General features: G+C 41.1%; 50 protein-coding genes and 1 tRNA gene (2 of these 51 running past the window's edge). 31 read left to right on the forward strand and 20 right to left on the reverse strand.

Going from position 1 to position 57671, the window contains the following annotated elements; translation table 11 throughout:
- The 20 genes from prfB to queD form a co-directional block, all read left to right on the forward strand.
- A protein-coding gene (gene prfB, locus CBS1_RS07700) for a peptide chain release factor 2 (protein WP_090223218.1) crosses the window boundary here: on the forward strand, positions 1-779 show its 3' portion. The gene continues 331 nt to the left of window position 1, outside the view; the window shows 779 of its 1110 coding nt (coding positions 332-1110); the start codon falls outside the window, past its left edge; the stop codon is at positions 777-779.
- A gap of 42 nt (positions 780-821) precedes the next feature.
- Positions 822-1634, forward strand: a complete 813-nt coding sequence (gene minD / locus CBS1_RS07705) for a septum site-determining protein MinD (protein WP_033191594.1) — start codon at positions 822-824, stop codon at positions 1632-1634.
- 5 nt (positions 1635-1639) lie between these two features.
- Positions 1640-1915, forward strand: a complete 276-nt coding sequence (locus tag CBS1_RS07710) for a trigger factor (protein WP_014452511.1) — start codon at positions 1640-1642, stop codon at positions 1913-1915.
- 33 nt (positions 1916-1948) lie between these two features.
- The gene (locus CBS1_RS07715) at positions 1949-2671 is read left to right on the forward strand and encodes a hypothetical protein (protein ID WP_033191593.1); all 723 of its coding nucleotides are present in this window, start codon (positions 1949-1951) and stop codon (positions 2669-2671) included.
- Positions 2672-2719: 48 nt separating this feature from the next.
- A complete protein-coding gene (locus tag CBS1_RS07720) occupies positions 2720-2989 on the forward strand; it encodes a hypothetical protein (RefSeq protein ID WP_033191592.1) in 270 nt (89 codons plus the stop codon).
- Complete coding sequence (locus CBS1_RS07725) at positions 2979-3794, forward strand: class I SAM-dependent methyltransferase (RefSeq protein ID WP_090223216.1); 816 nt, start codon at positions 2979-2981, stop codon at positions 3792-3794. The genes CBS1_RS07720 and CBS1_RS07725 overlap by 11 nt, the downstream gene beginning before the upstream one ends.
- Before the next feature lie 42 nt (positions 3795-3836).
- Complete coding sequence (gene ftsY, locus CBS1_RS07730; RefSeq protein ID WP_090223214.1) at positions 3837-4757, forward strand: signal recognition particle-docking protein FtsY; 921 nt, start codon at positions 3837-3839, stop codon at positions 4755-4757.
- The gene (locus CBS1_RS07735; RefSeq protein ID WP_090223212.1) at positions 4732-5406 is read left to right on the forward strand and encodes a DUF2225 domain-containing protein; all 675 of its coding nucleotides are present in this window, start codon (positions 4732-4734) and stop codon (positions 5404-5406) included. The genes ftsY and CBS1_RS07735 overlap by 26 nt, the downstream gene beginning before the upstream one ends.
- Positions 5376-6851: a 3D domain-containing protein gene (locus tag CBS1_RS10755; RefSeq protein ID WP_090223211.1), complete on the forward strand. Its 1476-nt coding sequence runs from the start codon at positions 5376-5378 to the stop codon at positions 6849-6851. The genes CBS1_RS07735 and CBS1_RS10755 overlap by 31 nt, the downstream gene beginning before the upstream one ends.
- A gap of 25 nt (positions 6852-6876) precedes the next feature.
- Positions 6877-7302 carry an RrF2 family transcriptional regulator gene (locus CBS1_RS07745; RefSeq protein WP_033191588.1) on the forward strand — a complete coding sequence of 142 codons (426 nt, stop codon included), beginning with the start codon at positions 6877-6879 and terminating at the stop codon, positions 7300-7302.
- A complete protein-coding gene (mnmA, locus tag CBS1_RS07750) occupies positions 7299-8375 on the forward strand; it encodes a tRNA 2-thiouridine(34) synthase MnmA (RefSeq protein WP_090223209.1) in 1077 nt (358 codons plus the stop codon). The genes CBS1_RS07745 and mnmA overlap by 4 nt, the downstream gene beginning before the upstream one ends.
- 78 nt (positions 8376-8453) lie before the next feature.
- A complete protein-coding gene (hpt, locus tag CBS1_RS07755) occupies positions 8454-8975 on the forward strand; it encodes a hypoxanthine phosphoribosyltransferase (RefSeq protein ID WP_090223207.1) in 522 nt (173 codons plus the stop codon).
- Position 8976: 1 nt separating this feature from the next.
- Complete coding sequence (locus tag CBS1_RS07760; protein ID WP_033191586.1) at positions 8977-10167, forward strand: LCP family protein; 1191 nt, start codon at positions 8977-8979, stop codon at positions 10165-10167.
- 24 nt (positions 10168-10191) lie between these two features.
- Complete coding sequence (locus tag CBS1_RS07765; RefSeq protein WP_176759510.1) at positions 10192-10827, forward strand: hypothetical protein; 636 nt, start codon at positions 10192-10194, stop codon at positions 10825-10827.
- 39 nt (positions 10828-10866) lie between these two features.
- Positions 10867-11385, forward strand: coding sequence for a hypothetical protein (locus CBS1_RS07770; RefSeq protein WP_090223205.1), 519 nt, complete (start codon positions 10867-10869; stop codon positions 11383-11385).
- Between the two features lie 80 nt (positions 11386-11465).
- Positions 11466-11550 (forward strand) — tRNA-Leu (locus CBS1_RS07775).
- A 72-nt stretch (positions 11551-11622) separates the two neighbouring features.
- On the forward strand, positions 11623-12354 hold the full coding sequence (locus CBS1_RS07780; protein WP_090223221.1) for a WecB/TagA/CpsF family glycosyltransferase: 732 nt from the start codon (positions 11623-11625) through the stop codon (positions 12352-12354).
- A complete protein-coding gene (gene rsmG, locus CBS1_RS07785; RefSeq protein WP_090223204.1) occupies positions 12320-12961 on the forward strand; it encodes a 16S rRNA (guanine(527)-N(7))-methyltransferase RsmG in 642 nt (213 codons plus the stop codon). Before CBS1_RS07780 ends, rsmG begins: the two co-directional genes overlap by 35 nt.
- A 142-nt stretch (positions 12962-13103) precedes the next feature.
- The gene (locus CBS1_RS07790) at positions 13104-14210 is read left to right on the forward strand and encodes a Gfo/Idh/MocA family protein (RefSeq protein ID WP_090223202.1); all 1107 of its coding nucleotides are present in this window, start codon (positions 13104-13106) and stop codon (positions 14208-14210) included.
- The gene (gene queD, locus CBS1_RS07795) at positions 14194-14553 is read left to right on the forward strand and encodes a 6-carboxytetrahydropterin synthase QueD (protein ID WP_090223201.1); all 360 of its coding nucleotides are present in this window, start codon (positions 14194-14196) and stop codon (positions 14551-14553) included. Before CBS1_RS07790 ends, queD begins: the two co-directional genes overlap by 17 nt.
- A 70-nt stretch (positions 14554-14623) precedes the next feature.
- On the opposite strand, the gene CBS1_RS07800 is transcribed toward queD, so the two are convergent.
- The 5 genes from CBS1_RS07800 to CBS1_RS07815 form a co-directional block, all read right to left on the reverse strand.
- Positions 14624-16309 (reverse strand): leucine-rich repeat domain-containing protein, encoded by a 1686-nt coding sequence (locus CBS1_RS07800; RefSeq protein ID WP_090223199.1) that lies wholly within the window; start codon positions 16307-16309, stop codon positions 14624-14626.
- Positions 16310-16898: 589 nt separating this feature from the next.
- The gene (locus CBS1_RS10355; protein WP_164969260.1) at positions 16899-17063 is read right to left on the reverse strand and encodes a hypothetical protein; all 165 of its coding nucleotides are present in this window, start codon (positions 17061-17063) and stop codon (positions 16899-16901) included.
- Between the two features lie 126 nt (positions 17064-17189).
- Positions 17190-17546: a hypothetical protein gene (locus CBS1_RS07805; protein ID WP_090223198.1), complete on the reverse strand. Its 357-nt coding sequence runs from the start codon at positions 17544-17546 to the stop codon at positions 17190-17192.
- Positions 17547-17572: 26 nt separating this feature from the next.
- Positions 17573-17767: a hypothetical protein gene (locus CBS1_RS07810; protein WP_090223196.1), complete on the reverse strand. Its 195-nt coding sequence runs from the start codon at positions 17765-17767 to the stop codon at positions 17573-17575.
- Between the two features lie 713 nt (positions 17768-18480).
- Complete coding sequence (locus CBS1_RS07815; RefSeq protein WP_164969261.1) at positions 18481-20985, reverse strand: Ig-like domain-containing protein; 2505 nt, start codon at positions 20983-20985, stop codon at positions 18481-18483.
- 721 nt (positions 20986-21706) lie between these two features.
- On the opposite strand from CBS1_RS07815, the gene CBS1_RS07820 reads away from it, so the two are divergent.
- Positions 21707-23224 (forward strand): IS1182 family transposase, encoded by a 1518-nt coding sequence (locus CBS1_RS07820; protein WP_128998139.1) that lies wholly within the window; start codon positions 21707-21709, stop codon positions 23222-23224.
- 5 nt (positions 23225-23229) lie between these two features.
- On the opposite strand, the gene CBS1_RS07825 is transcribed toward CBS1_RS07820, so the two are convergent.
- From CBS1_RS07825 to CBS1_RS07870, 10 genes are all read right to left on the reverse strand, one after another.
- Positions 23230-28182 (reverse strand): DNA-directed RNA polymerase subunit beta', encoded by a 4953-nt coding sequence (locus tag CBS1_RS07825; RefSeq protein WP_090222936.1) that lies wholly within the window; start codon positions 28180-28182, stop codon positions 23230-23232.
- Between the two features lie 74 nt (positions 28183-28256).
- Positions 28257-31805, reverse strand: a complete 3549-nt coding sequence (gene rpoB, locus CBS1_RS07830) for a DNA-directed RNA polymerase subunit beta (protein ID WP_090222937.1) — start codon at positions 31803-31805, stop codon at positions 28257-28259.
- A 283-nt stretch (positions 31806-32088) separates the two neighbouring features.
- A complete protein-coding gene (rplL, locus tag CBS1_RS07835) occupies positions 32089-32478 on the reverse strand; it encodes a 50S ribosomal protein L7/L12 (RefSeq protein WP_090222939.1) in 390 nt (129 codons plus the stop codon).
- Positions 32479-32544: 66 nt separating this feature from the next.
- Positions 32545-33093 carry a 50S ribosomal protein L10 gene (gene rplJ / locus CBS1_RS07840; RefSeq protein ID WP_033192557.1) on the reverse strand — a complete coding sequence of 183 codons (549 nt, stop codon included), beginning with the start codon at positions 33091-33093 and terminating at the stop codon, positions 32545-32547.
- Positions 33094-33343: 250 nt separating this feature from the next.
- Entirely contained in the window at positions 33344-35134 is a 1791-nt protein-coding gene (locus CBS1_RS07845) for a peptidoglycan D,D-transpeptidase FtsI family protein (RefSeq protein ID WP_090222940.1), read from the reverse strand.
- On the reverse strand, positions 35131-35400 hold the full coding sequence (locus tag CBS1_RS07850) for a hypothetical protein (protein ID WP_033191577.1): 270 nt from the start codon (positions 35398-35400) through the stop codon (positions 35131-35133). The genes CBS1_RS07845 and CBS1_RS07850 overlap by 4 nt, the downstream gene beginning before the upstream one ends.
- 241 nt (positions 35401-35641) lie before the next feature.
- A complete protein-coding gene (rsmH, locus tag CBS1_RS07855; RefSeq protein ID WP_090222941.1) occupies positions 35642-36526 on the reverse strand; it encodes a 16S rRNA (cytosine(1402)-N(4))-methyltransferase RsmH in 885 nt (294 codons plus the stop codon).
- Positions 36527-36767: 241 nt separating this feature from the next.
- A complete protein-coding gene (arcC, locus tag CBS1_RS07860; RefSeq protein WP_033191575.1) occupies positions 36768-37703 on the reverse strand; it encodes a carbamate kinase in 936 nt (311 codons plus the stop codon).
- Between the two features lie 36 nt (positions 37704-37739).
- Complete coding sequence (locus CBS1_RS07865; RefSeq protein WP_090222942.1) at positions 37740-38621, reverse strand: bifunctional enoyl-CoA hydratase/phosphate acetyltransferase; 882 nt, start codon at positions 38619-38621, stop codon at positions 37740-37742.
- Between the two features lie 28 nt (positions 38622-38649).
- Positions 38650-39489, reverse strand: coding sequence for a M55 family metallopeptidase (locus CBS1_RS07870; protein WP_090222944.1), 840 nt, complete (start codon positions 39487-39489; stop codon positions 38650-38652).
- Positions 39490-39894: 405 nt separating this feature from the next.
- Between CBS1_RS07870 and dnaA the strand changes: the two genes are divergently transcribed.
- From dnaA to CBS1_RS07920, 10 genes are all read left to right on the forward strand, one after another.
- Positions 39895-41229, forward strand: a complete 1335-nt coding sequence (gene dnaA, locus CBS1_RS07875; protein ID WP_164969295.1) for a chromosomal replication initiator protein DnaA — start codon at positions 39895-39897, stop codon at positions 41227-41229.
- A 98-nt stretch (positions 41230-41327) separates the two neighbouring features.
- A complete protein-coding gene (locus tag CBS1_RS07880) occupies positions 41328-41510 on the forward strand; it encodes a ferredoxin (RefSeq protein ID WP_033191572.1) in 183 nt (60 codons plus the stop codon).
- Positions 41511-41784: 274 nt separating this feature from the next.
- The gene (locus CBS1_RS07885) at positions 41785-43662 is read left to right on the forward strand and encodes a hypothetical protein (RefSeq protein ID WP_176759501.1); all 1878 of its coding nucleotides are present in this window, start codon (positions 41785-41787) and stop codon (positions 43660-43662) included.
- A complete protein-coding gene (locus tag CBS1_RS07890; RefSeq protein ID WP_090222947.1) occupies positions 43659-44762 on the forward strand; it encodes a BMP family lipoprotein in 1104 nt (367 codons plus the stop codon). Before CBS1_RS07885 ends, CBS1_RS07890 begins: the two co-directional genes overlap by 4 nt.
- 250 nt (positions 44763-45012) lie before the next feature.
- Positions 45013-46527, forward strand: coding sequence for an ABC transporter ATP-binding protein (locus tag CBS1_RS07895; RefSeq protein ID WP_090222960.1), 1515 nt, complete (start codon positions 45013-45015; stop codon positions 46525-46527).
- Between the two features lie 11 nt (positions 46528-46538).
- A complete protein-coding gene (locus tag CBS1_RS07900) occupies positions 46539-47609 on the forward strand; it encodes an ABC transporter permease (protein WP_090222962.1) in 1071 nt (356 codons plus the stop codon).
- A gap of 247 nt (positions 47610-47856) precedes the next feature.
- Positions 47857-49179 carry an RNA-guided endonuclease IscB gene (gene iscB / locus CBS1_RS07905; protein WP_128998141.1) on the forward strand — a complete coding sequence of 441 codons (1323 nt, stop codon included), beginning with the start codon at positions 47857-47859 and terminating at the stop codon, positions 49177-49179.
- An 18-nt stretch (positions 49180-49197) separates the two neighbouring features.
- Positions 49198-50157, forward strand: coding sequence for an ABC transporter permease (locus CBS1_RS07910; protein WP_033191569.1), 960 nt, complete (start codon positions 49198-49200; stop codon positions 50155-50157).
- Between the two features lie 27 nt (positions 50158-50184).
- Positions 50185-50583, forward strand: coding sequence for a secondary thiamine-phosphate synthase enzyme YjbQ (locus CBS1_RS07915; RefSeq protein ID WP_090222950.1), 399 nt, complete (start codon positions 50185-50187; stop codon positions 50581-50583).
- Between the two features lie 342 nt (positions 50584-50925).
- On the forward strand, positions 50926-51201 hold the full coding sequence (locus CBS1_RS07920; RefSeq protein WP_033191567.1) for an HU family DNA-binding protein: 276 nt from the start codon (positions 50926-50928) through the stop codon (positions 51199-51201).
- A gap of 60 nt (positions 51202-51261) precedes the next feature.
- Here CBS1_RS07920 and CBS1_RS07925 read toward each other — a convergent pair whose 3' ends face one another.
- The 5 genes in view from CBS1_RS07925 to CBS1_RS07945 are tightly spaced (at most 53 nt apart) and all read right to left on the reverse strand, a layout consistent with a single transcriptional unit that may run on beyond the window.
- Positions 51262-52506, reverse strand: a complete 1245-nt coding sequence (locus CBS1_RS07925) for an HD domain-containing phosphohydrolase (RefSeq protein ID WP_033191566.1) — start codon at positions 52504-52506, stop codon at positions 51262-51264.
- A gap of 53 nt (positions 52507-52559) precedes the next feature.
- Positions 52560-54737: a FecR family protein gene (locus tag CBS1_RS07930; protein WP_033191565.1), complete on the reverse strand. Its 2178-nt coding sequence runs from the start codon at positions 54735-54737 to the stop codon at positions 52560-52562.
- Positions 54734-55378, reverse strand: a complete 645-nt coding sequence (locus CBS1_RS07935) for a DUF3307 domain-containing protein (RefSeq protein WP_033191564.1) — start codon at positions 55376-55378, stop codon at positions 54734-54736. The genes CBS1_RS07930 and CBS1_RS07935 overlap by 4 nt, the downstream gene beginning before the upstream one ends.
- Complete coding sequence (locus tag CBS1_RS07940) at positions 55375-56331, reverse strand: HD-GYP domain-containing protein (protein ID WP_090222952.1); 957 nt, start codon at positions 56329-56331, stop codon at positions 55375-55377. Before CBS1_RS07940 ends, CBS1_RS07935 begins: the two co-directional genes overlap by 4 nt.
- Positions 56315-57671, reverse strand: partial view of a CHASE2 domain-containing protein gene (locus CBS1_RS07945; RefSeq protein WP_090222954.1) — the 3' portion only. The gene runs 611 nt beyond the window's last position; 1357 of the gene's 1968 nt are visible here — the last part of the coding sequence; its start codon lies off the right edge, out of view; it ends in the stop codon at positions 56315-56317. Before CBS1_RS07945 ends, CBS1_RS07940 begins: the two co-directional genes overlap by 17 nt.

The raw sequence follows: 57671 nt of genomic DNA on the forward strand, positions 1-57671 counted from the left end.
AACTTGAGCTAATACTCAACGGTAAGTTCGACTCATCGAACGCGTACCTTTCTATCCACCCAGGTGCTGGTGGAACGGAATCGCAGGACTGGGCTTCGATGCTTTTGCGTATGTACATGCGTTGGGCGGAAAGAAAAGGATTCGATGTCGAGATAGTTGATTACCAAGAAGGTGAAGAGGCGGGAATAAAAAGTGCGACGTTATACATCAAAGGTGACTTTGCTTATGGATACTTAAAGTACGAAAGAGGAGTGCACAGACTTGTAAGAATATCTCCGTTTGATGCGAATAAAAGAAGGCACACATCCTTTGCTTCCGTTAACGTGCTCCCGGAAATAGAGGACGACATAGATATTGAAATTAGACCGGAGGATTTGAGGATAGACACCTACAGAGCTAGTGGTGCTGGTGGTCAGTACGTTAATAAAACGGAGTCTGCTATAAGAATTACCCACTTGCCAACAGGTATCGTTGTAACGTGTCAGACGGAAAGGTCACAGCTTCAAAACAGGGAAACGGCTATGAAAATGTTGAAGGCAAGATTATACCAGCTTGAGTTGGAAAAGAGAAGAAAGCAGATAGAACAGATCCAAGGCGAGTTGAAAGACATCAGCTGGGGCAACCAGATTAGGTCCTATGTCTTCCAGCCTTACACGATGGTGAAAGACCACAGAACAGAAGTTGAAACGGGAAACATAGAAGCGGTGATGGATGGGGACATAGATATGTTCATAGAAGCTGAGCTTGTTTACTACGCAAAATTAGGTTTGAACGAGTAGTGCGGTGTTTTTGCTTTTAACAAGACTAAAGGGGTGGGGTATGTGAACAGACCAAAGGTGTTTGTCGTGACGTCTGGAAAGGGTGGTGTGGGTAAGACAACCTTCACCGCTAATCTTGGCTGCACTTTGGCCAAGATGGGGGAACGCGTGTGCTTGATCGATGCTGACATAGGCTTGAAAAATTTGGACGTGGTCCTGGGGTTGGAGAACAGAATCATTTACACGTCTTTCGACGTTGTAAATGGTACAGTTTCAGCAAAAGAGGCTCTTGTTAAACACAAACAGCTGAAAAATCTTTACTTGCTGGCCGCCTCGCAGGTTGCTACAAAAGAGATGATGTCACCGGAAGATATGAAACGAATAGTTCAAGAACTATACGATGATTTTGATTTCATACTAATCGACTCTCCTGCAGGCATCGAACGTGGTTTCAGGAATTCCGTTGCACCAGCAGAAGCTGCGTTTATTGTCACGACACCGGAACTACCGGCGATTTCCGATGCGGACAGAGTTATCGGTTTACTCGAAAACTACGGTTTTAGCGAAGACAAGATGTACATTGTGTTGAACAAATTCAAGCCCCACATGGCGAAACGTGGCGATATGCTTGATAAGACAGATGTTGAAAAGGCGTTGGCGATGAGAATAATAGGAGTTATCCCCGATTCGGAAGAGGTTATAATAGCCACAAACAAAGGTATTCCAGCTGTGCTTGAAGATGGTGTCGTTATCGGGAAAAGTTTTGAAAATATTGTAAAAAGAATCAAGGGGGAAGAGGTACCTATAGAAGAAGACCTCAAGGGTACCTCCAAAGGGTTATTATCTTCTTTACTCTCCGTGTTTAAGAAGAGGTGATTGTGATGTGGATTATCGACATATTCAGAAAGAAAAAACACAAGAATACAAAATCACCGAAAGAGGAAGCTGCTGAGAGGCTGGAAACAATGCTTACCAGAAGACGAGAAATAGTCAAAATGATACCCGTGGAAGAGTTCGAGGCAAATTCAGAAGAGATTAAGTATGCTGTTATTGAGACCATTTCAAGAAAGTTCAACATACCACCGGAAAAGGTGAAGGTGGACTATCATGAGCAGAATGGTTATATCGTAATTGTGACGAACGTCAATTTCAAGTAAAATAGAAATCCGCTGTAAGAGAGGCGAAGGCATTTGAAAAAGGTTGTAATCACCTTGGTTATGGTAGCACTGACTTTGCTTTTATCCAGCTGTGCATTCTTGCTTAGTAATGTTCTCTCAGGAACAGGTAAAACAATCTATACTTTTTATTTCTACATGAATGGGCTCCCAGATGAAGTCATGCGAGTCCTTGAAGATGTGAATAGGGCTGCCAGTATTGGTATTGTCTCGTTTACTCATGAAGCAACTGTAACAATCGATAGCCCTTTTGGAATGTTGAGGACGTCTACAAACATCTTTGGTGTTATGATTGACAAATATGAAATAGCGTCAACACGCAAAGATAGCTTAACTTTCTCATCAAACCTAGTGCTAAGTTACTCAACCGATACAACGTTGCCTGCCACTACCGTTGCGATAGTCTTTCCAAGCAAAACCTACAACGTACAAGGTGCTGATGAATTCTACGTTGTTTATGATTTCACTTCGGACGGTTCGGATGTTAAATTCATCAAAAAGTCAGAGGGATATATATTTGAGATCCGTACTAAATCCCGTGAGTTTGTGGAAGTGTACGATGTATATGCAAGAAAGACTTACAGACTGTTCACCGAAAGTGTCTCAGGAGTGTACAAGGCATTTTTTATTGCTGAGAAAAATAAGTACTACACTATCAAAGCTGTCGAATCTGTACAGCAAAAAGATGTTTATAGTTTTCCAGAGAAAGATGGAGAGATTGTTGATTTCACAGGCTGAACTTAGTTTCTCAAGTTTTTCATCCGTCTACTTAAGAGGTGTCTGCGTTTGAAGGTAGAAAGAAAAAAGCGGAAGGAAGATAATATTCTTCTTGTACTTCTTATTGTAATCTTCATCGTCTTCTTAGCGTATTTCCTAACTAGTTTTCTGCGGTACATCATGCTCTCCAAAGAGCTCAAAGAATTAAAACAGGCTTATGAAACGGAGAAGCAACAGATTTTGGATAAAGAATCAACACTTCAGAAATTGAAACGTTTGGCGGAAGAAAATGATACCGCGAACACTAAGGAGGCAAGTGGAATAACAAATGGTCAATGAAATCAGAAGTACGAGCCAAAAAGAGATAGGTGTTGTCGTCACCACTTCCCACAATCCGTCCAAAGAAGCTGTTGAGCTGGCGAAGAAGCTCTCTCAAAATTTCAAAGTTCCTTATTACAATCGCCGCCACCTATCTGAAAGGGTGAAAACCGGAGAGATAAAGATTTACTACGTTGTTGACAACAACCTACAGCTTTCCGTAATTGCTCCAGCTGGAAGATTGTTCTTCCATCCTGGAATGGCCAAGATACGGATGGAAAACTATAAGAGAGATGGCAGGGACTTACTTTTAGAAGCGTTGAGGCCTTCTTATGAAGATATCATCTACGATGCAACCTTTGGTTTAGGTATGGATGCGGTGTTTATGGCACATTTTGTCAAGCAAGTTATTGGAACGGAAGTATCGGTTCACATATACCGCGTTGTCTCCTATGGGTTGAGTAACTATAAATCAAAGGAGGAATGGATAAACGAAGCTGTAAAGAAGATAGTTCTGTTCAACGATGATATGAAAGATTTTATAAAAAGGCAGCCTGACAAATCTTTTGATATAGTTTACTGCGACCCGATGTTTGAAAACCCAGTTTATGAAAGTTCGGCCCTTAATCCCCTAAGACCTCTTGCAAGTTATGATACGATAGATACAGAAATTGTTGAAGAGATGATAAGAATTGCAAGAAAAAGAGTAGTCATCAAGACGCTCGTAAAAGATAGCCTTTTGGAAAGGCTTTCTGTAAAGTTTGATAGAGTAATTACCAGTAAAAAAAGCGGGCTTATCTACGCATGTGTGGATTTAGATAGGTAGTCGGTTAATGTTTGAGACATACAAGGGAGGTTGCAAGCGAGTATGGGATTCTTTGATAAACTAAAGGAAGGACTCAAAAAAAGTAGAGACGCATTTTTTAACAAAATCGGTCAGATACTAAAAACTAAGAAATTTGACAAAGAGACTCGGGACGAGATCGAAGAGCTACTAATTTCTGCCGATGTTGGAGTTGAAGCTACAGAATATATCCTTGACAGACTCGAGGAGATGAAACCAGAAGATGCGTTTGGAGCCTTGAAAGAGATTTTAATTGAGATTCTTTCGAGGGATAATAGACTGAACATTCCGAATGAGAAGCCTTTTGTAATCAGCATGGTTGGGGTGAACGGTTCTGGAAAGACAACAACGTGCGGGAAGCTGGCGTACATGTTTAAGAGCGAGGGAAAACAAGTAGTTCTTGGCGCATGCGATACATTCAGAGCGGCCGCAATAGACCAACTGAGAATTTGGTCAGAGAGAAGTGGGGCTACGTTTATCGCACATATGGAGGGAGCGGATGCTGGAGCTGTAGCCTTTGATGCTGTGAACCATGCCATTTCCAAGGGGAAAGACGTTGTTATTCTGGATACAGCTGGCAGACTACACAACAAAAAACACCTTATGGACGAACTCCAGAAAGTGCACAGGGTCGTCCAAAAACTCATACCATCTGCACCTCACGAAGTGCTTTTGGTCATGGACGCTGTGACAGGTCAGAATGGTTTGCAGCAAGCGAAAATTTTCAAGGAAGTTGTTAATGTAACAGGCATAGTGCTTACAAAACTTGATGGAACTGCGAAAGGTGGAATTGCAATTGCCATTGCAAAAGAGCTTGGCATACCAATTAAATTCATAGGCGTGGGAGAAGGAATAGAAGACTTGAAACCGTTCGATGCCAAAGACTTCGTGGATGCTTTACTGACAGGAGATGAGAGTAATGAATCAACCGCCACCGCTGTATGATAAGAGATATAGATGCCCAATATGTTCAAACGTGGCTGTTTCGAAGAAAGTTTTCACAGACAAAATTAGAATTAAAAGATACGACGAAGACATGAAACCAAATTACGAAGGAGTCAATCCACTGTTGTACTCTGTCATTGTATGCCCACACTGCCATTATGCCGCCTTGGAGCAAGATTTTGAACAGCCGGTGTCTCCAATTTACATGGAAGAACTAAGGAAAGTTCAAAACGAAATAAGAATACCTGAAAATGTTTCATTTTCACAGGAACGAGACCATAGGACAGCCATAATTACTTATGCACTTGCAACGCTATTCTACAACGCAAAGAGACAACCATGCAAAGTTGCTGAGATGTATCTGAGGATGGCATGGCTTTACAGAGAATTATCAGACGAAGAAAACGAACTTAAAGCACTTGCGAGAGCTTTGGTGTATTTTGAAGAGTGCTATACGAAAACAAACTTAGACACTGAAAAAGAGCCGATGGTGTTATTCTACCTTGGGGAGATATCTTACAAGCTTGGAAAAGTCAGTGAAGCGAAAAAATGGTTTTCCGAGCTCGTAACCAGATATAAGAATATAAATTCCTTTTATGTTAAGGCAGGGAGAGACAGATGGCAAAGTATAAAGGAAGAACTAAAATAAGCATCTTAAAGCTATCTTCTGTGTTGCTATTTTTATCCCTTTTGCTATTGATTTACTCCTGCATGCCGATAGGAAATTACCTGGAGCTTTCCATGCAATTGCAAAATATTGAAGAGCGTGTCGAAAAAATTGAGAAACTGAGTACTTCTCAGAACGTCAATACTGTTCAATCACAGCAGATTCAAAAAATGCAGAACCAACTTGTACAGATTACAGATTCCGTTTCCAAACTCGAAAACTCTGTCGGTCAGTTACAACAGAAAGTTGCGTCTATTGATAAAGTTCAGGCGTCTTTGGAACAGCTATCAAAAAGAGTCGAAAAGGTCGAAAGTGTTAATGGCAGTAATAACAATGCGATAAGCGACTTAACGAAGAAACTTGCTACTGTTGAGAAAAATGTGACTACGGTACAAAGTAGAGTGGCTTCTTTGGAAAACCAAATTAAGCAGATTGATAATCTTCAAAAAGGTATAGATTCCCTCAGCGCACAAGTTAGAAATATCCAACAGAACATGCCTCAAAAAATAAGCCAAAGCGATATTGAATTTCTCAAACAGTTGCAGCAACAGATAATTGAGTTAAAAAGCGCACTTCAAAGTACGGATCCATCAACTTTACTAAAACTAAACACAGGTTATATCTACTATATAGTGAAGTCGGGTGATAATCTCTCATCGATAGCATCGGCTTATAAGGTTAGTTTAAACTCGTTGATTAGTATTAACGATATAAAGGATGCGTCGAAAATAAGTGTTGGTCAACTGATCAAAATCCCAGTTGATGACCCAAAAAATTACGTGCGCGTTCCTGTGAAGATACAGCCCACAGATATACTTTCTTACCACGGTCAGGAAAGAAATGGTGTAAAAACCATCGGTATGGACATCTACGCAAAAGGAAAGGATATATATCCCATTCTACCGGGTAAGGTGCTAAACGTTGATAATACTACAGTGACTATCGATCATGGTAATATGATAATGGCGATATACGGTGGGATAAACACTTCGCTCAAACCGGGCAATTTTGTCAGTGTTGATAAACCAATAGGTCAGTGCATCGACGTATTCCACTTTGAGCTCTACATAGATGGTGAACCAAGAGACCCTCTTAGGTTGTTCACAGAATACAAAGGCATATTCACTGTAACATTCTACTCCGAATGGGACGATGGTAAAGTTCCAATTCACCCTACGTTTAGGATAGCACGAAATGGTAGGGTTCCCCAACAATTTCTGACTATAGCCGTTGATCCAACGGTTATCCCTCTTGGTTCACTTGTTTATATACCGACATTAGCTAATGTGGTCTTTATCGCCGAGGACACTGGTAGTGCGATAAAGGGCAACAGGATTGACGTCTACGTAAGCGATGTACGACTCGCGTTGAATAACGGAATTACACCACATCCTGTTTATATAATCAGACCAGAAATAAATAACTGAACCGGTGAAAAGGAAGGGTGATATATTGGCTATCACAATGAAGAGTGAGTACGCGATAAAGATAATGATATTAATAGGCTTAGAGAATAGGCGTGTAAACGCACGTGAAATAGTTAAGAGATGCCGAGCGAAGTTGCCGCTTGAGTTTGCGGAAAAAATTCTGGCAGACCTTGCAAGAAACGGCATACTGAAAGCTTACAGAGGAAGAGGCGGTGGTTATGAACTCGCAAAAGGCACCGAAGAGATAACGGTCTACGATATCGTTACTGCTGTGGATAACCCAACTGATGCCATTAAATGCTTTGTCGATGTGGACCCAACTCAAGAGAGTCCTGAGACTTGCACGGTTAACAAAATCTGGGAAGTCGTTTTGGAAAAAATGGAAGACACGCTTAAGAGCATTAAGCTCAAAAATTTGATTGAAGATTACAAAGCGAGGTGCAATATTTGAGTACTGGGTTCAATAAAAAAGGAGTCAAAGTAGGTGTTTTACTTAGCGGTGGTGTTGATAGCGCGGTTGCGCTGTATTTGCTTTTGAAAGAAGGGTACGACGTAACCGCTTATCACATGAAGACTGTGAAGGATGAACTTTATATAACCAAAGAAATAAAACACAAAGTCTGCTGTAGTCCATCTGATACATTCGATGCCCAGATGATTGCGAAAAAATTCGGTGTTCCGTTTAAGATAGTTCATGTCGAAGATGTGTTCAAAGAAAAGATAGTAGATTACTTCATAAACGAGAACCTTCTTGGACGGACCCCGAATCCCTGCTTTTTCTGTAATGAATACATAAAGTTCGGTGTTGTCATGGATATTGCATTAAGAGATGGAATGGAGTATGTGGCATCCGGACACTATGCAAGGATAATAGATGGTCATTTGTACAAAGCAGTTGACGAAAGTAAGGATCAGTCGTATTTTTTAGCTTCAATCAGGAAGGAGAAATTAGAAAGAATAATTCTACCAAACGGGAATTACACGAAAGATGAGATAAGGAAAATCGCTCAACAGCAGGGCATACATGTTGCTCAAAAGGTAGACTCCCAAGATTTATGCTTCTTACCTGACAACGACTTGAAGGCGTTTTTCAAAGATGCCGGAATTGAAGTCAAACAGGGAAATATCATTACAACCGACGGGAGAATTATCGGAAAGCATGAAGGATTACCATTTTACACGATAGGTCAAAGGAAACTCGGTATAGCCGCTGGAAGTAAATTTTACGTGAGGGCCAAAAACGTTGAAGGCAATTTTATTTTAGTTGCTCCAGTTGACGAGCTTTACGACAAGCACATGGTCGTTTCTGATTTAAACCTATACGACGAATTGCCAAATGAGTTCCGAGCTACTGTGAAGATACGAAAAAAGTTTAAAGAGGTGGGTTGCACAGTCAGGTACGAAAAGGAAAAAGGTGGAAGGCTCTTTGTAACGTTCGATGAACCAACTTTCGCAGTAACACCTGGCCAGATCGCAGTCTTCTACGATGGTCCAAAGGTGGTTTGCTCGGGAGTAATTCAGTAACGGAGATGAACACACTCTGCCAGCATGAAAACATGGCTGAAATAACAAATAATCAAGCTAATGTGGGAGGGGATTTCCTTGATAGAAGTTATGATATCCAACGAACAAATCAGGCAACGCGTAAAAGAACTCGGAAAGGAAATTACAGAATATTACAAAGACAAAACCGACACACTCCATGCTGTGTGTGTTTTGAAAGGTTCAATCCATTTTTTTAGCGAGCTTGTGCAGAATATAGAGATGAACGTAGAATACTCGTTTATTCAGGTCTCCAGCTACTCTGGTGTTTCCTCAACGGGACGTATTAGGGTGAAAAGCTGGATAGATGAGCCAATAGAAGGAAGGTACGTTATTGTAGTTGAGGATATTCTCGACACAGGACTGACACTTTCGTATATACTTGAATACCTGAAGAGGTATCGACCAGCGGACCTAAAAGTTGTAACGTTGCTGAAAAAGCTTGGCAGAACTCCTCAAGTTAATCCCGACTTCATGGGTTTTGAGATAGAAGATAAATTCGTAATAGGTTACGGGCTTGATTACAACGAAAAATACAGGAATCTACCGTACATAGGATGGGTAAAGGGAGATATTAAGTGACATGAAAAATGTACTCTACGTGTTCGTAATATTCATAGGAATAGCTGCTGCACTTTTCGTATCAACGATCTGGATAGAGATGTTCCTGAGGATATTTTTCATACCGACGGAGGACCCCGTCAATATTCTCGTTTTGGGATTAGATAAAGACATTGGTGGGACAAGGCGTACCGATGTTATACTTGTCGCAAGCATAGATCTTGAAAAAAAGAAAATGCTGCTCTCCAGTATCCCGAGGGATTTGATGATAGATGGTAAAAAAATCAATGCCTATTACCAGTCAGAAGGGCTTGAGAAATTTAAGAAAAGGATCGAACAGCTTACAGGTATGAGTATAAATAGGTACTTCATAGTAGATTATGATATCTTCAAATTCCTTGGTGACGAACTCGGACCAATCGAGATTTTTGTCGACAGACCAATGCATTACAAAGATGTTGCTCAGAATTTGGAAATCGACTTCTCACCTGGTTATTACAAAATGAAAGGAAAAGAACTGCTTGCGTACTTACGTTTTCGAAAAACTGCAGAAGGTGACATAGGAAGGTTGGACAAACAGAGGGTCATAATAGAAAAGTTAGCCCAAAAAGCTCTGCAAAAAAACGTCTTCGCGCTAACTGAATTGTATAAAGAGGTAAAAAAGCGGACGGAGTTCAACATAGAAATAGGTGAGGTTGTTTACATCCTTTCGAAAGTAAAGAATGGCTTCCAAATTGAAAGTGTTCCATTTCCGTTTTACATAGGTGAAGATGGTAACTTGTACATCGACGAATCTAAGATAGAACAGTATCGTGCAAGCTTCACAACAGGTGAGAAAAAATTAGAAGAAAAGTACAGGTTCTACGTTATAAACAATACAAAAGACAGAACGATAAAATTCGGAGGCAAAATTGAGAATCTTTTTTCTTCAAAAGGGTACAAACCCAACAATATATTTTACGAAGGTGTAGATGTAAACATCGAGAAAAATACGGTGTTGATACTTCGAAAAAACGAAGGACTTAAAAAGTACATCGACAAACTAATCGAGGATGTCTTTCCACAAACCAAGTTCGAAGTTGTTTACGTCGAAGATAGAATTGATTACGTATCTAAGTACCTTTCTATCATAGGTGAGTTAACCAAGAGTGGTAAGAAAGTTGTCTTCCCCATAGACTTCATAATAGTGCTAAAAAGCGACTTGCAAATTTAAGAATCTATCGCAGAGGTGAGAAGTTTGCTAAAAAGTAAGAGAATCTTCTATACCTTTCTAAGCCTGGTGCTTGTGATACATATTAGCCTTGGATATTCACAAACTAACTCTCAATCGGTCCTAACGAAGTCAGTTGAAAATGGTATCAGTGTTTACAATTTCATTGAAAAACTTGCCGGAAGTCGCAACTATGACATAACTGTGTCGCTGACATTTGATATTATGGATGGTCAGTCACGTAAAAAGATAACATTTTCCTTTGATATGGTTGTTGAAAACCTTGAGAATTTCGTGTTTTATTTGAAAGCTCCCGAAGTAATTAAAGACATAGTAATCCAGTATGACTTAATCTCGAGGAGAGTTGAATACAAATACAAGAATTTTAAATCAGCGGAAAACATATCCTCAAACGTTTCACAAGTGGGTGATGTACTTACATCGATAACCGATTTCCTCTCAACACCTCTTTTTGATGTGGTGCACCAGTCGAATTATGTTGAGTTCAAACCAAAGAACGCAGCAATTCTTGCGAGATTCGGAGTTCAACCGATAACAGTCAGGCTTTACACAGAGCGCGACCTTCCAAAGAAGTTAGAGATTCTGTACGAAAGAACTGACGAAAAGGTGGTTTTGGAATTCAAGAAATTCATAATAGGATAGTTTCACCTGTCCTAAGATTTCACATGAGGGGGAACGGAGATGCTTAGAACATTCTTACGAAGAGCTCTTGTTTTCTACTTACTCACGCTAATAGTGTTTGGGTTTGCGTACTTTAACTTTGGAGTTGGATACAACTACGGAAATTCGCCGAACTGGGTCTTACGCCTCGGATACGAGGAGAGCGGATTCACACTGAATGCTGACTGGACGGTAAACAAGCTTTGGAACATTTACGGTGGTGTATATTTTGGGAGCGATTTAGGTCTTATCGTGGGACCAACTATTTACGCAACATACGATTACAGTGCTTCTGAGAACGCCTTTTCTGTTGTATACGGTCCCGTTGTTGGATTTACGAACAAACAACTATCCATCCAAATCGGATATCTAAGCGATTTTAGAAGTATTGCAGACATATCCGATGCCGTGTTTGCAAGCTTAAGGTTCTATATCCCAGACCCACCACGCATGAGGATGAAGGACAAGCTTTACGTGGAAGCACTATATTACAAAGGCTGCTTCAAAATAGTTATAGGTTTGTTGGAACCGTATTTTTAAGACATTTTCTATGTTTATAATACTTGAAAACTTTCATCGATGTGATATAATAAACCTTGCTGATACATGAGAATAAGTTTGCCGAGGTGGCGGAATTGGCAGACGCGCATGACTCAGGATCATGTGGGGTCACCCGTGCGGGTTCAAATCCCGCCCTCGGCACCAGATATTAGTTCAGCAAGGGTCGGAAGAAACCGACCCAAATTTTTTAATTATGCACTTTTGGCGGGTGGTATTTTGACGAACGTAAGGTTTTACGACTACAATGTCCTTTGTGGAAAGGCTGGAGAAGTCAGGGGACATCTTGTTGAACTCATAGAAAGAGGCGAAAAGCTCTTTGTCGTAACGCTAAATAGCCAGATTTTCCTAAAAGCAGAGCAGATCCCTGACTATAGAGAGGCGTTGGAGCATGCTTCTTTTCATCTTCCAGATGGAGCGGGAGTTGTTTGGGCGATAAAGAGGCATTGTGGTGTCGATACAGATAGGATACCTGGCATTGACACAATGGTTTATCTTTGCAAAGAAGCGGTGGCTAGAAAGTGGACGGTCTACCTGTTAGGCACAAGACCTGATGTTATACCAAAGACCGCCGAGAATTTGAAAAAGCAGGGTGTAAACGTTGTGGGTTACCACCACGGCTACTTCGAAGACCAAACGCCGGCTGAGGAGATTGAAAGATTAAGACCTGACCTTTTGTTTGTTGGAATGGGGACTCCCAGACAAGAACTCTGGATACACCAGCACAAACACCTTCCGTTCAAACTTGCTATGGGTGTTGGTGGCAGTTTTGATGTTATCGCGGGCGTTAAAAAGCGTGCACCACAACTATTCCAAAAACTACGTCTTGAGTGGTTCTACAGATGGTTGAACGAACCAATCGCACGAGCTCGCGTCCCGATTGATGTTGCAAAATTCTTTTTCAAGGTGGTTCTTGATGGAAAAAATGGAACTTGTAAAAAGGTACGTTAAAGAACTTATTGACTCCCCTGTGAACCTTGTTGGTTTCAAAGACTTCAATGAAGCCTTCCATAACCTTTACATGGATTCTGTAATTGCCGTAAAACCAGAAGATTTGGGTGCTGAATTTTTGGATGTGGGCACTGGCGGCGGTGTCCCTGGTGTATTTCTTGCTATAGAATTCGGCGCTAAAGGACTTCTGATAGACAGTGTATGCAAAAAAATAGACTATGTGAAAAAATTGTGCGAACAACTGGAAATCAAAAATGTTGAATTAATGTGCATCAGAGCGGAAGAACTGAAAAAAGCTGGGAATTTTAGAGAACATTTTGACAGCGCAGTGTCAAGAGCGGTCTCAAAGATAGCAACGGTTTTAGAACTCACCGCACCTTATGTCAAAGTTGGAGGAAATGTTCTACTCTACAAAGGGCCAGGTTATACAGAAGAGTTGGGTCAGTCTGTAAATGCCATGAAAGAACTTGGTGTAAAATTGGTCGAGACGAGAAAATACACCATTTTAGGCAAAGACAGATTCTTGCTTGTCTTCGAAAAATTCGCTCCAACACCGGAAAGATATCCTAGAAAAACGGGAATTCCCGAAAAAAGACCGATCAGATAAAAAAACAAACGTCAAACCAAAATCCCCGAGGTATACTTCTATTGCCTCGGGGATTTTTTGTGGTATAATTACTTTTGAGAATATTCATTCAATGAATGAAAAACCTATTCAAAAGGCTGCGAAGGAAGGAGAGGAGTGTTTGATGAACGGCAAGAAGTTGAAGATGGTACTTGTTGGGTGTGGAAGGATTGGTAGTTCCAAACATGTAGAAGCGATAGTAAAGAATTCTGATACTATAGAAGCCACTGCAGTTTGCGATGTTGTTTTGGAAAAAGCTGAGAAATGTGCCCAAAGTATAGAGGAGAAGGCTGGGTACAAACCGAGAGTGTACAAGAAATACGAAGATATAATAAATAACGAAGAGATAGATTTTGTTGCAATTGCAACAGAGAGCGGTTATCATTACCAGATTTCGATGGATTTTCTGAAAAGTGGTATAAACGTGTTAGTTGAAAAACCAATGGCACTTTCAACAAAGCATATGGATGAAATGATTCGTACAGCAAGAGAAAAGCATTTAAAATTTGGAGTATGTTTCCAAAATAGGTTTAATCCTCCTATTGTGGAGCTAAGAAAGAAAATAGAAAGTGGTGCTTTTGGTAGAATCAATTACGGAGTTGCAGCCATCAGATGGAATAGGGACAAGAATTACTATGAGCAAGCTCCATGGAGAGGAACGTGGCACCTTGATGGCGGTTCCCTGATGAATCAGTGCACGCACAACATCGACTTGCTCCAGTGGATGCTCGGCGGGGAGATTGACGAAGTGTACGGAGTGATCCGCAATTTCCAGCATCCGTACATCGAGGCGGAAGACTTCGGTGGTGCAATTGTTAAATTCAAAGATGGTAAGGTTGGTATCATCGAAGGTACATCGACGATTTACCCAAAGAATTTAGAAGAGACACTTTCTATATTCGGTGAAAAAGGTACGGTTGTGATAGGCGGGCTTGCGGTTAACAAAATTCAAGTTTGGAAATTCCCTGAAGAAGAAGGTCATCCGTTTATGAACTTACCTGACCCTGACACTGTCTACGGTTTTGGTCACGTGCCACTTTACAGAGATTTCTACGAAGCTATTGTGTACAATAGAGAGCCTAAGATTCCCGGAGAAGAAGGAAGGAAAGCCGTTGAGATAGTGCTTGCGATTTATAAATCTGCCATGGAGAACAAACCTGTCAAATTTCCATTCGAGTTCGATTCAACTCAAATGAAAGGATGGAGAGACCAATATGTTGTGCGTGGTTAAAGAATTCACGTTCGATGCTGCACACAACTTGGTACAGTATCACGGTAAATGTGAAAAGTTGCATGGACATACTTATAAACTACAGATCATCGTTTGTGGGGAGAAAGATGAGGAAGGGATGGTCATTGATTTCGTTGAGCTCAAAGAGATAGTGAAAAAGGAAGTACTGAACTATTTAGACCATGCCTACATAAACGAAATAATACCGCAACCGAGTGCTGAGAACATAGCGGAATGGATATGGGACAGGTTAGAAAAGCACCTCACAACGAAGAGGTACAAGCTTTCAGAAGTCAGATTGTGGGAAACACCGACATCGTTTGTGATTTACAGAAAAGACTGAAAAAAGCAAGCATCTCCAACCGGGATATGGTTGGAGATGCTCCATTTTACAGGTTCAACACTACTTGTGATTATTCATATAATACATACACTCCTCTTGACTGCAATATTATAATGTTATACATATCATTGTCCGTTGAATCTGGTGATAAGTCGAGGAGATTATTTCTAATATCTACATAATCTCCACTGCCCAGTCCAGGATTGGCTACCAATGCTGATATATCTTCAATTAAGTTGTGCGACAGATCTAAGGAATCTAAGTTGGTTAGATTGCTTAACGGGGAAATATCGTTAACGTAGTTGAAACTAAGATCCAAGTTTTGCAAATGAGAAAGGTTAGCTAACGGTTCTATATTGGCTATGCCGTTTCCAGAAAGGATTAAACTTTCAAGGCTTAAAAGGTTGGACAGCGGACTTATATCATATATCTGATTACTAGAAATGCATAACCATGCCAAAGAGGTAAGACCTGATAAAGGTGTCAAGTCAGTTATTTGGTTGTTACAAAGGTCTAACTGTAGTAGGTTCACTGCGTATTCAAGCCCAGATAGGTTACTTATGTTCCGCGAATATGCTGCTAGCACATGTAATTGTTCCATATCCGCCTTTGTCACAGGCTTTTCTGGTGGTATTTCTAAAGTTTCTCTTATTGCATCTTCAAGATTTTTATCACGAAATTCTATTATTCCTTCGTTGTCTATTTCAAAGTTTTCCTTTGGAATAACTGCGAAGCCACTTTCTTTTTCGTTCAAAACAGCATTGACAGCTATTTCACTTGTTTTTTCGTACTCATTTTGTGTGAAGTTAGAAATTGTGAAATTCTTATTAGTAGTATATCCAATATATTTGTAGTAATCGTCCATCTCCTTATAGATGAAAAAACATGCATTTTCCTCATATTCCCATTCAAGACTCAATTCGCTTCTACTTCTGTGCCATACAGCCTTTAAGTTCTTTACACCTGGAATGTATGGCACATCAACATTTGATGTTGTCACGACTACTCTGATACCGGTTTTATAATAGACCGTTATCTCAATACTCTTGACTTTAGACGGCGAAACTTGCACAGAGACAACCACTGGACTATCTTCATTTGTCCACTCTTGTGGGTCTGTATTTACTTCTTTAGCTCTCAAGAAAATGGTAAATTCCACGTCGTATATGGAAGGATAAAGAGTGAAGTCAGTGATTTTTTCAGACGATTCGAATGTCAAATCAATTCCTTCAATGAGGGCAGACGGGTCTGAATAATGTGGAGACCTAAAAACTTTGAGTGACGCCCAGTGGACATCGTATTTGTTCCATATCTCATCTGCTATCCTTACTTTTGTTCTCAATGTTCCATTTCTGAAGTATGCATTAATTTGAACAACGTTATTTTGGTCATAGCTGACTTCTTGGAGGGTTTGACCTTCGAAAACAACAGTTCCATCGACACGTTTTGCCTCGACCTTGAACAAGTAATTGCCTTCAAAATCAAGTGTGAAGTTGAATGATATATTGTGCTTCTCTGTTGTCTCGGCTGAATAGATTAGTTCACCTGCTGTGTTCAGAACTTTAAGGTATACTTTATCAATATCATCTTCGAACGCATTCAGATTCTTTTCCAGGGACTTTGTTCCACCGTTCTCGGCAATTGATACATTTACTGCTACATTAACCTTCTTTTTAACGATAGGTTTTTCTACACATGAGAAGAATAATATTGCGATTAGAAAAACTATTGTGGATATCACACCAATTCTTCTCATATAAGTCCCTCCTCAGGGATTAGTTTACTTCCATACAAACCGTAATTCAAGACATCGCAAATGATTCTAACGTACTAAGCTGAGTAATGATAAACAATAATGTTTATACTGCCCTCCTTTCTTTTTCTCCTCTTCTTGCGGGTCAAGAACCTCTCTCAGCTTCTCCGCATATACAATGTGCGGACCAGATTGTTTTAGAATATTTCTTAAGTATTACTTTTCTAATCACCTAACTATACTTTAGACCACCGAAACAGAGAATAGTTCAGAAAATTTACAAAAATTCTTGAAGTTGTAACAGAAAGAAACTGCAGGTGTGTCGTAAAGGCTTCTTTAGTAAATTTGACCAATGTCAACCAATTATGTTCTGTTAACAAACTTGAAGGTTGTTCTTAGGAAAACTAATTAAAGCTGTCGCAACTGGCAAAGGAAGAAAAAGGGCAAGTTTTCTATCTTGCCCTTTTTCAATAATTCCCGCAAGTAATCTCTTCTTCAGTTTCACCGCGGATTTGAACGCTAGAGATTGGATTGTGCAAGAGTTGTAAGGTGTCGGACCAACGTACTTGTAATATTCTTCATTTACTTCTTTCTAAATATCGAACCAATACACTCCAATCTCGTTGTATTCCCAAGTGAGTCTTAACTCATTCAGATTCCTGTACCAAACAGATATTAAGTTCTTTACGCCTGAAATGTGTGGCACATCAACACTCGATGCTGTAACAACCAACTTTATCCCCGTCTCAAACTTCACTAGTATATTGACTTTCTTAATCTTATCTGGTGATACCGGGACATAAACGTCTCCGGTAAGACCACTCCATTCTTCTTGATTTATGTTTAATTCCTTCGCCTGTAGGTAAATTCAGTACCCCACCCTTTAAATCCTTGGATAAAGCTCAGGTTCGATTGTTACCTTCGTTGATTCCTTTGTTAGATTTTCCCAAAAATGCAATAAATACGTACTAAATACTTTTAAACTGTCAAAAGTAACATTGTACTTCTCCCAGATTTCGTCTTCTGTTCGTATATTAACTCTGAGCTTTCCGTTGACAAGGAATGCGCTAATTCGAACTATATTCTGTTGGTCATAATAAACTCCTTGTTCGGTTTCGCTTGTGAAGACTCTACTTCCATCTGCCCTTTTTGCTTCAACTCTGAATGTATAACTACCTGCGTGTTTCAATGCAAAATTGAAAGAGATGTTGTATTTTTCGGTTGCTTCTGTTGAAAACACAGTCTCACCAGCTGAGTTAATGACAGTTAAGCATACTTCGTTGACCTCTTCTTCATATGTCGTTTTAATCCTGTCTCAAAAGATTTTGTATCACTGTTTTCGACGAGCGACACATTTACTGCTACATTAACCTTCTTTTTAACGATAGGTTTTTCTACACATGAGAAGAATAATATTGCGATTAGAAAAACTATTGTGGATATCACACCAATTCTTCTCATATAAGTCCCTCCTCAGGGATTAGTTTACTTCCATAAAAACCGTAATTCAAAACATCGCAAATGATCTCTAACATACAAAGCTGAGTAGTGACAAATAGTAATGTTTATACTGCCTTCCTTTCTTTTTCTTTTCTTCTTTCGGGTCAAGAAACCTTCTTTCAGCTTTTCCGCATATGTAATCAGCGGAACAGATTATTTTTAAATATTTCGTTAGTATCACTTTTCTAATCATACAACTATACTTTAGACCGTTTAAGGTGAAAAACTTTTCAAGAGCTTAAGCTGTTTTTTTAATTTCAAACGGCAAGAAATTAGAATTGGTGGCAAGAAATTCTTTTTTATATTGTAGTTTTCACTAAAGTTAGCAAGTATTAAACATACGCTACAAGATAGTTCGTTGTTTTCTACCTGTCTCGAAGCATTCAACAAATTTAATAAACGCAGTGTGAACAACGTGCATATATCAGATTTTCATCCTCAAGTCGTTATTTGTGCATATAAAAAAGCCATCCCCTCCGAGGGATGGCTTATTTTAAGTATTACTCATCACATTTGATTCTTACTTTCAGCTTTGTGTTCATTTGTCACCTTAGTTTTCTCTCTTACTTATTATACTGTTTGTTCGTTCTTTCGTGTACGACAGAAAACGCTGTGTAGTAAACAAGACTATTTTAAAAAAGCTTTCCTACAAGTGTTTACAAGTTCCCATACCTTTACTGCAAACTATCGGACACATTACCAGTATTTTTCAAATTCCTTCTAAACTTCGGCCATGGACTATCTGCTAATCCAACAAATGGTTTGACGTAGATTGCGTGTAGATAATCGTCATCACTTCCTACGTAAACGATACCATCGGGCCCTATTGTTGGGGAGGAGGAAACATTGTAACCAGTTTTGACCTTCCACTTTTCTGTTCCATCAGGGTTTATTGCATACAAATAGTCATCATCACTTCCCACATAAATTGCTCCACCATCAAATCCTACTGCTGGGGATGAATAAATAGACGAACCAGTTGAGAACTTCCATTTCTCTGTGCCATCTGGATTTATAGCATACAGGTTATGATCCCTACTTCCAACATATATTGTTCCATCTGGTCCGATTGCTGGCGAAGATGAAACATAATAAGAAGAAATATAAGAAGCAATTTTCAACTTCCACTTTAGTGCTCCGTTGGGATTTATGGCATACAGATAGCCATCACTACTTACCATATAAATTGTTCCATCCGCCCCTATTGCTGGAGATGACAGTACGTCTCCGCCAGTTTTGTATTTCCACTTTTGCGTCCCGTTCTGATTTATTGCGTAGAGGTGGTCATCGGCACTTCCCACATAAATTGTTCCATCAGATCCAATCGCTGGTGAGGAATAATAAATACCCAAACCAGTTTCGAATTTCCACTTTTCTGTTCCATCAGGGTTTATTGCATACAAGTAATCATCATTGCTCCCAACGTAAATTGTTCCATCCGGTCCTATCGCAGGTGACGAATAAATAGGAAAACCAGTTTCGAACTTCCACTTTTGTGTTCCGTCAGGGTTTATTGCATACAGATATTTATCATAACTTCCCACATAAATTGTTCCGTCAGGTCCTATCGCTGGTGAGGAGTAAACATATCCACCAGTTTTGAATTTCCACTTTTGTGTTCCATCAGGGTTTATTGCATACAAATAGTTATCATAACTTCCGACGTAAATTGTTCCATCCGATCCTATTGCTGGGCAGCCTTTTACATCGCCTGATGTTTTGAATTCCCATTTCGGTGTCCCTTCTGGTTCATTTGCGATGTAAATGACCACCTGTGCTATTTCACTGTTAGCGGCAACGTCATAGGCAACTGCTTTGAGTGTGTATTTTCCTCTTGGATACTTTACTGTATCTACGCTAAATGTGTACGGCATGCTTGTTTTTTCCGCTATTTTTGTCTCATTCAAATAAAGCTCTACTCTACTTATTCCGTTTTCATCATGTGCATCAACGGTCACATTTATCGTTCCTGATAGAAGTTCATTGTTTGTTGGTGATGTTATTGATACACTTGGCGCTTTGTTGTCTATTGTAATTGTCAGACTTGTTTCATTTTGTTTTCCTACGTTATCGTATGCAATTGCCTTCAATGTGTATTGTCCATCGCTGTAGGTGGTTGTGTTCAAACTAAAAGTGTAAGGTGCTGTCGTTTTTTCTCCTAGCTTTGTTGTGTTCAAATAGAGTTCTGCTTTGCTTATTCCATTTCCATCGCTTGCGTCTACATTCACGTCTATTGTTCCTGATACATATGCATTGTTCTCTGGTGATGTTATTGACACACTCGGTGCCAGATTATCTATTCTGATAGATATACTTGCTTCCTTTTTGTTCCCTGCGTTATCACATGCAATTGCCTTCAATGTGTATTGTCCATCATTGTAGTTAGTCGTGTTCAGATTGAAAGTGTAAGGTGCTGTCGTTTTTTCTCCTAGCTTTGATGTGTTCAAATAGAGTTCTACTTTACTTATTCCATTTCCATCACTTGCATCTACATTTACGCTCATTGTTCCCGAGAGGTCTGCGTTATTTTCTGGTGCTGTTATCGAAACACTTGGCGGAGTGTTATCTACCTTAACTGTTATACTTGTTTCACTTGATTTTCCTGAGCCGTCGTATGCAACTGCCTTCAATGTGTATTGTCCATCACTGTAGCCAGTTGTGTTCAAATTGAATGTGTATGGTGCTGTTGTTTTCTCTGATACCTTTGTCGTGTTCACATAAAACTCTACTTTACTTATCCCATTTGCATCAGTTGCATCAGCAGTCACACTTATCGTTCCTGAGACATATGAATTATTTGTCGGTGATGTTATCGAGACACTTGGTGGGGTATTGTCTATTTTTACTGATACACTTGCTTCCTTTGTATTACCTGCCCTATCGTATGCGACTGCCTTCAATGTGTATTGCCCATCACTATAGCTGGTTGTGTTCAAATTGAATGTGTACGGTGCTGTTGTTTTCTCTGATACCTTTGTCGTGTTCACATAAAACTCTACTTTGCTTATCCCATTTGCATCGGTTGCATCAACAACCACACTTATCGTTCCTGAGACATATGAATTATTTGTCGGTGATGTTATCGAGACACTTGGTGGGGTATTATCTGTCATTGGTGTGCATGACAGAAGAAAAACCACTGTAAAAAGAATTAGTACTTTTAATATCAACTTGTCCATTCTTTCCACCTCCTTGGAAAGTGGGTAACCTCCCATGAAAACTGTAACCCAAAACATCGCAAAAGCTCACCGACATACCAGGCTGAGTAATGGCAAACATTAATGTTTATACTGCCCTCCTTTCTTTTTCTCCTCTTCTTGCAGGTCGAGAACCTTCCTCTCAGCTCTTCCGCATATATAATCCGCGGATCAGATTGTTTTTAAATGTTTCTTTAGTATTACTTTTTCTAATCACTTAACAATACTTTAGACCATTGGAATATAAGAATTGTTCAAAAATTTCTTGAGATCTAATTTTATATTTCGCGAGGAAGCCTATTAATTTGCTAATGAAAGGAAGTCCGATCCTCTTTTCCGAGGGTACCGTAATATGGAGTTTCATAGAAATGAAAAAGATACATAGCATGTGAGGAAGCTTAAGAAAGGTGTTAACACAATAGTGATTAGAATATGGATTGCTTAAGAGTAATAGTTTTATGAAAAAATCGAGATATCTAATGAGTAATAAACCAAAGATTCCCGTACTTGAACAAATATAGTCTCATATACTTAATTACCATTAGTATACCCCTTCTGCTCCCCAGCAAAAAAAGTGGCATCCTTTTGAGGATGCCACGCAGACTGTTGACAAAGTATAACTTGTTCAAGTATAATCTCTTCAAAAGAGGATCCTTTCCAAACAGGATCCTCTTTTTTTACACAAATAGTAGGAGGAATATACATGCTGACCATCAACAAAGATAAATCACGCAGAGAACAAATCGAATCCGTCTCCATCGAGCAACTCGTCCCTCATGACCACCTCGTCAGAAAAATCGAATCCGCCATCAATTTCGATTTCATCTACGACCTTGTCAAAGACAAGTACTGCCTCAATAATGGCAGACCTAGTATTGACCCCGTTGTGTTAATTAAAATTACCATTATCCAATATATGTTCGGCATAAAATCCATGCGTCAAACCATAAAGGAAATACAAACAAACGTCGCATACAGATGGTTTCTCGGATTCGGGTTTTCTGATACCATCCCTCATTTCAGCACGTTCAGTAAAAACTACGAACGTAGGTTCAAAGGAACCGATTTGTTTGAGCAAATCTTCAACAAAATACTGCAGCAAGCAATCGAGCATGGCTTGGTAAATATGGATGCCGTGTTCATGGATTCAACACACATCAAAGCAAGTGCGAACAAGAAAAAGTACGAGAAGGTATTTGTAGAGGAGCAAACCAAGACATACAAACAAGCTTTAGAAGAAGAAATAAACAAAGATAGGCAAAAACACGGATTGAAGCCTTTGGATTTCACACATGAGAAAGTAAAACTGAAGGAAATAAAAATAAGCACGACAGACCCAGATAGCGGGATGATAAACAAAAATGAAAAAGAACACCAGTTCGGATATTCTGCACACATAGCATGCGATAAGAACGGGATAATACTAAGCTGTATAACAACACCAGCAAATGTCCACGACAGCATGGTGTTTGAGAACTTATTCAATAAAACAAAAAAGAACGCTGGCAAATCGAAAAGGGCAGCTTTGGATGCAGGATACAAGACTCCACCGATATGTAAGCTATTGATGGACGAAGGTATAGTCCCGTGCATGCCATACACACGTGCACAACACAAAGAAGGGTATTTCAAAAAAAGACAATTCGTATACGATGAATATTACGATTGCTACATATGTCCACAAGGGCAGATATTAGAATACTCAACAACAAACAGAAAAGGGTACAAAGAATACAAATCGGATCCGAAGGTATGTGAGAAATGTGAAGATTTAGGTAGATGTACAAGCAGTAAGAATCACACGAAGATAATCACCCGACATGTATGGGAAGAATACATGGAAGAAGTAGAGTATTTAAGGCACACGAAAGAATGTAAAGAGTTGTACAAAGAAAGAAGCAAGACGATAGAGAGGGTATTTGCGGACTTGAAGGAGAAGCACGGTATGAGGGTGACGATGCTGAGGGGGATAGAAAAGGTGCACATGCAAGTGTTATTGACTTGCACATGTTTTAACATGAAAAAATTAGCGAATTGGATATGGAAAAAGGGGAAGGGAGGTCCAGGGAAGGGCAAAAATTTGGAAGTTTTATTAGAATTTTTCTCAAAAGTTGTATTGGCGATAATAAAACCCCACCTTTCGTTTATCGAAAAGTGGGGGTTTGTCAACAATCTGAGTGGCATCCTTTTGAGGATGCCACGTTTATTTGCGTTACTTTGAAACGGTTATGCCAATTTTTCCTTTTCTTCAGCAGCGTGTCTTGGCGTTTCTTCGTATTGTATGTTTGCAAATATTTCAAATCCAGTTCCAGCGGGGATAAGCTGACCTACGATGACGTTTTCCTTGAGACCTTTGAGTGTATCAATCGCACCTTTGATGGCTGCATCTGTCAGTACTTGTTGTGTTTGCTGGAAGCTTGCCGCACTGAGCCAACCTTCGTATTCAAGTGATGCCTGTGTGATTCTCAGTAGTTTCCTTCTGTACTTAACCGTTTCCTTTGGCATTATCTGGTAAACTTCTCTTTCTTTGTCGTGGTTGATGATTAGTACATCTTTTACATTGTATTTGATCAGCTGTTCTAATAATTGTTCTGTTATTTCGTCTCCTTCTTTTGCAAGTTCTACGATTTGACCTTCTTCGTTCTTTATAAGGATGTGCCTTGCAAGTGTCTTACCAATAATGCGCTTCCTGTTGAGCTCTATCCTTGCGTTACCTTCCATTATCTCTCTGTTGACTTTGTTAAGAAGTGTAATTGGTACAAGGTCGCCTGGTAAGAAGTCTGTATCACCTGGTTCAATGACTTCTGCCTTATTGAGCATCTGCCTGATTATCAATTCGAAGTGTTTGTCGTGGATATCGACACCTTGCTGGACGTAGACCTTCTTGATTTCTCTAAGCAAGTACATTGCCGTGTCTTCCACTCCGAGTTCTTCAAGCACCTTTCTAACTTTCAGAGAACCAGTTGTAAGGGACTGACCCGGTAGGACTTTCTGCCCAATGTTTACGTTGATTCTTACCCTTGACGGAACAACGTATTCGTGTATTGAGCCAAGCTCGTCTTGTATGTAGATCTTCTTTGGTTCATCTTGTGAAATGTCGACTACAATGCCCTTGACTTTAGAGAATATACCTTCTGGGTCTTTCGTCTTTTTCCTTGCCTCGAAGAGTTCTTCAACCCTTGGCAAACCTTGTGTAATGTCCGCCGTTGTCGCGATACCACCGGTGTGGAACGTTCTCATTGTAAGCTGAGTACCTGGCTCACCGATGGACTGAGCTGCTACAATACCTACAGATTCACCGACACTCACAACTTTATGGTTCGAAAGGTCAAGACCGTAACATTTAGCACAGACACCGTGCTCTGATTCACATGTGAGCGGTGACCTTACGTAAATTTCTGGTCGAACAATGATACTGTCTATATTGTTCTCCTCAAGCATCTTTGCAACGGTTACGTCTATTTGTTCTTCTTCAACGGCAAGTTGTCTCTTCCTTTCTTTGTCCCATACGACTTCTTCTGCAACAACGTTTCCAACAACCGGGTAGAGCTTTACCTTTACCGTTTTGATTCGTGCATCTCTTAGCTTTTTGATAACTTCCCAGTTGAGTTCACTTTCCGCTGGTAGTACCTCTCCTCCGAGGTCAACATCTTCTGCAAGTTCTGCGTAGACTTCAGGGATGTTCATATTGGACAGATCAAAGATTTTTTCTTCAACAACAGGTACTCTCTTTTTGTAATTAGACAAGAACTTCGCATCTTCGTCAAGGATTACGGCATCTCTCTGATAGACCCTTCCAGTTTCTGGATTGACGAGTATATTACCTGTTCCTGGTTCGTAAACATCTTTTGCCAAAAGTCTTCCGAAGATGAAATCTTCTATCTTTTCAACAACGAAATTGTCAGAGCTCTTCAATATAGCTGCCCTTACACCTTCGTGTGTTCCACAGTCTGGTTGAGTTATCACAACGCTTTGGACAACGTCAACGAGCCTTCTTGTTAGGTATCCTGCAGAGCTTGTTCTTAAAGCGGTGTCAGCGGAACCTTTCCTTGCACCGTGCGTACTGATGAAGAATTCAAGCACCGACAGACCTTCTCTGAAGTTAGAAAGAATCGGAATTTCGATGGTCTTACCGGACGGGTCAGCCATAAGACCGCGCATACCGGAAAGTTGCTTAAGCTGGTCTTTGTTACCCCTTGCTCCAGAATCGACCATAATAAACACTGGGTTAAATGGATTCTGGCCAAGGTACTTATAAGTTTCTTCTTGCACTATATCTGTTGCTTTCGTCCAAATCTTTATCGTTTCCTTGTACTTTTCTTCATCGCTCAGCAAACCTTCTTCGTAGAGTCTTTCAATTTCTTCTATCTTCTTCATTGCTTCGGCGATGATTTCATTCTTCTTCGGTGAGATGAGGAAGTCTTTCAAACTGACCGTCAATCCTGAAATCGTTGCGTAGTGGAATCCGAGCGTCTTTATATCATCAAGCAGATCTGCAGTTCTGTCAATACCGTGTTTTTTGAATGTCTTGTAGACAACGTCCTTAATCCCGTTCTTACCGAATGTCTTGTTGTAATCTTTGAGTTCGTCCGGAAGAATCGAGTTGAATATCACCCTACCGAACGTTGTTTTGATGACTTTATCGTTGATTTTCACAAGTATCGGCTCGTGTAGTCTTATGTGGCCAAACTCGTACGCGATCTCTGCCTCTTCAGGAGATGCAAACTTCCATTTGATATCTTCTGGCTGGACTTTGTCGTAGTTCTTATCAACCATAGTCAAGTAATAAACACCAGCGACGATATCTTTTCCAGGCATCGATATTGGTTTTCCGTGCGCTGGCGAGATGATGTTGTACCTTGAAAGCATGAGTAACCTTGCTTCAGCTTGTGCCGCTGGCGAGAGCGGTAGGTGAACAGCCATTTGGTCACCGTCGAAGTCAGCGTTGAACGGCGGACATACCAATGGATGCAACTGGATTGCGTTACCTTCTATTAATTTTGGTTCGAACGCTTGAATCGACATCCTGTGTAGTGTTGGTGCCCTGTTGAGTAGGACAACCCTTCCTTGAATCACCTTTTCGAGTTTTTCCCAAGCTTTTGGATCTTCTCTTTGGAGTTCCTTTCTGTATTTCTTGACTTTTGTCTGTGTTGTTTCGGCGTTTTCTTCTTTCGAGAGCTCGGCGATAACAAACGGTTCGAAGAGCTCAAGCGCCATCTTCTTTGGTAAACCACATTCGTGTATCTTCAAATGAGGACCAACAACGATGACCGCACGACCGGAGTAGTCTACACGTTTACCGAGTAAGTTCCTTCTGAAACGACCTTTCTTTCCTCTGATGAGATCAGTGAGTGATTTCAGCGGTCTTCCGTTCCTGTCTGTGTACGCTTTTCCTATCTTCCCGTTGAAGATAAGGTTATCGACGGCTTCCTGAAGCATACGCTTCTCGTTCCTGATGATGACTTCAGGCGCGTTCATTTCGTACAATCTCTTAAGTCGGTTGTTTCTCATTATGACCCTTCGGTAAAGGTCGTTGAGGTCCGTTGTTGCGAATCGGCCGCCGTCTATCTGGATCATAGGCCTGATTTCTGGTGGAACAACTGGCAGAACGTCCAGCACCATCCATTCTGGTTTTGTTCCACTTTCCATAAGGTCTTTGACGATTCTCAATTTCTTCAACAATTTCTTAGCTCTTACACTGCTCTTTGGAACTTTATTGAGCTCGTTCTCGAGGTCGGTTTTCATAACTTCGAGGTCAAGTTGCTGCAGTAATTTCTTTATAGCTGCAGCACCAGTTTCTGCTTCGATTTTTCCTGGGTATATCATGCTGTAAGCTTCGTAATCTTGCTGGGTAATGATCTGGCCTCTTGTAATTCCTGTTTCCTGCGATATCTCTGGATCGATGTACGTTACAACCATTATTGGTTTATCGTTTTCCACTTGCTCTTCAACAACGAACATGCCGTGGTAGTGTTGGCTGAAAATTTTGTATTCTTCAATAGAAAGCTTTTCATCTTCAAACAAGAACCTGTCAGCGATGACATCGCCTGCTTTTACCATTTCTCCGTCTTGTACGTATATCGTTGCACCTTCGAAAACTGGGTACGTCTTCGAGGATTGGACATTTTCGATATATATCGTACCTGTTGTAATTACTTCGTATGTTCCATTATCAATAGGCCTAAGGTTGAGATTTCTGCTGAATTTAACAGTTCCAGAAATTGGCGCAATTAAGCGTGGCAGCACTGTTTCTGTGCTCAGCTGTTGCCCTTTCTTGACTTTATCGCCGTTCTTTACCAAAGCTCGTACACCGTACGGTAATGTGAATGTGATAGGCGTATTCTTGCTTGTTGGAAGTGGGTTCAACGTGATTGTTTCCGAAACTTCGTCGACTTCTACAGTTCCATCAAATGGTGCGAAAATGGCGTCAACCCTTTTTTCTGGAACTATTTCGTCTCCTTGGTTGACAAAATCACCATCCTTAACCTTGAGTTCCATGCCACTGTAAACACGCAATTCGGTTCTTATAACGTTCTTTATTGTGATCCAGTAGATATCTCTGTCTGTGTGTGTTCTTTCGTGCTTTATCTGAACTTCTCCATCTATGTCGGCTACGAGTGGAGCTCTTGGTTCCTTGACGATGTAAGCGGGCGACACTTCAAAATCCCATTTTTTCTCATATATTTCATACTCTGTTTGGTTCAGTATTGAACCTTTAACAAACGGTGTATTCTTTGGGTCTGTGACTATCAAAACTCTTTCATTGACTCTTCTGCTACCAAAGTAAACGATGTTTTCTATGTCTTTCACGGTCATATCAAGTAACGTGGCGATGACGCTAGGTGTGTTCTTGAGATACCAAACGTGCGTAACAGGTGCAGCCAATTCGATATGTCCGAATCGGCGCCTTCTTGCATCCCTTGATTCAACTCTAACTCCACACTTTTCACAAACCGTACCTTCGTATTTCTTTCCACTGTACTTTCCGCAAGCACATTCGTAATCCTTCACAGGTCCGAAGATCCTTTCACAGAAAAGACCGTCCCTTTCCGGTTTGAAGGTACGGTAATTGATTGTTTCAGCCTTTTTGACTTCTCCACTTGACCAGCTTCTAACAACCTCTGGAGATGCCACCGCCACTTTAACTTTTGCAATTTTCCTCTTGAAAGAAGAACTCATTCATTTTCCCTCCTCTTAACGTCGGGTGAGAAACCACGCAAACTTAATAGAACCAAAAAAATCGGTACGCTGCTTTACATTTTCTCGATATCTATCTCATTACCGTGCTCGTCATAAACACGCACGTCAAGTGCAAGACCTTTCAGTTCTCTCACAAGGACCTTGAAGCTCTCTGGTAGACCGGGTTCTGGTAAGTTCTTACCTTTCATTATCGCTTTGTAAACTTCCGTTCTACCCTTGATATCGTCACTCTTGACCGTTAGCATTTCGTTCAACGTGTAAGATGCTCCATACGCTTCAAGTGCCCAAACTTCCATTTCACCAAACCTTTGACCACCGAATTGAGCTTTACCACCGAGTGGTTGCTGGTGTATCAGTGAGTACGGTCCTGTTGCCCTTGCGTGGATCTTGTCCCTTGCGATGTGGATGAGTTTCATGATGTACATATAACCGACGAGCACTGGTGAATCGAACTCTTTACCTGTTCTTCCATCCCTAAGGATGACCTTACCTGATGGATTTTCCGGATCATCACCGTGGTGTAGATTGAGACTTTCACGGACTTTGTAAAGTTCTGGCAGTATTTCATCTTCTTTAGCACCGTCGAAAACAGGTGTAGCAAAGTGCCTGTTTGTCAATTTTGCTAACCATCCAAGAGAAGTTTCAAGTACCTGACCGATGTTCATACGTGATGGAACGCCCAATGGGCTCAGGACTACTTGAACGGGTGTTCCATCCGGCAAGAACGGCATGTCTTCTTTTGGAAGAATCATCGAAACGACACCTTTGTTACCGTGCCTACCTGCAAGCTTATCTCCAACTTCGAGTGGTTTCCTCGTTGCCAAGTAAACGCGAACGAGTGTATTCACGCCAGGACCAAGGTCACCAACTTCTTCTTTATGGAAGATGTGGACTCCGATGACTCTACCTTCGACACCGTGTGGGACTCTGAGTGACGAGTCTTTGACGTCTTTACCTTTTTCTCCAAACACGGACCTCATGATCTTTTCTTCCGGTGTCGCATCGCTTTCGCCCTTTGGTGTAACCTTACCAACGAGGATATCCTGTGATGTAAAGTATTTCTGCTTACCAACGTATGCCCCAATTCTTATAATTCCGTTTTCATCGAGGTTCCTCAGATTTTCCTTCGATACATTCGGTATTTCTGCGGTGATTTCTTCTGGTCCGACTCTTGTTTCTCTAGCTGTTGTTTCGTAAACTTCGATATGCACGGATGTAAATGTTTCTTCCTCAAGCAGTTCTTCACTCACCAATATAGCATCTTCGAAATTGTAACCTTCCCATGGCAAGAACGCAACAAGTACGTTTTTACCGAGTGCGAGTTCGCCGTTATCGGTTGCTGGTCCGTCCGCTATTGGAGAACCCTTCTTCACAAAATCTCCAGCGTTAACGATGGGCTTCTGGTTAATGCATGTATCTTGGTTTGACCTTACGTATTTCAATAATGAGTACTCGTCTAATACCGGTTCTCCCTTCTTGTCGTAAAGTGGATTACCATTTTCATCTGTTCTGTGGATGACGATCTTTCTGGCATCGACTTTCTTAACGATTCCGTCATGTCTTGCCAAGACAACGTGACCAGAATAGATTGCTGCTGGGTATTCCATACCTGTTCCGACAAAAGGAGCTTCCGATTTGATCACCGGAACAGCTTGCCTTTGCATGTTGGAACCCATTAATGCGCGGTTAGCGTCGTCGTGTTCCAAGAACGGTATTAGTGACGTTGTAACACTAACTATCTGCTTTGGCGATACATCTACAAAGTCAACTTCATTTCTGTGCACATATACAATTTTTTCAAGGTATCTAACGGGGACTTTTTCTTGCAGTATATTTCCATTTTCGTCCCTTGGAATTGTCGCTGAAGCGATTCTGTAATTTTCTTCTTCATCTGCTGCAAGGTAGACAACCTCATCTGTAATTCTACCGTTGACAACCTTTCTGTAAGGTGTCACGAGGAATCCAAACTTATCAATTGTTGCGTAAACGGCAAGAGAGGTGATAAGACCTATGTTACCACCTTCTGGTGTTTCGATAGGACACATTCTACCGTAGTGTGAGTGGTGAACGTCACGAACCTCAAACCTTGCCCTTTCCCTTTTCAATCCACCAGGACCAACTGCCGTTAACCTTCGTTTGTGTGTCAATTCGGCGATTGGGTTGACCTGGTCCATGAACTGTGAAAGAGGGTTAGTTGCAAAGAAACTGTTAAGAGATGCAACAACATTTCTCAAGTTAATCAAGCTTGGAATTGATATCTTGTCGAGACTCGTGTAGGTAGCGAGCTTTTCTTGAATCTGATGGACAGATTTCGAGAAAGCCCTTTCAAATTCTGAACCGATAAGTTCACCGACAGTTTTGACTCGCTTATTTGATAGGTGGTCTTTCGTATCAAGTGTCTCTGGATGCTTTTCAACTTCAAGGAGCATCCTGACAACCAAGATTATATCCATCGGTGTAAGTGCATCCGAAGATTCGGAATATTCAACGTTCTCTACGCTCTTTGGGTCTCTTCCTTCTATTTCAATAAGGTATCTTCTGTACGTATTTGTCAATTTCTTGTTCATTTTGTACCTACCGACTTCGGTAAGTTCAAATCGTTCGGGATTGAAGTAGAGGTTATTCCAGAAAGACTTTGCCGCGTTGTATCTGAAAACTTCACCGGGGCGCAATTCTTTGTATATTTCCATGTACGCCCTGAGTTCGCTAATATTTTCCTCAATTGGCATTTTCAGACGTTCTTTAAGCTTTAAATATGTTTTATGTATGTACTTGTTCGCAACCTTTATCTTATCGATTCCGTGTTCTCGGAATATTTCAACAAGTGTTGGTGTCAGTACTGAACCTTTCTCAGCAAGCATTTCCCCAGATTTTGAAACAACGTTTTCGATAATTATTACTCCCTCTGAATGTTTCAGAGCGTAGTCATCTTCAACATCTATGTAACTTGGGAAGAGAGAGAGGATATCTATATCGTTTTGATAACCAAGAGTCTTTAATACCAAGAAAAGATTCAGCTTTTTTCTTCTATCGATTCGTGCGTACAAAGTCTCATCGTTAAGGTTAAGCAATACCTCGAGCCACACACCTCTCACTGGCAAAAAGTGAGCTACGTATATCGGTTTTGCGCCGATGTTCTTGGTCGGCTCCTCGACAAAATAAACGCCAGGGCTCCTGACAAGCTGACTGACAACGACTCTTTCGACGCCGTTTATGACGAACGTCTGATTTTCTGTCATGATTGGGTAATTTCCGAGGCTAACTTCTTCCTCGCGCATTTCTCCAGTCGAAAGGTCCGTAACTCTAACTGTTGCGAAGAATGGAGCGACGTAAGTGAGAAGGCGTTGTTTACACTCCTCAACGGAGTGGATAGGGTCGCCTACGCGGAAACCAACGAACTCGAGGCTGAAGCCCTTGTCTCTTCTGCCCTCCGTCTTTACTGAGGTTATTGGGCTGAACTTCTTGAGGATGCGCAAAATTCCATGGTCCAATAACTCCTTGAAGGATTTATGCTGGATTTCTACGAGGTTAGGGACATCGATGACTTCGTCAACTCTTCCGAAGGAGTACCTTATCCTCTTGCCCACGTGATAAGTTTTCAATCTGATCACCTCTTCCTAAAGTGTCAATACAGAATGGTTGGATATTACAAACAGTGAGGGGTCGAAAGAACTGGGTGTATAAATAAAAAACGCAGGGTTCTACAGAACCTGTTCGATACTGTGTCTTTTGAAGATTTTGGGTTTGTTGTGGCTTGCTCACTCATTCCATATCTATCTTATGGCAGACAATAATACCGCAATTATATATTAAACCATAAAAACCCCGCACTGTGTAGTACTGTGCGGGGTTTGATACACAATATTCTTAGTTTTGAAAAATATGTTACTTAATTTCAACTTCTCCGCCGACTTCTGCGATTTTCTTCTTAATTTCTTCTGCTTCTTCCTTCTTAACGCCCTGTTTAATGAATGCGTCTGGTGCACCAGCTTTTTCAACAAGGTCTTTTGCTTCTTTAAGGCCAAGTCCTGTGATTTCCCTAACAACTTTGATAACTTCAACTTTCTTCTGGCCGAAGCTCTTGAGGAGAACGTCAAATGTGTCCTTTTCTTCTGCCGCCACTGCTGGAGCTGCTGCCGCTGCTGCTACTGGCATTGCTGCCATAACTGGAGCTGCTGCGCTAACGCCGAATCTTTCTTCAAGCATCTTAACAAGTTCTGCGAGTTCTGCAACTGTCAATGACTCAATAGCTTTTACGAGTTCTTCCAATGTCATAATATCCACCTCCTAGTAAGTTTAACAAATGTTCATAGTGTTATTGACTCATAACAAACTTTGGAATTACTGCTTTTCTTTTTGCTCTTTGATAGCGTTAAGAGCGTAAAGTACACTTCTAAGCACACCTGCGAGAGAGTTGACAAGTCCGCGAATAGGTGCTTGGATGCCACCAACAACCATTGCGAGAAGTTGTTCTCTCGATGGAAGTTTGGAAAGGTTTTCGAGCTGGTCGCCCGCGAAGAACTTTCTTTCAAGGTACAGACCTTTGCAGGTAGGTACTCCTTTGTTTTCTTTCACAAAGTTGTAGAATATCTTGATGGCTTCAACAGGATCTGCTTCTCTATTCACGTAGAGAACTGCTGTTGGTCCAAAGAAGGAGCCGTCGTGACCTTCGATGTCATACTCTGCGTTCTTAAGAGCCATCTTCAAAAGTGTGTTCTTAACGACTGTAAACCTTGCATCGTTACCCAACTTCTCTCTCAATGCTCTTCTGAGCTTTGTCATCTGAGCAACGCTTAGCCCAGTAAAGTCGGCGAAAAGCACCAAGGAAGAATTCTTAAACTCTTCGGTCAACTCACTTACAAGTTGTTCCTTCTCAGGTCTTTTAAGCACGTCGTCACCTCCCATATCAAATAAAAAATGCCTCTTTTCGAGGCATAACGGAGGGGAGCACACCACTAAAAAGAGCGCTAATGCGCTGAACCGGTGTCTTATCCCTTCCGTGCCTCCTGCAGGCGCCCTTTTGTGAGGGCTTTATTTGACCTGCAATCTACGGCAGTTTCAATTTAAGGACTACGCTTATTCTACCAGACTTTTCTCATCTGTGGTGAACAATGAGTTACATCTGTGTAAAAGAATACAACTATCGAATGATGCGTTTCAAAGGCATCGGTGTGTCTGACAACCAGACATCGACAACAATTGTATTTGTTTCATCCATAGTTGTTGATGTAGCGTATTTTTCTACATAAAGCCCTGTACTGTTTATCCTTAAAGCAATATTTGTCGATTCGGCAAGTTCCTTGAGTTGAGAAATGTTCCAGCCTGTGATATCCGGAAATGTTGTATAAATTTGCTTTCCAGAATTTGATAAGTGATTCTGGTAATCTTTCAAAGTTAGAACCACTTCTTTGAAGAACGGTGCTGCGACAACGCTACTCAGTTTTTCCGTTTGAGGTGAATCGACCCATACCATTATTGTGTAAGGTATATCCAGGACAGCTTGCCCAACAAAGACTGCAGTAACATCTTTTTTCTGGTTTTTCTGTGCGGTACCGGTCTTTCCGTATATCTCTATTCCATCTATCTTTGCGTTTATTCCTGTTCCTCTTTCAACAACATCTCTGAGCATCTGTTTAACAACATCTGCAGTTGATTTGGATATCACTCGCTTCTTGGTAACCTCTTTTCCTTCATCAAGCGTAGGTGAAACATAGATTCCGTCGTTCACTATCGTATTGAAGGCAGCGAGCAGCTGAACGGGGGTTACACCTATGGATTGACCTATAGCCATAAACGCCCAATCAGCTCTGTACCACTTGTCAGGAGTATTAAGCTTTCCTGGAATTTCACCTTGCAATTCTATTCCCGTTTCCTTTCCAAATCCAAAAGATTGAAAAACCTCGTAAAGTTTTTCTGTTCCTAAGGAGTCAACAATGCTTTTCGTGGTAAGCACGGAAACTACGTTGCATGAATGGACCAATCCATCGTACAGATTTATATCCTTGTGAACCTCTAAGTCTTTGATTGTTAAGTTTAAACCTTCGATAGGCTTTACATACCCGGGGCAGTAATACTGAGTGTTAGGTTTCACAAGTCCTAATTCAATTGCGGCTGAAAATAGGATAGGCTTGATAGTGGAACCAGGTTCTATATATCCCATGTAATAGGTAGGCCAACTTTGTGTGGTTAAAGCCGCTCTTACCTTTCCTGTGTTGCTTTCCATTACCAGGACACCGACTTCTGTTGCTTGCTTCTTCTCTTTGTATTCTTGAGCCAAAGTGTAAAGTTGTCTTTGAAGTTCACTATCTATAGTAATACGGACATTCTTTCCGTTTTCAGGGTCGATTTTCACAGAACTTAGAGGTTTCCCAAAGACCCCCGAATAAGTGATTGAAATGATACCATCTCTTACGGGTCGCAAGATTTTATCAAAGTACGCTTCAACACCACTTATTCCGTGCCTCTGGTCTGTCTTACCAATGATAGCGGAAAGTCCAAAATCCGACAAGGAAATACGTCTTTCCTCAGGAACAATTGCAACGAACCTCAGAAACTGTGTGGGAATTTTTTTTAATGCTTCTTGTCTGCTACCGACTACACCAAGTCGTAAAATGCTTCTCTTATCGATTTCACCGAGTTGTTCCGTCACGCCAAAAGCGTTGAGCAATCTCAAAAAATCTGGCGATTTCTTGAACGCGTTACCAGAAAAACTTCTGAGGTAGTTTAAATCCAAATAGACTCCGTAAACAACCTCGCTAGTAGCGAGCAAACGCCCGCGGGAATCGTAGATATTTCCACGTAGCGCTGGGATATGACTCCTGACAGCGTACTGATTTGTATATATATTTGTATAGACCTTTATAAGTAAAATAGCTACGAACAGTGAAATTGTTATTAACACCAGTCTGTAACGATGACTACTTCTGCTCAATTTATTACATCACGCCCTAATACAATTTTTGCGATCTGCATATCCAAGACTTCACTGTGCTGCCTTAAATTCGATAAACTCTCTTGGTACATCTCAATTTGCCTTGACATCTCCGCTGTCCTTAGGTTAAATTGGTACGCACTAAGAATCAACCCAGCAAATAAAAACCCAGCAAAAACATACTTCAGAACTCGAGAAACAGCCTTCTGTTGTTCTTGCAAACCCTCAAGTTCCGCTTCTCTTCGCTTACTTCTTACAAGCGTCATACTCTATCCCCCTCCGCTCCGCTAAGTTATAAGACAATGTGAAATTAAGGACCCGCTAACAGAAACGAGAAAATAAGCCTACGTAATTTGGCTCATTCCCGCTTCGCTGAGTGAATATTAGAGAAATAGAAAAGCAAAATAAATACCTCCAATACCGGAAGAAAAAACGATACCCCACTTCGCTCTAAGCTAGTTGACCGCTTTACGTTTCTCGCTCTTGTTAAGGATACAGATTACCAAATCAAACTCTTTTAGCTACCCTTAGCTTTGCACTTCTTGACCTTGGATTCTCCGCTAGTTCTTCCATACTCGGTGCAACAAAATCCCCAATTGGTTCTAATCTTGGATCATTTTTGAAGGTGTGTTTTACCAACCTGTCTTCCAAAGAATGGAACGATATAATAGCAAGTCTGCCACCTGGTGTTAACAGATCAGGTGCAAACGAAAGGAACTTCGCTAGATTCTCAAGTTCTTTGTTTACTTCTATACGAATTGCTTGGAAGGTCTTAGTTGCGAAATGACGCTTCCGACTATGAATTTCCTTGTATGGTAGAGCCCTTCTAATGGCTTCTACCAATTCTCTTGTCGTATTTATAGGCCTGCTATTAACGATAGAACGGGCTATTCTTCTGGCGAAACGTTCTTCGCCATAATTGTAAATAATATCGGCTAATCTATCCTCAGGGTAGGTATTAACAACGTGGTGGGCGGTTAACTCATTTTCGAGGTTCATCCTCATATCGAGAGGCTCGTCTTGATTAAATGAAAAACCTCTACCTTCACCTTTGAGTTGGTAGGTAGAAACTCCTAAATCAACAAGAAGTCCATCAACACTATGGACTTGTAGTAGGTTAAGCAAGACGGGTAAATCCACGTAGGAGAATTTGAAGAGCTGAACATTGGGGTAGGTTTCCAAATTTCGCTCCGCTATCTGTAATACTTCACTGTCAACATCTATTCCTATGACTCTACCACCTGTCTCCAATATCCGCTCCGCTATCGCTCGAGTGTGTCCACCTTCCCCTACCGTACAATCCACATACACCCCGTCCGGCTTCCATACCAAGTTGTCCACAACTTCCTTCAGCAATACCGGGATGTGTCGTTCATTGTAAATCCTATTCATGCTTCACTCCGCTCCGCTAGTTTAGAAAAAGACTACTTACATTGTAGAACAAAACATGTGAATTTTGCAATTTTTTCGGAAAAAATGAACTGTTGTCAAAACGTGTATTCAAGCCAATTATAGAACATTCGAAGAAATATACTTAAGTATAGTAAAATTTAACATTTCTTTAAAATGAAAAACAGGAGGGTTGGAACTTCTATGCCCTCCTGTCTTATTTCTCTCAAGGTTCAACAATTCTCTATAGCGTTATCCTAGTTCCTGTCAATCCTTTCAGGGCTTTATCAAGAACCGCCATATCAGTGATCAGACATTCTCTGCCAGTCGAAGTTACAAAGTCTATAGCTGCTTCGATTTTTGGTCCCATACTGCCAGATGGGAACTGTCCTTCTGCAAGGTATTTCTTCGCTTCTTCCACTGTAAGGTGATCGAGCGCTTTCTGGTCAGGCTTGTTGTAGTTAATGTACACCTTTTCAACACCGGTTAAGATTATAAGTATATCTGCATCAATTTCCTTAGCCAACAACGCACTTGCTCTATCCTTATCTATAACGGCTTCAACACCTCTTAGTGTTCCGTTTTCTTGGATCACAGGAATTCCACCACCACCAGCTGCTATGACGATAACGTCTTTTTCAACCAATGTTCTTATTACATTCTTTTCAACAATATCCAACGGAATTGGTGATGGAACGACGCGCCTCCAGCCACGTCCGGCATCTTCTTTCATGATCCATCCCTTTTCTTGTTGCAACTTTTCTGCCTCTTCTTTTGAATAAAATGGGCCAACTGGTTTGGAAGGTTTTTGGAAACCGGGGTCGTTCTTGTCAACTATAATTTGTGTGACGACAGCAGTTATTTCTCTTTCCATACTCCTTTTTCTAAGCTCATTACCAAGGGTCAATGCTATCATGTAACCAAGACTGCCTTGTGTTTGTGCATCATTAACATCAAGTGGAAATGGTGGAATCACGTGCTTTGCTAATTCTTGCTGAACCAGAAGGTTTCCAACTTGTGGTCCATTTCCATGAGTTATGACAATATCGTACTCGTCAAGCATAGAAACTAAGAAATGTGCTGTTTCTGCAAGGTTCTTCATCATGTTTTCTGCCGTTGCTTCTTCGCCAGGTCTGTTGACTGCGTTACCTCCGATTGCTACAACTGCCAGTTTTTTCATGCGTACACCTCCAAACACGGAATTTGTATATTAAATTTAAGATAGGGCTATCGCCAGCGCGATGGATGCAAATTTCGATTCGCTTGTATCAGCTCGTGATATGACGATGACCGGTGCTTTCGCTCCAGCTATGATACCAGCTATCTTCCCGTTTGCAAAGTAGACAGCGGACTTCCCGAGAAAGTTCCCACTGTGGATGTCGGGAACAACCAATATATCCGCATGTCCTGCGACATCTCCTTTCACGCCTTTTACTTCTGCTGCATAAACGCTCAAGGCGTTGTCTATTCCTAAAGGTCCATCTATTTTACAATTCTTAATTTGTCCTCTTTCGTTCATTTTCGCGATGATGGCAGCTTCAAGTGTTTCTGGCATGTCGGGGTTAACCGTTTCAACCGCTGCGATAAGTGCAACCCTTGGCATTTCATAGCCTAACTTTCTTGCAACTGCAACCACGTTCTCTATGATCTGGACCTTCTGCTCTAACGTAGGTTTAATTACCATACCACCGTCGGTAACGAAAATCAAGCGGTTCACACCGGGGACTTCTACAACAGCAACGTGAGAGAGCAACCTTTCTGTTCTAAGCCCTTGTTCTTTATCCAAGACAGCTTTGAGCAAAGTTGAAGTTTTCACGAGCCCTTTCATTACGATATGTGCTCTGCCTTCAACGACAGATTTCACAGCTGCTTTCGATGCTTCCTCTTCTGTTCGACAATCAATGATTGGAAAATCCGCACCAAGTTCTCTTAAATTCTCTTCAATTACTTCTCTCTTTCCAAAGAGGATAGCGGAAACGCCCAATTCCTTTGCTTCGATAACGGCCTTCACAGCTTCTTTGTCCTCTGCACCTGCGATTGCGATAACTTTTCCTTTACCCTTTGCCATATCAATAATTTCAGAAAGTGTCCTTATCATCTCTTCACACCTCCGGCAGACTTTTCAATTACACTAAAATCTTAGCTGCTGCGCATATATAGGTCATGGCTAATAATGCTTCGAAAATCAACTTATAATCGTCGTGTACAATTCTGACTTTTCTACCATCTAAACGTTCGACGAGGGGCATTGAAGAAACAAGGTCAGCCCTGAGGGTATCGCTGAACTCTACGATCATTTCAATTGGAGATGAGAATCGAAAAATCTCAAAATCTTCCCTGGACTTTGTTGATAAAAGCTGTGCGCATTCCTCCAGTTCGTTCAGTAAACTCGCCACAGGTTTCATGATAGCACTATGTCTTCCAATGGATTTCTTAGTTTCTAGGTAAAGTGCCTTTGGCAGGACTTTCGAAGTTTGAATAACCACCTTATCGTCCCCAACTAAGCATCCAAGAGGAACTCCAAACAATCCGGCAAAGGCTGCGTTGATAAGTGCCTCGTTCATCTCCATACCATTTATCCAAATGTTGTGTATCGATGAACTCGAATATGTGTGGTCCATATTTGCATGCAACGTTCCTATCCCTGCGTGGTAGCCGAAAAATACGGTAAAATCATAAGACTCATCTATACCGTACATCATATAATACTGCCTGATTCCACCACTTACTAACGTGACGTTGGGAAATTCCTCGGTGAGCTCCCAGGGTATGTTGTCACCAGCTGCATGGGAATCGACTAGAGTTATCTCATTTCCATCTAACCCTCTCAAGAATGCCCTCAACTGTCTTAACATTTCTTCCTTTTTGTAATCACTACTTTTTTTATCCACATCATTCCAACTTGTAATACCGGCAAGACCTTCGTAGTCGAAAGATATAAATATTTTCTTTCTTGTTGTAGCCATGTCATCCACCCCTGTGAGTATTATAAAACAAAGTAGTCACTATATGAAGTCAGGCAAAAAAGAGCATACAGAAGCATACAAAAGCATACACGAGAATTGAACAGAATTAAAGAGCAAGTATGAACTTCCAAAAAATAGTGGCAATTTTCATAGTATACCTTGAGTGATTATTTCGAAATCTCTGAATGATTTATTCAAATAAACAATTTCTTAACAAAACTTCATAGACCATTCCTTGTGAGTAAAACATCATTCATGTGTTAACATAAAGTTTGTCTTGATTTTTAACATAGACATGTGAGATAATACTCAGTGCACAGCACTTTACCCCACCCCCCTTAATTTCATTAAGTTCATTTTCCTTTTCACTGCGCAATTCGAGGTGTGTTTATGGATAACGTAGATATCAAGGAAAAGATTATGTCCGCACTTAAGGAAAAGGTTAGCCGCCAGCAATGGGAACATTGGTTCATAGACTTCTATGTTAAACGTGTAGAAGGAACCCACGTTGTATTTGAGGTGGGTAATCTTTTTCTCAAAGGATACATCGAGAAAAAATTCGATAAGGTTATCAAAAAGGCCATAGCCGAGGCAGTAAGTCAAGGCGCAACTTACGAGATAGTTTATGCTCAGATTGTCAACTCCGAAAACTTCGAAGATGAAGTTCCAGAGAACGTTGCCCTAGTCAGGAAAAAGCCTGTTCTCATAACCCCTCTGAACCCCAAGTACAGGTTTGACAACTTTGTTGTCGATGAATTCAACCAGTTCGCTTACAATCTGCTCCTTGAAGCGGCGAAAAAGCCAGGTACCTACAATCCCATATTTATTTACAGTGAAGCGGGAATGGGTAAGACGCACTTGGTTCAAGCATACGGTAACTATTTGCTATCCCAAAACCCAGATCTGAGATTTGCCTACTTGACAAGTGAAAGTTTTATGAATGAACTCATCACGAAACTCAAATCTGGTAATATGGAAGAATTTCGGGAACGCTACAGAAAGAAGATCGACGTGCTTGTGATCGATGACATTCAGTTTTTGGCTGGGAAGAAGGGTGTTCAGATAGAACTCTTCCACACTTTCAACACACTTTACGAAGCAGGAAAACAGATCATCGTTTGTTCCGATCGCTCACCGAAAGAACTTAAAGATTTCCAGGACAGAGTTATCTCAAGATTCCAGATGGGAGTCGTTGCGCAGATAAAAACGCCATCACAAGAAGCGATGTACAAAATAGCTAAAAAGGTTGTCGACGACGAAAAAGCCGATATTGATGATGGTATATTGCGATATGTCGCTGCGCATATTAGAGGAAGTATAAGAATTCTAAAGGGGGCAGTGATAAAACTCATAGCTTACAAGAGCATGTACGGAGAACTGAATATTTCAATTGTGAAGTCTATCTTACGGGATGTACTCACTGAAGATACCTCCACCAGCTCTGAAGGAGATATTGTGGATGTAATCGCTAAGACCTTTAAAACAACGAAAGATGACATTTTATCAGGTTCAAGAGATCGGAATACATCCTTAGCGAGGCAAGTATGCATGTATTTTATGGTAAAAAAATATGGTCTATCTACAAGGAAGGTTGGCGAAATCTTCAACAAAACACATCCGTCGGTAATAAATTCTGTTAAATCAATAGAGAAAAAACTGGAAAATGAGAAGGATTTCGCGTTGTTATTAAGAAGCATTGAAAAAGAACTTCAAAAAAGTGTTGGAAAAGCTTATTCTTGATAACGATAGCAACAGAGCACTGTGAATTTGGAGGTTGTTGAAAAATTAAAACTTTTGTGTTATAATCAACAATGACGTTGAAAAGGAGGTGCTAAGGCATGAAGGTTAGAGTAGACGAAGCAACATGCATCGGGTGCGGTGTTTGCGAGAACCTCTGTCCAGATGTATTCAAACTTGGAGACGATATGAAGGCAAAAGTTTTGCAACCAGAGACTGACCTTGAATGTGCAAAAGATGCTGCTGACAGCTGTCCAACAGCTGCGATCAGCATTGAAGAGTAACAAGTAGGGGTAACAAAAATCACGCTTACAGTTTTTCACAAGGGGGCTTAGCCCCCTTGTTTGTTTTTATGTTCACTAAAAAGTTGTATAAAACCGAGAAAGAAAAAAGCCTTAGAGCAGAAACAAAAGATTTCCCTTATTTTTGCTATGCTATTGCATTTGCCAAGCATTGATGTGTTATAATATAATCAACGAGCGGCATTTGAAATTCAAGCATCGAAAATACAAAGCCAAAATATACAAAAAAGTTGATGAAAAGGAAGGTGTAAGGAGAGTGCGAGTGACAAGGCAGATTAAACATCTTCAAAATTCTTCGTATTTGTTTGTACTCATAGCTTTTTTCCTTTCGTTTTTTGTTTCCATGCTTTTTGGTTTAGACATGGAGAAAGCCAAAGAGATTTATCGAAGTTATCTTTCACCTACATCGGAATTTCACAGGACTGTGTTATCCTACATTAATAACGACCTCCCTATCTACAGGTTTTTGAAAATCTACATGGTAGGTTCAACAGAAAAGACCGAGACCACAAAAAAGACGGGCGACTATTTGGAAGCGATTAAACCGCTGGAAACTGCAAATTCTGATGAGGAAAGACTTGCTAGAGCAGTGTACCTTTCGTATTGGGAAGCGAAATTGAATAATCGTTCATTTGGTAGAGAACTTGTGAAGGGTTCGCCGATATTCAATTCCTTCTTCAATGAGTATCAAATGCGCTTGGTTGATGCATTCGGTAATTATGCGCAAGACCTGGCAGCCTACCTTTTTGGTGCGGATGTCAACCTTCCTTACGTTCCGGAAGAGTTAAGAAAAATAAGGACGGATATTCTTGGCGATTACGAGTACGTTCCCGTGTACAATGGCGAAGAATTAGCTGCGATAACTTTAATAATGAAAGAACCGGAAGTTGTTAAAACTCTTAGTGATATTATATTAGAATCAGAAAAGTCCGCACAAGATTACGATCCGGAGATGCTCATTTTGAGAACACGTGGAACTATCTTTAGAAGCTCGTACAATTTGATTGCCGGGTTGAAAGACGAAATTGCTTCCGAATTTGTGGAGATAACCCCAAAAGAGAGGAATTATGCCTGGATCAGATGGATAATCTACGCAGGTATAGTCTTGATTTGGCTCTATGTGTACAAGAACATCAACATCCCGCTTGCACTTATAATAGCTTCTGAAACGGTGTACATCGGTGTGTTCATGAACATGCAATCCACATCGGACGGCATGATCTACGGCATCGTTATGGCGATAGCATTGCTATTTTCCATATTCTACTTCCTATTCAAAAAGCAACCCGTTCTTTTCTTGATCAGCGTTTTAACAGCGGTTACTTTGTTCCTGCCTTCATTTGCCACGAAAGACCTTCTGATGCCGGAATCTTTCAGTTCATCGCCTTTCTACAGCACGTTGGTTAACGAGGTACTTGAAGAACCGCTTAGTGTTGTACAAAGACGCTTAAAGGATTACAACACGACAGTAAACGAGTCTATTGAGAAGTTCAACGCAGTACTAACGGATGCAGGAATCGATGTCTACACCTTGTCAGATGAATATGTTGCACCAGAAGCCTTTGAAAAAAGGGTAGAGTACGTGAAAGAGTTGGTTAAGAAGACGAACGATAAGAACCTAACAAAACAATTGAACGACTTTATATATTTCGAAACGAAAAGGGCAAAGAAAGTAGAAAAAATCATCTCTGAGTTTGAAAGGGATTTCAGAAAATTTGCTGCCATTGGCTCTGATACTTTCCGGAATAAACTTGCTGAATTTGCAGAATCAAAGTTCCAAGGAATGCACAAAGACAGATTGTTGAAAGCGATTTCATCCACTCCAAAAAAGGCTTACGTAACACTACCAACGTACAAAGCTTATTATTCGCTCTCAGCTGTTATCCTGATATCGCTTTCCCTATTCTTGATAGCTCTTAAAAGGTATGAAGCTTTTATTCCACTTGTTGGTGCGCTTGCCGTGTCCGTTTTGACGCTGTTTAGAACACAAAACGTTTTCGTACAGGTTGGTGTTCCTTCACTTAACGTTTACATAAGCTGGTTAATTCCCTATACTCTGGTGTTATCATTTGCGCTTGGATTTTATTGGTTGAAAGAAAACCACATCATCCTTAGAAGGAGGGAGAGAGTATGAAGAGGTTCTTTGTTTTCGTGCTTCTTGCGGTAGTTTTAACGCTCGGGTTCTCATTCAAAGCCATCATGGTGACCGACACAGGTGGACTTGGTGACAAGTCGTTCAACGATGGAACATGGGCAGGTATCCAAAGAGCGGCGAACGAACTCAAAGTTGAAGCAAAGGTAATCATGTCACAAGAACAGTCCGACTACATTCCAAACTTGACAAAAGCTGCTCAGGAAGTTATGAAGGAAAAAGACGGTGGTATCGTCTTTGCAGTTGGTTTCATGATGACAGATGCCCTCATGAAAGTTGCACAGCAATTCCCAACAGTTTACTTCGCTGGAATTGACATTGACTTTGAAGGTAAGGAACTTCCAAACGTTATAAACTTCTTGTTTAAAGAACAGGAATCAGCATTTCTTGTTGGTTACATTGCAGCAGCCATGACAAGAACGGGAAAGGTCGGATTTGTCGGTGGACTTTCTATTCCTCCAGTTGAAAGATTCAGATACGGTTACGAAGCGGGTATAAAAGCATACGAAGACCTTAAGGGCAAAAAGGTAACAATCATTAGAGGTTACACCAACGAATTCAGCGATCCAAAGAAAGGTAAAGATCTTGCCAATTCCCAGTTCTCACAGGGTGTAGACATCATCTTCGCAGCAGCTGGCGCATGTGGTAACGGAGTCATTGAAGCAGCAAAAGAAAGATCAGAGAAGCTTGCAGGTAAAGGATACGAGAACATCAAAAAACGTGCACTTTCCGGTCTACCAATGTACTATGCCATAGGAGTTGATGTAGACCAAGACTACATGGCACCTGGTGTTGTCCTCACAAGTGCGATGAAAGGCGTCGACATGGCAGGATACTACGGTGTCAAATGGGCCTTCACAGGACAGTTCAAAGGCGGAGTCAAAAACCTTGGCTTGAAAGAAAACGGTGTTAGAATGTCTGAAATGAAGTATACAAAAGAAATCGTCGAAAAACTTGCACCGAATGCTCTCAAAGAACTCGAATATCTTAAACAACTCATCATCGAAGGCAAGATCGTTATTCCAGATTCAGAAGATGCACTCAAGGCATTCACTGTTAAAGGTTTGAAACTTCCAAAATAATACAGAAGAAACTGTGAAACTCTACGATCTTTCTCAGGGGGCGGTATGCCCCCGTTTTGATAGACTATACAAGCACAGACACAATCTGCAGTTGCATGCTTGTGTAGTCTACCAAGATGGCGTTCTTAGTTTATATGACTTTACCAGTGTTGGAGGTGGACTTGTAGTGGACGATTTGAGAAAAGATTTGAAGGATAGCAAAGACCCAAAACATGAGAGTCGAGATAGCCATTCTGAGTACGCTGTTGAGATGATAGAGATCACCAAAAGATTCCCCGGCGTGCTCGCAAACGACAGGGTAACGGTCAGGATTAAGAAAGGCGAAATCCACGCTATTGTTGGAGAGAACGGTGCTGGGAAAAGTACGTTGATGAACCAACTTTATGGACTCTATCATCCGGACAGTGGTGAGATACGTATCTTCGGTGAGCGAAGAGTTTTCACAGGACCAAGGGATGCGATAAGGTCAGGAATCGGAATGGTGCACCAGCATTTCATGCTCGTTAATACCTTGACTGTGGCCGAAAACGTCGTACTTGGAAACGAACCTGTGAAGGGTGTTAATTTTGACTTGAAAAGGGCAAGACAAGAAGTTAAGGAGCTGTCTGAAAAGTACGGTCTGTACGTCGATGTTGATGCAAAGATTGAAGACATTCCAGTTGGTATGCAACAGCGTGTCGAGATAATAAAAACACTTTACAGAGGTGCGAATATAATCATCCTCGACGAACCTACAGCCGTTTTAACTCCCCAAGAAGTTGAGGAACTCTTTGAGATCATGAGGAACTTGCAAAAGAGTGGAAAAACGATACTATTCATTTCGCACAAACTCAACGAAGTTATGGAAATCAGCGACAGAATAACAGTGATGCGTGGTGGAAGGGTAACGGCTGAACTTATTACAAAGGAAACGAACGAACGTGAGATAGCACGTGCGATGGTTGGTAGGGATGTCGTTTTGAAGCTCGACAAGGCACCGCATACACCTAAGGAAGTGGTATTTGAAGTCAAAGACCTTTGGGTAAAGGATAATAGGCACCTTGATGCGGTCAGAGGAGTTTCGTTTAAGGTAAGAAAAGGTGAAATTGTAGGTATTGCTGGTGTTGCAGGTAATGGACAGACGGAACTGGTTGAAGCTATAACTGGACTAAGAAGGGCTGAAAAAGGACAAGTGATATTCGAAGGAGTAGACGTGACGAACAAGCATCCTAGGATCCTTAGAGAGATGGGGATGACACATATAGCAGAAGATAGGCTGAAACATGCTCTAATTAAGCAATTCCCAGCCTATTACAATGTGATCCTCGGCAGGCATTACAAACGTCCGTTTGCAGCTGGCGCCTTCTTGAACCATCAAGAGATAAAAAGATACACAGCCGAACTGATGGAAGAGTTCGATGTAAGACCAAGGATAATAGAGCACCTTGGTGGTAACTTCTCCGGTGGTAATCAGCAAAAATTGGTTGTTGGAAGGGAAATAAAAGCGGGACCGAAGTTTATGGTTGTAGCACAACCTACAAGGGGACTCGACGTTGGAGCGATCGAATTCATCCACAGGCAAATTTTAAAAATGAGGGAACACGATGTGGGGATTCTTTTGATATCAATGGAATTAGAGGAAATATTCTCACTGAGCGATAGGATATTGGTGATGTACGAAGGGCAAATCATGGGTGAAGTAAAACCAGAAGAAACAACTGTTGAAGAAGTAGGCTTAATGATGGCCGGTAAGAGACTTGAAGAAGTTCGAGGTGGTAAGAAATGAAGAAGCTTGAAATGAAAAAAGCACTGGAGAGCATTGCCGTTCCAGTTATCGCTGTCTTAATCGCTTTGTTAATTTCTGGGTTCATTATTCTTGCTATAGGCAAGAATCCGATAAAGGCTTATGGCGTACTTTTGCACGGCGCTTTTGGAAACAAACAGGCGATAATTGATACATTAATAAAGACCACACCTTTGATTTTGACAGGTTTGGCTGTTGGTTTTGGCTTTAGGGCGGGTGTGTTCAATATAGGTGCTGAAGGTCAGATGGCGATGGGTGCTTTGATGGCTGCGACATTTGCAAGCAATTTCGGAGGTCTACCTCCTGCTGTTGCAATTCCTCTCACAATTTTAATAGGTATGGGTGCCGGTGCCGGTTGGGCTGCTATAGCGGGGTATTTGAAAGCAAAAACAGGTGCTCACGAGGTTGTCACAACAATTATGTTGAACTGGATTACAACATACTTGGCTTCGTTCATGGTAACTGGGCCACTTGCAACTGGTTCAGGCACACCGAAAAGCCCTGAAATTGCTCAGTCTGCTCAATTGCCAGTTCTTATGAGAGTTGGTGCAATGGAACTTAGTGCTGGAATACTTATTTCCATAGCTGCGGCTGTATTTATGTACGTTTTCTTAAATAAAACAACAACTGGATACGAAATCAAAGCTGTTGGTTTCAATCCATACGCTGCCGAATACGGCGGAATTAGTGTTGCGAAAAACGTTGTACTTGCTATGGCGATAAGCGGCGCACTCGCTGGACTTGCCGGTGTTACTGAATTAATGGGAGTTCACCACAGATTCTTGGGCGAGCTTTCCGGTGGTAAAGGTTTTGATGGTATCAGTATCGCGTTGATAGGACAAAACAATCCAATAGGTATTATCTTTGCAGCGCTTCTAATCGGTGCGCTTAGAACGGGAAGCAACGAGATGCAATTTATGGGTGTTTCGAAATACATCGTTATCATCGTGCAAGGCATCGTGATATTCTTGGTTGCAGCAGATAGAATAGTTAAGGCCATTTATGCAAGAAAGAAGGTCAACTACCTCCGACTGAAGTCGAGGGCTAGTAAAAGCCTTAGTTGACCAGCCTGAGCACTGGACCCGAAGGACAAGGGGACGAAGGTGCTACGTTGGTAGTAGGCTCAAGACCCACTCCGGGATGCTTCTCCAGTCCCGGACCCTGGAAGTGCTGGTTGCAGACAACCTTTGGGGTGTGGGCGAAACGGACCAGCACACGTGCCGGCTACCAACATTGGCGAGGAGAGTGCTAAAGTGAGTCCGCTTTAGCACGTCACAAGGCCCGTAAGGGCATTTTCATGGAGTGAGACGCATGGTGTTTGTGTTAGACAAAAACAAAAAGCCTCTGATGCCCTGTTCAGAAAAGCGCGCAAGATTGTTACTAAGTCGTGGCAGGGCAGTGGTTCACAAAATGCATCCGTTCACTATACGTCTAAAAGACAGAACAGTACAGCAAAGCGAGTTACAACCTTTAAGATTAAAACTCGACCAAGGAGCGAAGGTTACTGGTCTTTCAGTTTTGCGAGAAGACGGCGATGTAGCAGAAACAGTTTTTCTTTGCGAGATACACCACAAGACAGACATAAAGCAAAAACTTGATGCCAGGCGTGCTGTTCGTCGAAGTAGAAGAAACAGAAAGACTCGCTACCGAAAGCCGAGGTTTCTGAATCGAAGACGGCCTGAAGGGTGGCTGCCATCATCGTTCAAAGCAAGAGCAGACCAGCTTGTAAATGTGGTAATCAAACTGACAAAGCTGTTGCCAATAAGTGCAATATCCATCGAAGATGCAAAGTTTGATACTCAAAAGTTGCAAAATCCAGAGATTTCTGGTATTGAATACCAACGAGGCACACTTTTTGGTTACGAGGTAAGGGAATATCTTTTGGAAAAGTGGGGACGAAGATGTGCATACTGTGGTAGAAGCGATGTACCACTGGAAATCGACCACATCGTACCAAGGTCAAGAGGTGGCACAGATAGAGTATCAAACCTAACACTTGCTTGCCGGGAGTGTAACCAAAAGAAGAGCAACAAAACAGCTGCTGAGTTTGGATACCCACATATTGAAGAGCGGGCAAGACAAACATACAAGCAAGCAGCATTCATGAACTCGATACGCTCATATCTGAGCAAATCATTAAGCAGTTTTGGAATACCAGTTGAATACGGAACAGGAGCGCTAACAAAGGCAAATCGCATTCGTCTGGGGTTTCCCAAAGAGCACTATTTCGATGCATGTTGTGTTGGTGAGAGTACACCGAGTGAGATTCGTATAACACAAAGTTATGTGCAAATATGGCGTGCAGTTGGTCGTGGAACAAGGCAGATGTGTAATACAGATAAGTTTGGTTTCCCACGTGGGCATAGGCAAAGATGTAAGAAACACTTTGGTTTCCAAACTGGAGATATAGTTAAAGCTATTGTACCACGAGGAAAGTACGCTGGTATCTGGATGGGTATGGTAGCAGTGAGAGCAAGCGGATTTTTCGACATTAAGGATAAAAATGGCAAAAGGGTATGTCAGGGAATAAGATATAAGTACTGCAAGCTGATTCAAACAGCCGATGGTTGGCAATATAGCAAGACAAAAACAAACTATTCTATATCTCACACGACTGAAGTCGCGTGCATCTAAGTTGGTGGAGGTGAAAGCATGAGAGTTCTGGCAGCGATACTTTCTATCTTTATAAACCCGCAGTTCTACAAAATAGCTCTTACTGCTGCAACACCTTTGATCTTTGCATCACTTGGCGGAGTTTTTAGTGAAATCACGGGAGTTGTTAACATCGCACTCGAAGGTATTATCCTGATGGGAGCGTTCACATCGGTTGTGTTTACCTATCTCACTGGGAACGTATGGTTCGGGGTGTTAATGGCTATCGTTAGTGGTATGCTACTTGCACTCTTGCACGCATGGGGTAGCATAAAATGGGCAGGAAACCAGGTCGTTTTAGGAACGGCAATAATACTACTTTCTCAAGGTTTAACTGGATTTTTGATGGAACCCATCTTTGGACAGCCAGGGCAGACGGATTTTGTTGGGAAGGTCGATGAAATAACGATACCCGGTCTTGTTAAAATTCCGTTCATAGGGCAGGTCATAGGCGAAATCAGCCCATTTGTGTACATCGCATTTGGTTGTGTTGCATTTGGTTGGTGGCTGATATACAAGACAAAACTGGGTCTGAGGATGCGCTCAGTTGGTGAAAATCCTGAAGCTGCCGATACTCTTGGAGTCAACGTTTATGCGATAAGATACTTCGGAGTCATAATGAGTGGTGTGTTCGCTTCTCTTGCAGGTGCTTATCTGAGTGTTGGCGAAATCGGTCAATTCAAGGAACTCATGTCCGGTGGTAGAGGGTTCATAGGACTTGCGGCGATGATTATTGGAAAGTGGAACCCAGTTGGTGCAATGCTTGCCAGTTTGTTCTTCGGGTTGTTTGGTGCATTCTCCAACCAGCTCCAAAGCTTGCAGGAAATTACAGTTGCATCTAATGTTAAATCATTGTTTGATACTATACCGTTTGTTCTGACCATAATTGTTGTTGCTGGTTTTGTTGGTAAATCCAGACCACCTGCAGCAGATGGTGTACCGTACGAAAAAAGTGAGTAGAACTGACGAAACCTTGGTGGTGATAGCGTGCTTCAAGAGTTCTCAGTTCGTACTACACGAAGGGTTGAGCTTGTTGACATAACTAACGAGGTCAGGAAAATTGTGAAAGAAAGCGGTGTTAAAGACGGAATCGTTGTTGTATACGTGCCACACACAACTTGCGGAGTGACAATAAACGAACATGCGGATCCTTCGGTTGTAGAAGACATTATCAACCAGCTTGCAAAAATAGTCCCGGCAAACGCAGGTTACCGTCATCTTGAAGGCAATTCAGATGCGCATATCAAAGTTTCGATTGTAGGAAGTAGTGTGACAATAATTGTTAATAACGGAAATCTTTTACTTGGAACATGGCAAGGGGTATTTTTGTGCGAGTTTGACGGCCCGAGAACACGTGAAGTGATTGTAAAGGTTATTGAAGGATAAAATCGTAACTATCAAGCACTGATGCTCCAAATATTTTAGTCAAACAAGAAAGTGCGGAAACAAAAAACTGTTGACATACTTGCATGAAGTTGTGATAAAATATAAACAGGTTGAATGGGTTTTTGAATTGCTTGAATTATAGGTATTAGATGAGTTCAGTAATTAAGTTCTAAATCCTGTTATTTCTGAAAAAATAACTTTAGTGGCAAAATACTTGATTTTTTCACGTCTTTTGTGGTATAATTTAGCTAGAATTACTATTCATCGGCATCTTGATTTTTATCCATCGAAAGTGCTATTATATACTTGATTTCCACACCATCATGAGAAGGAGGGGGATTTATGAACAAAAAAGAACTTGTCAACGCGGTAGCAGAAAAGACACAGCTCAAGAAAAAAGATGTGAAACTTGTTATCGACACACTCTTTGAAACGATTGCAGCAACACTCGAGAAGGGCGAAAAAGTTCAGCTTGTTGACTTTGGTACATTCGAAGTTAAGAAGATGGAAGGCAGAACAGGTGTGAACCCAAGGACGAAAGCGAAGATTAAGATTCCTGCAAGAAAAGTTCCGAAATTCAGACCTGGAAAGGTTCTCAAGACAAGAGTCAACAAATAATTGCACATACGCAATCAAAAGTCGGGGCCAAGCCCCGACTTTTATTTTTTTTGCCACGATTTAGTTTTCGCTGAGTTCTTTAACTGTTTCTATTAGTTTTTCAAATATATCCATTGAGAATTTTCCTTTTTCCACATCGGATTCGATAATCTTGAGAACTTCACTGTAGTCCCAGGCTTCTTTGTACGTTCTTTTTGAAGAGAGTGCATCGTAGACATCGGCTATGCCTATGATCCTGCCGAACAGAGAAATCTCTTCTCCCTTCTTCCCATTGGGATAACCACTTCCATCAAGGCGTTCATGATGCTCAAGCGCACCGCTGAGTATTGCTTGGTCGACGTACTTCACTTGGGACAAAATCTCTGCACCGTAAACAGTGTGGTTCTTAATTATCCTGTACTCTTCATCAGTGAGCTTTCCAGGTTTCAGTAAGATACTGTCGGGAATACCTATCTTCCCGACATCGTGTAATATCGCTGAGAATTCAAGCTTTTCCAACTCTTGTTGATTCAGTCCCATCCTTCTGCCAATCTCCACAGATATCCTTGCCACGTTTTTTGAATGTTGGTGCGTGTAATTATCTCGCTTATCAATAGCCGTTGCAATTGCCAAAAGTATCTTTTTAAATGATTCTGAAAACTTCTCGTACCTCCAAGTACTCAAAAGCTTACGGCCAATTAGTTTTGCAAAAAGTTCTACGATTTCAGCATCTTCCTGAGTAAAACCTCCATCTTTATTCAACACCTCAATAACCCCGATTTTTTGATCCTCCACCCATATCGGTGAACCAACTATATTCTCCGTTTTAAACTTCGCCGCTTTATCAACACCCTTGAAATGAACGGGGTTTGTCTCTAAATCGTTAAAAACAAGTGCTCTACCTTCAAGAAAAATCTTACCAGCGATCGATTCCATTGGTACGGGGATACTTTCGATCTTACCGCTTGCTTTTCCTACAGTCACGAGGAAACGCAAATGATCCGATTCGTACATAAGGATAGATGCGGCTTGTGCATTTACTATCGTACATATCTCCTGTTGGATATCTTTTAAGAGTTCGTTTAACCTCAGGTTGCTATTGAGTTTGGCAGCAATGTAAACAACTTGGTCTCTGAAATCTGCGGGGTTAATTCGAACTCCTTGCTGCACCATATCTGCAAGTTTTTTTAAGAAGCTGTAAGAATAATCACCGAGGACATAAAATTCGATGTTTTTGTAGTTGACCTTGTTCTTAGACATCCTTCCAACCAATACCCCGTTGTATCTATACCCACACAACCAAGTAGGGGCTTCAACTACCCTCATGTCTTTCCTCCTCTTTTGACGAATGTGTAGCTATTCATCAAATTATCGAACCTTTACCAACTTATCTCGCTGCCTATGTAAACACTCTGCACCCACTTTGTACCGTCCCAGTTATACACGATACCTGCGACCAGATTGCGTTCCATTATAGGATAAGTGATTCTCAAGAATGCTATCGTATCGCTATCGAAAAATTCACCGCTAACGAATGGTGTTTGGTCAAAGTAATAGCCGTAAATAAACAATCCTGCTACAGCACCTATCTGTGGTATTGTTATCCTAAACTCGCCGAGTGCATCCATATCACCACTAAAGTCACCGTATATGTAAAATCTGCCGATAGCGATGTCGTGGTAGAAACTTAAACCTGCCAAAAATCCAAAGGATGTTTCATTATTACCCAGAGTCTGCAGTTCATTCTTCGATTTTTGGACGGTATAAACCCTTCCGAAGTGGAACGGTCTAAAACCGTTCATAGTAGCGTATCCTCCACCGATGACATCCACGAACCCTATCTTACCGCTCAACCCTGCAAATGCTCCGATTCCAAACTGGGACATATCCGATAACCACTGTGAACCAACCTCAAATCCAAAGTACAAATTGCTTAGTATAGGATACCTCAAGAACGCTGACAGCGACAAATTGATTGGAGTGTCATCTGTTGTTTCTAGCGTATTTTTTGTGCTTACATCGGTGTCATAGAGCACCGCAGCCCCCAAATCCATACCGGCAATTGCCCCTTTTATTTCTATTTCCCCTGCAAAGACAGAATCAGACTGGACGATTTCCGGCAACCACAACTTTGAGAGTTCGTAAGGGATGTGCAGATACAAACCGAAGCTACCAAAGATTACCTTTGTATCAAAAGACTTAGCGTACGGTTTGAAGTAATCTCTCACCGAAAAGCCCATACCTAAGGAAATCGGAGGCATATTTCCGTACCTCAAGTAGAAATTCCCAAGGTTCAGTGCCACGTGGTTTATTGTTATCATATTAATAATGTTCGTACTTGGATTCTCCGATGGAATACCAAAGTACAGTGTTCCTCCAACTTCCGTTGCGTAAGCGGTCAAACCTATTCCTAATGTAACAGGGCCTATCGAAAATTCTGGAGAAATGCTGTAGACGATGTATTTTTGGTTGTTTTTAACAGCTGTCTCAACGCTGAGCGGTGGTATGTATGCTTTTGGTTGAGGTTGTGGCTGTGGTTGAGGTTGAGGTTGCTGAGTTTTTTCGGTTGTTGATGGTTCCACTTGTTCTTCGATAGGTTGTTCAAATATCTTTTCAATCTCCGGCATTGCTTCTTTTAGAGGTTCGAGTGTAGTAGTATCAAATAGCTGAGAAATGTCTTGTACAAGTTCGGTTCCAAGTTGATAAACAAGCGTTTGCCCTGCAAAGACTGGAACGACGAAATCATCTCCAAAGAATGCGAAGACCTCTCCGCTCCATACCTTTATAACCGGCTTATCATCGATATTTTCAACACCAAATTCAGTTCCCCTAACACCTGCTGTAACACTGCCTGTCTTAACTTCAAATGAAGAACCTGCCATCATCTTCTGAACAATGTTGTACGTTCCGCCCTTTTGAATAACTATTGACACGAGAATCTTTCCTTCTTTCGACTTCCTGAGCTTTTCAAAAAGCACTTGCGTGTTCTCGGTGATCTTTGTCATCGAACCATCGGGAAATTTGACAACGACGTAGGACTTTTCCAGTGTTAGAACCTCGTCGCCTTCTTGGATTACGGTGTCTTTTGTTATCGATTCCCAGGCCTTCTTGTTGAACTTCTTAATTGCGACGCTCCCTCTGAAAGAATCTATGAGTGCTTTGAGTTGTTCATTGAACTCTGCCTCATCTTTCTCCACTACTCTAATGGAAACTTCTTGAGTGAACACACCTTTGTCCGAAGTTTCCGCTGTGAATGTGATTTTGACATCGGCTGACTTCTTTGGAGCTAAATAGTTCAACACGAGCTTCCCACTTCCACTCAATCCTTTAGTTAGTACATCTGGTTTGTCAAACCCGCCCAGGTTCAATTTTGCTTTTAAATTGAACTGCGCAGGTTTACCGTCGTTGCCAGTCACCTCCACGGTGATTGGCAGCTTTCCACCAACAACAACGATGTTGTTTTCCACGGTCACTTTGATGTCAGCTAACGCCGAGACGGTGAGGATTGCCAGAATTCCTAGAATTGCCACCGTAAGAACTTTGTACTCTTTAGTCATAACATCACCCCCATAAGTATTATCGTAGAAAAAATTGTTAAAATGTAATTCAGAACATTAAACATTGACCCTCTCCTTTTGATTTTCACCACTGGAATAAGACAGAACACCGCATAGATAACAAGCAAAAAAGGATTAATTATGTATATTGCGGGTGCTGCCATTCGTAACACATATCCGATGTAGTCCCTTTTGTACATTCCGTTCGATGTCAGAAGATGCACGAGGATGCTTACAAAATAACCGTTGAATATCATTACCGATAAAACAACTGCTACCGTTCTTGGAAGGTACGGCTCAACTGGTGTCATAAGTGAACCGACGAAGACTAAAGACAGCATGTGAAAAGATTGATCAATCAAATAATAATACCAAGTAGTGCAAAACTTATTTTTGCAGGAGAACTTCAGAAAGTCTATCAGAAAATGGAGAACAGTTAAGAGACATATAAGACCAAGAACTTGAATGCTGAAGTTCTTCCCTACAATGAACATAAGTTGAGAAGCAAAGACTAGAAAGATATGAAAGCCCAGCACTTTTAAACTCTTCGATTTGTGAGCTGCAATGTAACTTGTTTGCAGCACGTAATCTCCGAAAAGGTGACCCAAGAACAGATAGGGAAAGATGTCACGTAAACTCACGGTGCGTCACTCCCACTAAATATTAACGCTATGTAGTTTTCTGGGTACTTACCCTGCAACTTTGAACGCCCCCATTTCAATATAACTATGTGCTCGGCGAAACCAACAGCCAGCGCGAACTTTGGGATTTCTTCACCTCTCAGTCCCTTTATTCCGGTTCCGTCGATGTACTCGTGGTGATACAAACAAGCTTCAAGCACGAACATTGGAACATCCATCTCTCTGAGAATTTCGTAGCCTAAGTCTACATGCTTTAGATATTCTACGTATTCTTGTTCAGTGAAATTCCCTGATAGAATTTTCTCAAAAAGCTCATCCTTCAACCCGACAAATCCAACGTTGGCTATCTTCAGTGCAAGACGAACTTCGTCTTGGCTTAGACCTTCGAATTTTGCTATCTTGAGGGCGATATTTTCCATTTTAGCTAAGTCTTTCTCACTTAATCGTACACGTTTATTCAAAGCAACAAACAGAGTATCCAGTGCGCTTTTCAATAATTGTTCCAATCTGTAATTGATTATCATTCCCTCAATAATTGAAACAAGAGAATCATAGAATGCTAAAAGAGCCAGTACTTCATCGAGCGTGAACTTACCTTGCAAGATTATCGTTCCTAAATTACCTGAATTCTTACTCAAGATAGGCATAACTAAAAGATCATTTTGAATAGTTAGTTGCGAAGGATTCTCCGAGTATGTCACGACAACGTCCTTGCCAAGTTTTGCTTTAAAAAAATTTTCCACTATCTCTTTCACATCACCGAGATTCTCTATTTTCAGCAATTCGTATGTCATATCGAATAATCTTTCATTTATTGGAAGTCCATAGTTCATCGCCAATTCGTATACATCATCTTGCGTAGGAAGACTACCGAAAATTTCAAAAGTTCCATTTTTTCTCAGGATATACTTCGTATTGTTAAGCTCAACTGTTAAATCATCGAAGTTCCTCAACTTGTTTCCCCCCATCTTTAACATTTTCCTCTACCTTTTTACCGATCAACTTGTACAATTTCAGCTTTTCACTTTTCCCTTTAACAGCAAACTCACCGAGATATTCAAATAAAAATCTATCCGTACGCCGTACAATTTCCTCTGATACTATAACCTCAGCATCGACTTCTCGTGTGAGGTGTTCGATTCTTGAAGCTGTGTTTACTGTATCTCCGATGCACGTGTAGTCCATCCTAAAAGGTGCTCCAATATTCCCAACAATTGCTGGTCCATAATGTATGCCGATTCCACTATCAAGGCTGAATCCGTATTCTTTGTTCAGCTCTTTCAAAGCATTTCTCATATCAAGTGCACAAGAAAGTGCGCGTTCAATATCATTTTCGTAAGAAATCGGAGCCCCAAAGATAGCCATTATCGCATCCCCTATAAATTTATCGATCGTCCCGTCGTACTTGTATCGGATAATCTCGCTCATTCTTGTCAGATAAATGTTGAGAAATGCAACCACTTCCTCTGGTTTCATACGTTCCGACCTGCTCGTAAATCCCTTTATATCTGAAAACAAAACAACAACATTTCTCGTTTCTCCTCCAAGCTTAAGCTCTCCTCTAGTTATTAATTCTTCGGCAACTTTATCTGGAACGTACCTGTAAAGGAACTCTTTCATCTTCCTTTTCTCAGCACTTTCCGACAAAAAATCGCCAACTAACTTAACCGAACCGACCACAATGTATCCGAGCACCGGGTAGAACGTAGTAACATAAATACGGTTCAAAAATAGAACATATGAAATAGCGATAAAAAGAATAGGTATCGACGGGATTACGACATTAATAAGTTTCCTTTTGAAGTTCGATAGAACTCCGAGCAAAGTCATCAAAGCAATTACCAATAGACTATTGTAAAAAGGTGAAGGTAGTTTTAGAAAATCACTCCTCAGTATATTTTCAATAGCCGTTGCATGGACAAAAACACCTGCTTCCTCGTTGGAAAACGGTGTTATCCTCAAATCATAAAGTCCTTTAGCGGTTGCAGTGTAACCCACCAACACGACTTTGTCTTTGAACGTTCCTCTTTCGAATCTTCCAGTTATTACATCATAGAACGGGATTTCCTTGAAAATATTTGAAGACTTACCGTAATACCAAAGGTGCATGTATCCAGAATTATCAAAAGGCACCTCTTTCCCATTTAATATTACAACGCGTTTAGAAAAATCCAGCAACACTTCTTCGGGTTTTGCTCCGAGGTATATAGCACAGGCTATAACGTTCATATGTGGTAGAATACCCGAAGAAATCCCATTCTCCCTTGCCCATTCTTCAACGATCAACAGTGGC

This window comes from Fervidobacterium changbaicum, from assembly GCF_004117075.1.
GTDB lineage: Bacteria > Thermotogota > Thermotogae > Thermotogales > Fervidobacteriaceae > Fervidobacterium > Fervidobacterium islandicum.

What these genes read in the sequence shown, in the direction of transcription:
- CBS1_RS07710 (WP_014452511.1), top strand. Translation starts at nt 1,640, where the DNA reads ATGTGGATTATCGACATATTCAGAAAGAAAAAACACAAGAATACAAAA.
- CBS1_RS07725 (WP_090223216.1), top strand. Translation starts at nt 2,979, where the DNA reads ATGGTCAATGAAATCAGAAGTACGAGCCAAAAAGAGATAGGTGTTGTC.
- ftsY (WP_090223214.1), top strand. Translation starts at nt 3,837, where the DNA reads ATGGGATTCTTTGATAAACTAAAGGAAGGACTCAAAAAAAGTAGAGAC.
- CBS1_RS07735 (WP_090223212.1), top strand. Translation starts at nt 4,732, where the DNA reads ATGAATCAACCGCCACCGCTGTATGATAAGAGATATAGATGCCCAATA.
- CBS1_RS10755 (WP_090223211.1), top strand. Translation starts at nt 5,376, where the DNA reads ATGGCAAAGTATAAAGGAAGAACTAAAATAAGCATCTTAAAGCTATCT.
- CBS1_RS07760 (WP_033191586.1), top strand. Translation starts at nt 8,977, where the DNA reads ATGAAAAATGTACTCTACGTGTTCGTAATATTCATAGGAATAGCTGCT.
- CBS1_RS07770 (WP_090223205.1), top strand. Translation starts at nt 10,867, where the DNA reads ATGCTTAGAACATTCTTACGAAGAGCTCTTGTTTTCTACTTACTCACG.
- rsmG (WP_090223204.1), top strand. Translation starts at nt 12,320, where the DNA reads ATGGAAAAAATGGAACTTGTAAAAAGGTACGTTAAAGAACTTATTGAC.
- CBS1_RS07790 (WP_090223202.1), top strand. Translation starts at nt 13,104, where the DNA reads ATGAACGGCAAGAAGTTGAAGATGGTACTTGTTGGGTGTGGAAGGATT.
- queD (WP_090223201.1), top strand. Translation starts at nt 14,194, where the DNA reads ATGTTGTGCGTGGTTAAAGAATTCACGTTCGATGCTGCACACAACTTG.
- CBS1_RS07800 (WP_090223199.1), bottom strand. Translation starts at nt 16,309, where the DNA reads ATGAGAAGAATTGGTGTGATATCCACAATAGTTTTTCTAATCGCAATA.
- CBS1_RS07810 (WP_090223196.1), bottom strand. Translation starts at nt 17,767, where the DNA reads ATGAGAAGAATTGGTGTGATATCCACAATAGTTTTTCTAATCGCAATA.
- CBS1_RS07815 (WP_164969261.1), bottom strand. Translation starts at nt 20,985, where the DNA reads ATGGACAAGTTGATATTAAAAGTACTAATTCTTTTTACAGTGGTTTTT.
- CBS1_RS07820 (WP_128998139.1), top strand. Translation starts at nt 21,707, where the DNA reads ATGCTGACCATCAACAAAGATAAATCACGCAGAGAACAAATCGAATCC.
- CBS1_RS07825 (WP_090222936.1), bottom strand. Translation starts at nt 28,182, where the DNA reads ATGAGTTCTTCTTTCAAGAGGAAAATTGCAAAAGTTAAAGTGGCGGTG.
- rplL (WP_090222939.1), bottom strand. Translation starts at nt 32,478, where the DNA reads ATGACATTGGAAGAACTCGTAAAAGCTATTGAGTCATTGACAGTTGCA.
- CBS1_RS07850 (WP_033191577.1), bottom strand. Translation starts at nt 35,400, where the DNA reads ATGACGCTTGTAAGAAGTAAGCGAAGAGAAGCGGAACTTGAGGGTTTG.
- rsmH (WP_090222941.1), bottom strand. Translation starts at nt 36,526, where the DNA reads ATGAATAGGATTTACAATGAACGACACATCCCGGTATTGCTGAAGGAA.
- arcC (WP_033191575.1), bottom strand. Translation starts at nt 37,703, where the DNA reads ATGAAAAAACTGGCAGTTGTAGCAATCGGAGGTAACGCAGTCAACAGA.
- CBS1_RS07865 (WP_090222942.1), bottom strand. Translation starts at nt 38,621, where the DNA reads ATGATAAGGACACTTTCTGAAATTATTGATATGGCAAAGGGTAAAGGA.
- CBS1_RS07870 (WP_090222944.1), bottom strand. Translation starts at nt 39,489, where the DNA reads ATGGCTACAACAAGAAAGAAAATATTTATATCTTTCGACTACGAAGGT.
- CBS1_RS07880 (WP_033191572.1), top strand. Translation starts at nt 41,328, where the DNA reads ATGAAGGTTAGAGTAGACGAAGCAACATGCATCGGGTGCGGTGTTTGC.
- CBS1_RS07890 (WP_090222947.1), top strand. Translation starts at nt 43,659, where the DNA reads ATGAAGAGGTTCTTTGTTTTCGTGCTTCTTGCGGTAGTTTTAACGCTC.
- CBS1_RS07895 (WP_090222960.1), top strand. Translation starts at nt 45,013, where the DNA reads ATGATAGAGATCACCAAAAGATTCCCCGGCGTGCTCGCAAACGACAGG.
- CBS1_RS07900 (WP_090222962.1), top strand. Translation starts at nt 46,539, where the DNA reads ATGAAAAAAGCACTGGAGAGCATTGCCGTTCCAGTTATCGCTGTCTTA.
- iscB (WP_128998141.1), top strand. Translation starts at nt 47,857, where the DNA reads ATGGTGTTTGTGTTAGACAAAAACAAAAAGCCTCTGATGCCCTGTTCA.
- CBS1_RS07910 (WP_033191569.1), top strand. Translation starts at nt 49,198, where the DNA reads ATGAGAGTTCTGGCAGCGATACTTTCTATCTTTATAAACCCGCAGTTC.
- CBS1_RS07920 (WP_033191567.1), top strand. Translation starts at nt 50,926, where the DNA reads ATGAACAAAAAAGAACTTGTCAACGCGGTAGCAGAAAAGACACAGCTC.
- CBS1_RS07925 (WP_033191566.1), bottom strand. Translation starts at nt 52,506, where the DNA reads ATGAGGGTAGTTGAAGCCCCTACTTGGTTGTGTGGGTATAGATACAAC.
- CBS1_RS07930 (WP_033191565.1), bottom strand. Translation starts at nt 54,737, where the DNA reads ATGACTAAAGAGTACAAAGTTCTTACGGTGGCAATTCTAGGAATTCTG.